The 53402-nt window shown below is 65.9% G+C and carries 61 protein-coding genes (2 of these 61 only partly in view); 26 read left to right on the forward strand and 35 right to left on the reverse strand.

Annotated features, from left to right (window positions below):
• The 3 genes from KTJ87_RS12925 to KTJ87_RS12935 all read right to left on the reverse strand — a co-directional run.
• Positions 1 to 17, reverse strand: partial view of a GNAT family N-acetyltransferase gene (locus KTJ87_RS12925; protein WP_267139537.1) — the beginning only. Its footprint begins 1168 nt before the window's first position; 17 of the gene's 1185 nt are visible here — the first part of the coding sequence; its start codon is at positions 15 to 17; the stop codon falls past the left edge of the window.
• A 63-nt stretch (positions 18 to 80) separates the two neighbouring features.
• On the reverse strand, positions 81 to 851 hold the full coding sequence (locus KTJ87_RS12930) for a glycerophosphodiester phosphodiesterase family protein (protein WP_267139538.1): 771 nt from the start codon (positions 849 to 851) through the stop codon (positions 81 to 83).
• The gene (locus tag KTJ87_RS12935; RefSeq protein ID WP_267139539.1) at positions 848 to 1312 is read right to left on the reverse strand and encodes a RidA family protein; all 465 of its coding nucleotides are present in this window, start codon (positions 1310 to 1312) and stop codon (positions 848 to 850) included. Before KTJ87_RS12935 ends, KTJ87_RS12930 begins: the two co-directional genes overlap by 4 nt.
• 212 nt (positions 1313 to 1524) lie before the next feature.
• Between KTJ87_RS12935 and KTJ87_RS12940 the strand changes: the two genes are divergently transcribed.
• The 3 genes from KTJ87_RS12940 (at position 1525) to KTJ87_RS12950 (ending at position 3964) form a co-directional block, all read left to right on the forward strand.
• Positions 1525 to 2316: an MlaA family lipoprotein gene (locus KTJ87_RS12940; RefSeq protein WP_267139540.1), complete on the forward strand. Its 792-nt coding sequence runs from the start codon at positions 1525 to 1527 to the stop codon at positions 2314 to 2316.
• A complete protein-coding gene (locus KTJ87_RS12945; RefSeq protein WP_267139541.1) occupies positions 2306 to 2908 on the forward strand; it encodes an MlaC/ttg2D family ABC transporter substrate-binding protein in 603 nt (200 codons plus the stop codon). Before KTJ87_RS12940 ends, KTJ87_RS12945 begins: the two co-directional genes overlap by 11 nt.
• 150 nt (positions 2909 to 3058) lie before the next feature.
• Positions 3059 to 3964, forward strand: coding sequence for a LysR family transcriptional regulator (locus tag KTJ87_RS12950; RefSeq protein WP_267139542.1), 906 nt, complete (start codon positions 3059 to 3061; stop codon positions 3962 to 3964).
• Positions 3965 to 4015: 51 nt separating this feature from the next.
• Here the strand turns inward: KTJ87_RS12950 and KTJ87_RS12955 are convergent, their stop codons facing one another.
• The 5 genes from KTJ87_RS12955 to KTJ87_RS12975 all read right to left on the reverse strand — a co-directional run bounded on the left by KTJ87_RS12955 (position 4016) and on the right by KTJ87_RS12975 (position 8445).
• Positions 4016 to 5392 (reverse strand): DUF4041 domain-containing protein, encoded by a 1377-nt coding sequence (locus tag KTJ87_RS12955; protein ID WP_267139543.1) that lies wholly within the window; start codon positions 5390 to 5392, stop codon positions 4016 to 4018.
• Between the two features lie 72 nt (positions 5393 to 5464).
• A complete protein-coding gene (locus tag KTJ87_RS12960) occupies positions 5465 to 6400 on the reverse strand; it encodes an OmpA family protein (RefSeq protein ID WP_267139544.1) in 936 nt (311 codons plus the stop codon).
• Positions 6397 to 6972, reverse strand: coding sequence for a peroxidase-related enzyme (locus KTJ87_RS12965; protein ID WP_267139545.1), 576 nt, complete (start codon positions 6970 to 6972; stop codon positions 6397 to 6399). Before KTJ87_RS12965 ends, KTJ87_RS12960 begins: the two co-directional genes overlap by 4 nt.
• A 10-nt stretch (positions 6973 to 6982) precedes the next feature.
• Positions 6983 to 7672, reverse strand: coding sequence for a GNAT family N-acetyltransferase (locus KTJ87_RS12970; protein WP_267139660.1), 690 nt, complete (start codon positions 7670 to 7672; stop codon positions 6983 to 6985).
• 41 nt (positions 7673 to 7713) lie between these two features.
• A complete protein-coding gene (locus KTJ87_RS12975) occupies positions 7714 to 8445 on the reverse strand; it encodes a competence/damage-inducible protein A (protein WP_267139546.1) in 732 nt (243 codons plus the stop codon).
• 50 nt (positions 8446 to 8495) lie between these two features.
• Between KTJ87_RS12975 and sfsA the strand changes: the two genes are divergently transcribed.
• The gene (gene sfsA / locus KTJ87_RS12980; protein WP_267139547.1) at positions 8496 to 9212 is read left to right on the forward strand and encodes a DNA/RNA nuclease SfsA; all 717 of its coding nucleotides are present in this window, start codon (positions 8496 to 8498) and stop codon (positions 9210 to 9212) included.
• On the opposite strand, the gene KTJ87_RS12985 is transcribed toward sfsA, so the two are convergent.
• Positions 9193 to 9834, reverse strand: a complete 642-nt coding sequence (locus KTJ87_RS12985; RefSeq protein ID WP_267139548.1) for a hypothetical protein — start codon at positions 9832 to 9834, stop codon at positions 9193 to 9195. The genes sfsA and KTJ87_RS12985 overlap by 20 nt on opposite strands.
• Before the next feature lie 8 nt (positions 9835 to 9842).
• A complete protein-coding gene (locus tag KTJ87_RS12990) occupies positions 9843 to 10478 on the reverse strand; it encodes a hypothetical protein (RefSeq protein WP_267139549.1) in 636 nt (211 codons plus the stop codon).
• 192 nt (positions 10479 to 10670) lie between these two features.
• Here KTJ87_RS12990 and map point away from each other — a divergent pair, with 192 nt between their 5' ends.
• On the forward strand, positions 10671 to 11483 hold the full coding sequence (gene map / locus KTJ87_RS12995; protein WP_267139550.1) for a type I methionyl aminopeptidase: 813 nt from the start codon (positions 10671 to 10673) through the stop codon (positions 11481 to 11483).
• An 8-nt stretch (positions 11484 to 11491) separates the two neighbouring features.
• On the opposite strand, the gene KTJ87_RS13000 is transcribed toward map, so the two are convergent.
• Together KTJ87_RS13000 and KTJ87_RS13005 are read right to left on the reverse strand one after the other, a co-directional pair.
• A complete protein-coding gene (locus KTJ87_RS13000; protein ID WP_267139551.1) occupies positions 11492 to 11914 on the reverse strand; it encodes a hypothetical protein in 423 nt (140 codons plus the stop codon).
• A gap of 108 nt (positions 11915 to 12022) precedes the next feature.
• Entirely contained in the window at positions 12023 to 13963 is a 1941-nt protein-coding gene (locus tag KTJ87_RS13005; RefSeq protein WP_267139552.1) for a lytic transglycosylase domain-containing protein, read from the reverse strand.
• 132 nt (positions 13964 to 14095) lie between these two features.
• Here KTJ87_RS13005 and dapA point away from each other — a divergent pair, with 132 nt between their 5' ends.
• Positions 14096 to 14971 carry a 4-hydroxy-tetrahydrodipicolinate synthase gene (dapA, locus tag KTJ87_RS13010; protein WP_267139553.1) on the forward strand — a complete coding sequence of 292 codons (876 nt, stop codon included), beginning with the start codon at positions 14096 to 14098 and terminating at the stop codon, positions 14969 to 14971.
• A gap of 239 nt (positions 14972 to 15210) precedes the next feature.
• On the opposite strand, the gene KTJ87_RS13015 is transcribed toward dapA, so the two are convergent.
• On the reverse strand, positions 15211 to 15999 hold the full coding sequence (locus KTJ87_RS13015) for a hypothetical protein (protein ID WP_267139554.1): 789 nt from the start codon (positions 15997 to 15999) through the stop codon (positions 15211 to 15213).
• Positions 16000 to 16627: 628 nt separating this feature from the next.
• Between KTJ87_RS13015 and smpB the strand changes: the two genes are divergently transcribed.
• The 6 genes from smpB to KTJ87_RS13045 all read left to right on the forward strand — a co-directional run bounded on the left by smpB (position 16628) and on the right by KTJ87_RS13045 (position 21066).
• Positions 16628 to 17110: an SsrA-binding protein SmpB gene (gene smpB / locus KTJ87_RS13020; RefSeq protein ID WP_267139555.1), complete on the forward strand. Its 483-nt coding sequence runs from the start codon at positions 16628 to 16630 to the stop codon at positions 17108 to 17110.
• A gap of 101 nt (positions 17111 to 17211) precedes the next feature.
• Positions 17212 to 17505: a hypothetical protein gene (locus KTJ87_RS13025; RefSeq protein WP_267139556.1), complete on the forward strand. Its 294-nt coding sequence runs from the start codon at positions 17212 to 17214 to the stop codon at positions 17503 to 17505.
• An 88-nt stretch (positions 17506 to 17593) separates the two neighbouring features.
• Positions 17594 to 18451 carry a 3-mercaptopyruvate sulfurtransferase gene (gene sseA, locus KTJ87_RS13030; RefSeq protein WP_267139557.1) on the forward strand — a complete coding sequence of 286 codons (858 nt, stop codon included), beginning with the start codon at positions 17594 to 17596 and terminating at the stop codon, positions 18449 to 18451.
• On the forward strand, positions 18451 to 19635 hold the full coding sequence (locus KTJ87_RS13035) for an amino acid aminotransferase (RefSeq protein WP_267139558.1): 1185 nt from the start codon (positions 18451 to 18453) through the stop codon (positions 19633 to 19635). Before sseA ends, KTJ87_RS13035 begins: the two co-directional genes overlap by 1 nt.
• A gap of 147 nt (positions 19636 to 19782) precedes the next feature.
• Positions 19783 to 20679 carry an MBL fold metallo-hydrolase gene (locus KTJ87_RS13040; protein WP_267139559.1) on the forward strand — a complete coding sequence of 299 codons (897 nt, stop codon included), beginning with the start codon at positions 19783 to 19785 and terminating at the stop codon, positions 20677 to 20679.
• Between the two features lie 9 nt (positions 20680 to 20688).
• A complete protein-coding gene (locus KTJ87_RS13045) occupies positions 20689 to 21066 on the forward strand; it encodes a rhodanese-like domain-containing protein (protein WP_267139560.1) in 378 nt (125 codons plus the stop codon).
• An 86-nt stretch (positions 21067 to 21152) separates the two neighbouring features.
• Here KTJ87_RS13045 and KTJ87_RS13050 read toward each other — a convergent pair whose 3' ends face one another.
• Both KTJ87_RS13050 and KTJ87_RS13055 read right to left on the reverse strand, forming a co-directional pair.
• Entirely contained in the window at positions 21153 to 22478 is a 1326-nt protein-coding gene (locus KTJ87_RS13050; protein WP_267139561.1) for an ammonium transporter, read from the reverse strand.
• 35 nt (positions 22479 to 22513) lie between these two features.
• Positions 22514 to 22852 (reverse strand): P-II family nitrogen regulator, encoded by a 339-nt coding sequence (locus KTJ87_RS13055; protein ID WP_267139562.1) that lies wholly within the window; start codon positions 22850 to 22852, stop codon positions 22514 to 22516.
• Positions 22853 to 23114: 262 nt separating this feature from the next.
• Here KTJ87_RS13055 and KTJ87_RS13060 point away from each other — a divergent pair, with 262 nt between their 5' ends.
• Positions 23115 to 25262: a transglycosylase domain-containing protein gene (locus tag KTJ87_RS13060; protein WP_267139563.1), complete on the forward strand. Its 2148-nt coding sequence runs from the start codon at positions 23115 to 23117 to the stop codon at positions 25260 to 25262.
• Positions 25263 to 25265: 3 nt separating this feature from the next.
• Here KTJ87_RS13060 and KTJ87_RS13065 read toward each other — a convergent pair whose 3' ends face one another.
• The 4 genes from KTJ87_RS13065 to ilvD are packed head-to-tail and all read right to left on the reverse strand — an operon-like array spanning position 25266 to position 28947.
• Positions 25266 to 25649, reverse strand: coding sequence for a hypothetical protein (locus tag KTJ87_RS13065; protein ID WP_267139564.1), 384 nt, complete (start codon positions 25647 to 25649; stop codon positions 25266 to 25268).
• Between the two features lie 11 nt (positions 25650 to 25660).
• A complete protein-coding gene (locus KTJ87_RS13070; protein WP_267139565.1) occupies positions 25661 to 26434 on the reverse strand; it encodes a DUF6478 family protein in 774 nt (257 codons plus the stop codon).
• A gap of 58 nt (positions 26435 to 26492) precedes the next feature.
• Positions 26493 to 27203, reverse strand: a complete 711-nt coding sequence (locus KTJ87_RS13075) for a hypothetical protein (protein WP_267139566.1) — start codon at positions 27201 to 27203, stop codon at positions 26493 to 26495.
• On the reverse strand, positions 27184 to 28947 hold the full coding sequence (gene ilvD / locus KTJ87_RS13080) for a dihydroxy-acid dehydratase (protein ID WP_267139567.1): 1764 nt from the start codon (positions 28945 to 28947) through the stop codon (positions 27184 to 27186). The genes KTJ87_RS13075 and ilvD overlap by 20 nt, the downstream gene beginning before the upstream one ends.
• A gap of 120 nt (positions 28948 to 29067) precedes the next feature.
• On the opposite strand from ilvD, the gene KTJ87_RS13085 reads away from it, so the two are divergent.
• The 3 genes from KTJ87_RS13085 to KTJ87_RS13095 all read left to right on the forward strand — a co-directional run bounded on the left by KTJ87_RS13085 (position 29068) and on the right by KTJ87_RS13095 (position 32292).
• Complete coding sequence (locus KTJ87_RS13085; protein WP_267139568.1) at positions 29068 to 29952, forward strand: CPBP family intramembrane glutamic endopeptidase; 885 nt, start codon at positions 29068 to 29070, stop codon at positions 29950 to 29952.
• 61 nt (positions 29953 to 30013) lie between these two features.
• Positions 30014 to 31009 carry an acetyl-CoA carboxylase, carboxyltransferase subunit beta gene (gene accD / locus KTJ87_RS13090; protein ID WP_267139569.1) on the forward strand — a complete coding sequence of 332 codons (996 nt, stop codon included), beginning with the start codon at positions 30014 to 30016 and terminating at the stop codon, positions 31007 to 31009.
• Positions 31010 to 31053: 44 nt separating this feature from the next.
• Positions 31054 to 32292: a bifunctional folylpolyglutamate synthase/dihydrofolate synthase gene (locus tag KTJ87_RS13095; RefSeq protein ID WP_267139661.1), complete on the forward strand. Its 1239-nt coding sequence runs from the start codon at positions 31054 to 31056 to the stop codon at positions 32290 to 32292.
• A 185-nt stretch (positions 32293 to 32477) separates the two neighbouring features.
• On the opposite strand, the gene thpR is transcribed toward KTJ87_RS13095, so the two are convergent.
• Together thpR and zapE are read right to left on the reverse strand one after the other, a co-directional pair.
• Positions 32478 to 33023 (reverse strand): RNA 2',3'-cyclic phosphodiesterase, encoded by a 546-nt coding sequence (gene thpR, locus KTJ87_RS13100; protein WP_267139570.1) that lies wholly within the window; start codon positions 33021 to 33023, stop codon positions 32478 to 32480.
• Positions 33023 to 34099, reverse strand: a complete 1077-nt coding sequence (gene zapE, locus KTJ87_RS13105; RefSeq protein ID WP_267139571.1) for a cell division protein ZapE — start codon at positions 34097 to 34099, stop codon at positions 33023 to 33025. The genes thpR and zapE overlap by 1 nt, the downstream gene beginning before the upstream one ends.
• 118 nt (positions 34100 to 34217) lie before the next feature.
• Between zapE and KTJ87_RS13110 the strand changes: the two genes are divergently transcribed.
• Positions 34218 to 35468, forward strand: coding sequence for an MFS transporter (locus KTJ87_RS13110; protein ID WP_267139572.1), 1251 nt, complete (start codon positions 34218 to 34220; stop codon positions 35466 to 35468).
• Here the strand turns inward: KTJ87_RS13110 and KTJ87_RS13115 are convergent.
• From KTJ87_RS13115 to KTJ87_RS13125, 3 genes are read right to left on the reverse strand one after another with little or no spacing between them, the layout of a single operon-like run.
• A complete protein-coding gene (locus KTJ87_RS13115) occupies positions 35439 to 36353 on the reverse strand; it encodes an alpha/beta fold hydrolase (protein ID WP_267139573.1) in 915 nt (304 codons plus the stop codon). The two genes, KTJ87_RS13110 and KTJ87_RS13115, sit on opposite strands and share 30 nt — an antisense overlap.
• Positions 36350 to 37270: an ornithine cyclodeaminase family protein gene (locus KTJ87_RS13120; RefSeq protein WP_267139574.1), complete on the reverse strand. Its 921-nt coding sequence runs from the start codon at positions 37268 to 37270 to the stop codon at positions 36350 to 36352. The genes KTJ87_RS13115 and KTJ87_RS13120 overlap by 4 nt, the downstream gene beginning before the upstream one ends.
• A complete protein-coding gene (locus KTJ87_RS13125) occupies positions 37267 to 37890 on the reverse strand; it encodes an HAD family hydrolase (RefSeq protein ID WP_267139575.1) in 624 nt (207 codons plus the stop codon). Before KTJ87_RS13125 ends, KTJ87_RS13120 begins: the two co-directional genes overlap by 4 nt.
• A 68-nt stretch (positions 37891 to 37958) precedes the next feature.
• Here KTJ87_RS13125 and KTJ87_RS13130 point away from each other — a divergent pair, with 68 nt between their 5' ends.
• Positions 37959 to 38546 (forward strand): hypothetical protein, encoded by a 588-nt coding sequence (locus tag KTJ87_RS13130; protein ID WP_267139576.1) that lies wholly within the window; start codon positions 37959 to 37961, stop codon positions 38544 to 38546.
• Here the strand turns inward: KTJ87_RS13130 and KTJ87_RS13135 are convergent.
• From KTJ87_RS13135 to KTJ87_RS13155, 5 genes are read right to left on the reverse strand one after another with little or no spacing between them, the layout of a single operon-like run.
• Positions 38519 to 39259, reverse strand: a complete 741-nt coding sequence (locus KTJ87_RS13135; protein WP_267139577.1) for an SDR family NAD(P)-dependent oxidoreductase — start codon at positions 39257 to 39259, stop codon at positions 38519 to 38521. The two genes, KTJ87_RS13130 and KTJ87_RS13135, sit on opposite strands and share 28 nt — an antisense overlap.
• Positions 39256 to 39819, reverse strand: coding sequence for a DUF3833 family protein (locus tag KTJ87_RS13140; protein ID WP_267139578.1), 564 nt, complete (start codon positions 39817 to 39819; stop codon positions 39256 to 39258). The genes KTJ87_RS13135 and KTJ87_RS13140 overlap by 4 nt, the downstream gene beginning before the upstream one ends.
• A 3-nt stretch (positions 39820 to 39822) precedes the next feature.
• Complete coding sequence (locus tag KTJ87_RS13145; protein ID WP_267139579.1) at positions 39823 to 41052, reverse strand: MFS transporter; 1230 nt, start codon at positions 41050 to 41052, stop codon at positions 39823 to 39825.
• The gene (locus tag KTJ87_RS13150; protein WP_267139580.1) at positions 41049 to 41813 is read right to left on the reverse strand and encodes a DUF1365 domain-containing protein; all 765 of its coding nucleotides are present in this window, start codon (positions 41811 to 41813) and stop codon (positions 41049 to 41051) included. The genes KTJ87_RS13145 and KTJ87_RS13150 overlap by 4 nt, the downstream gene beginning before the upstream one ends.
• Complete coding sequence (locus tag KTJ87_RS13155) at positions 41810 to 43108, reverse strand: NAD(P)/FAD-dependent oxidoreductase (protein ID WP_267139581.1); 1299 nt, start codon at positions 43106 to 43108, stop codon at positions 41810 to 41812. The genes KTJ87_RS13150 and KTJ87_RS13155 overlap by 4 nt, the downstream gene beginning before the upstream one ends.
• A 219-nt stretch (positions 43109 to 43327) precedes the next feature.
• Here KTJ87_RS13155 and KTJ87_RS13160 point away from each other — a divergent pair, with 219 nt between their 5' ends.
• From KTJ87_RS13160 to KTJ87_RS13170, 3 genes are all read left to right on the forward strand, one after another.
• Complete coding sequence (locus tag KTJ87_RS13160; RefSeq protein ID WP_267139662.1) at positions 43328 to 43867, forward strand: sigma-70 family RNA polymerase sigma factor; 540 nt, start codon at positions 43328 to 43330, stop codon at positions 43865 to 43867.
• A 7-nt stretch (positions 43868 to 43874) separates the two neighbouring features.
• The gene (locus KTJ87_RS13165; protein ID WP_267139582.1) at positions 43875 to 44537 is read left to right on the forward strand and encodes a ChrR family anti-sigma-E factor; all 663 of its coding nucleotides are present in this window, start codon (positions 43875 to 43877) and stop codon (positions 44535 to 44537) included.
• Between the two features lie 160 nt (positions 44538 to 44697).
• Positions 44698 to 45315, forward strand: coding sequence for a LolA family protein (locus KTJ87_RS13170; RefSeq protein WP_267139583.1), 618 nt, complete (start codon positions 44698 to 44700; stop codon positions 45313 to 45315).
• A gap of 20 nt (positions 45316 to 45335) precedes the next feature.
• Here KTJ87_RS13170 and KTJ87_RS13175 read toward each other — a convergent pair whose 3' ends face one another.
• A complete protein-coding gene (locus KTJ87_RS13175; RefSeq protein WP_267139584.1) occupies positions 45336 to 45920 on the reverse strand; it encodes a transglycosylase SLT domain-containing protein in 585 nt (194 codons plus the stop codon).
• A 205-nt stretch (positions 45921 to 46125) separates the two neighbouring features.
• On the opposite strand from KTJ87_RS13175, the gene hspQ reads away from it, so the two are divergent.
• Positions 46126 to 46452, forward strand: a complete 327-nt coding sequence (gene hspQ, locus KTJ87_RS13180; RefSeq protein ID WP_267139585.1) for a heat shock protein HspQ — start codon at positions 46126 to 46128, stop codon at positions 46450 to 46452.
• A 4-nt stretch (positions 46453 to 46456) separates the two neighbouring features.
• On the opposite strand, the gene KTJ87_RS13185 is transcribed toward hspQ, so the two are convergent.
• The 4 genes from KTJ87_RS13185 to KTJ87_RS13200 form a co-directional block, all read right to left on the reverse strand.
• The gene (locus KTJ87_RS13185) at positions 46457 to 46846 is read right to left on the reverse strand and encodes a rhodanese-like domain-containing protein (protein ID WP_267139586.1); all 390 of its coding nucleotides are present in this window, start codon (positions 46844 to 46846) and stop codon (positions 46457 to 46459) included.
• A gap of 15 nt (positions 46847 to 46861) precedes the next feature.
• Positions 46862 to 48442, reverse strand: a complete 1581-nt coding sequence (locus KTJ87_RS13190; protein WP_267139587.1) for a gamma-glutamyltransferase family protein — start codon at positions 48440 to 48442, stop codon at positions 46862 to 46864.
• A gap of 246 nt (positions 48443 to 48688) precedes the next feature.
• The gene (locus tag KTJ87_RS13195) at positions 48689 to 49165 is read right to left on the reverse strand and encodes an ATP-binding protein (RefSeq protein WP_267139588.1); all 477 of its coding nucleotides are present in this window, start codon (positions 49163 to 49165) and stop codon (positions 48689 to 48691) included.
• Positions 49143 to 49499, reverse strand: a complete 357-nt coding sequence (locus KTJ87_RS13200; RefSeq protein WP_267139589.1) for an STAS domain-containing protein — start codon at positions 49497 to 49499, stop codon at positions 49143 to 49145. Before KTJ87_RS13200 ends, KTJ87_RS13195 begins: the two co-directional genes overlap by 23 nt.
• Positions 49500 to 49591: 92 nt before the next feature.
• On the opposite strand from KTJ87_RS13200, the gene KTJ87_RS13205 reads away from it, so the two are divergent.
• The 4 genes from KTJ87_RS13205 to KTJ87_RS13220 all read left to right on the forward strand — a co-directional run bounded on the left by KTJ87_RS13205 (position 49592) and on the right by KTJ87_RS13220 (position 52388).
• On the forward strand, positions 49592 to 50770 hold the full coding sequence (locus tag KTJ87_RS13205; protein WP_267139590.1) for a thiolase family protein: 1179 nt from the start codon (positions 49592 to 49594) through the stop codon (positions 50768 to 50770).
• Positions 50771 to 50858: 88 nt separating this feature from the next.
• Entirely contained in the window at positions 50859 to 51314 is a 456-nt protein-coding gene (locus KTJ87_RS13210) for a GAF domain-containing protein (protein ID WP_267139591.1), read from the forward strand.
• A gap of 1 nt (position 51315) precedes the next feature.
• A complete protein-coding gene (locus KTJ87_RS13215) occupies positions 51316 to 51702 on the forward strand; it encodes a GFA family protein (RefSeq protein WP_267139592.1) in 387 nt (128 codons plus the stop codon).
• A gap of 38 nt (positions 51703 to 51740) precedes the next feature.
• The gene (locus KTJ87_RS13220) at positions 51741 to 52388 is read left to right on the forward strand and encodes a pseudouridine synthase (RefSeq protein ID WP_267139593.1); all 648 of its coding nucleotides are present in this window, start codon (positions 51741 to 51743) and stop codon (positions 52386 to 52388) included.
• 119 nt (positions 52389 to 52507) lie between these two features.
• Here KTJ87_RS13220 and KTJ87_RS13225 read toward each other — a convergent pair whose 3' ends face one another.
• Positions 52508 to 53402, reverse strand: the 3' portion of a protein-coding gene (locus KTJ87_RS13225; RefSeq protein ID WP_267139594.1) for an aldehyde dehydrogenase family protein. It continues 545 nt past the right edge of the window; only the last 895 of its 1440 coding nucleotides appear in the window; its start codon lies off the right edge, out of view; its stop codon occupies positions 52508 to 52510.

Below are 53402 nucleotides of genomic sequence, written 5' to 3' on the forward strand. Positions count from 1 at the left end.
ATGGCAGCGTCGCGCATGATGCTTTCAGGGCTGATTACGGTCGTAACGTGGCCCCCGCCGCCAGTCCGTCAAGGTGTCCCTCAAGGCGCGGGGATCGGGGCGGCGTAGCCTTCGAAGGTGACGTTGTCGGCAATGCGCCGCGCCTCGGCCTCGGCCTGCGCCGAGCGGATCGTCCAGCACAGCACCGCAGCGCCATCGGACTTGATCTGCGCGATGCGCGGGCGGTCCAGATCGCTGGCCTGATGGCTGATGAAACAGGCGCCCAAGTGCTCGAAATCGGGGATGCCGCGCAGCCGCTCGCAGGTCTTTGGCGGCAGCGTCGGCCACTCGGCGGGGTCGTAGCCGCAGGTCGTCAACCCGCGCGGCACATGGGGCGCAAGGCGCTTCATCGCCGCCATCGAATGCGGGTTGAACGACATCACGGCAAGTGGACCGGCGTAATCCGCAATGTCCTCGACCACCGCAGCCTCAAGCGCGCCCACATCCGGACCCAACGCACCGTCCTGATCCTTGACCTCGATCAGCACGGGCACGCGGCCCCCAACCTCGGCCAGGATATCGGTCAGGGTCGGCACGGATTCGGTGCCGCCCATCAGTGGGATCGCCTGCAACTCGGCCACGCTGCGCTGGCGCAGCGGGCCGGTTTCGATGGTCAGGCGGCCAAGGTCATAGTCGTGAAACACCACGGCGCGGCCATCGGCAGTCAGTTGCACGTCGATCTCGATGCCGTAGCCCTTCGCCACCGCAGCGCGGACCGCCGCGCGCGAATTCTCGGGGCGGCCCGCCGCCTTGTCGTGCAAGGCGCGGTGCGCAAGCGGCGCATGCAGGAATGCGGCGGGCAGCGCGGTCATGCGATCTCGAAAATGCCTTCGATCTCGACTGCGACACCCAGCGGCAGCGATCCAGCGCTGACGGCAGAGCGGGCATGGCGCCCGGCATCGCCCAGCGCTTCGACCAGGAAATCCGAGGCGCCGTTGACGACCTTGGGCTGGTCGGTGAAATCGGGCGTGGAGTTGACGAAGCCGGTCAGCTTGACCACCCGCTTGAGCCTGGACAGATCGCCGCCGCAGGCCGCCTTGGCCTGGGCCAGGAGCGCAATGGCGCAGGTGCGCGCGGCGGCGGCACCGGCCTCGACGTCCAGCTCCTGCCCCAGCTTGCCGGTGATCAGCCCGCTGTCATCGCGCGAGATCTGGCCCGAGACGTAGACGGTGCTGCCCACGATCACGAAAGGGACATAGTTGGCGGCGGGGGCTGGCGCGTCGGGAAGAGTGACGCCAAGCTCTGCCAGACGGGCCTCGATGGATGTGGACATGGGGGTATTCCTTGCGATCTTGCGGTTTGGCCGGACCCTAGCGGCTTCGGCTTGCGTTAGGAACAGCGAAACCGGAGCATTGCAGTGCCGATTCACCTGTCGCAAAAGGGGCACAGGCGCCGCAAGTTCCGCAAATTCGCTGCGGCTTCCCAATTTCGGCCTATTATGTAGCGATCAAAGACACAGCGTTTCGAGACACCGCAGCAGGTTCCATGACCACGATGCTTCGCCCCCTAGCCGTCGTTCTGATCGCCGCGATCGGCCTTTCGGCCTGTGCGCGCGGGCCGGGCGCGGGCATGTCGGACCCTTACGAGGCGCAGAACCGCGGCGTCTTTGAAGAGAACCTGCGGCTTGACCGCGCCATCGTCGGACCCGCGGCGCGCGGCTATGGCGGCAGCCTGCCCGATCCGGTCGAGCGCGGGATTTCCAATTTCGCCGCCAACGCCGCCCTGCCCAGCGACATCGTCAACGACCTGTTGCAGGCGAACCTCGACGATGCGGTGGTGAACGTGACGCGGCTCTTGTTCAACACGACCATCGGAATCGGCGGCATCTTTGATCCGATGGGCGCGACCGGGCTGGACGCGCGGCCCTCCGATTTCGGCGAGACGCTGCATGTCTGGGGCGCGGGCGAGGGCAATTACATCGTCCTGCCCATCCTTGGCCCATCGACCGAGCGCGACGCCGTCGGCATCTTCGTCGACGCCTTCACCAACCCGCTGTCCTATGTGCTGGGATCGCCGGAACGCTTCATTCCGGTGCCCGCCAACATCGGCTCTGCGCTGTCACAACGCAACGCGGCGGATGCCACGTTCGATGCGCTGATCCTCGATGCGGCGGACCCCTATGCACAGGCGCGTCTCCTGTATCTCGAAAGCCGCCGGTTCCAGCTTGGCGGTCAGGGACGGTCCAGCGATCCTTACGCGGATGGCGGCGGCTTTGACCCCTATGCCCCCGCTGCCGGGGGCGCACCCGACCCATACGAGGACCCCTATGCGCAATAGCCCCCTGACCCGCCGCCTGTTTCTTGCCACCTCTTCTGCCGCAGCCGTCATGGTGGCCAGACCCGCGCTCGCCATGTCCGAGGCCGAGGCCACGCAACTGGTGCAGCAGGCCATTGCCGAATTGCAGGCGATCATCGATTCCGGCCAGTCCGAAAGACAGATGCTGGGGCGCTTCAAGGCGTATTTCGAACGCTTCGCCGATGTCCCGGTGATCGCGCAGTTCGCGCTGGGGCGGGGCGTGAATGCGTCCGCCGCCGAACGCCGCGCCTTCGAGGATGCCTTTGCGGGCTACATCTCGCGCAAGTACGGGCGCCGGTTCCGTGAATTCATCGGGGCGCAGATCGACATCGCCGGCGCGGCGCAACTGCGCGAAAACCAGTACGAAGTGCGGTCCACCGTGCGGCTGCGCGGGCAGGCGCCGTTCGAGCTGGCGTTCCGCGTCTCCGACCAAAGCGGGCGGGGCCGGATGTTCGACCTTATCATCGAGGGCGTCAGCCTTCTGCGCGTCGAGGGGCAGGAAGTTCGCGACCTTCTGATCCGCTACGGCGACGATGTCGGCCGTGTGGCGCAGCATCTGAACCAGGCCGGGTAACGCAGGCCCCCGCCACACATCGTTTCCATGTTTCCCGCCGCCAAACGATCCTGAACTTACCGCTCTATTGTCCTGCCCCTTCCCAATTCCTGCCCCGATTGATCGCGATACCGGGTCAGTGAGGGGCCAAGGGACAGATCGGGTGAGAATATGGATCGTTTGACCGAAATGGAGGCCTTTGCGACGGTCGTCGACCAGGGCGGATTTACCGACGCGGCCAAGAAGATGGGCATTTCCAAATCCGCCGTCTCCAAGCACGTCTCGTCGCTCGAGGCCCGGCTGGGTGCGCGGCTTTTGAACCGCACGACGCGCCGGGTATCGCCGACCGAGATCGGGCTGGCCTACTACGACCGTGCGCGCCGCGTGCTGAATGACGCGGGCGAGGCCGACGCGCTGGTGACGTCGATGCAATCCGCGCCGTCGGGGCTGTTGCGGATTTCGGTCGCCACGGATTTCGGGGTAAACCACCTGTCGCCGATCCTTGGGGACTTCCTGGCCGAATTCCCCGAGATCACCGTGAACATGGTGCTGAACAACCGCTACGTCGAGTTGATCTCGGAAGGCTTCGACATGGCCGTGCGCATCGGCGAGCTGGAAGACAGCACCCTGCGCGCCCGCAAACTGACCGAGACGACCAAGCGCATGATCGCGTCGCCGGGGTATTTCCAGAAGTTCGGCCGCCCGCAGAAGATCGACGATCTGAACGAGCACAAGCTCTTGCACTATTCCGCGCAGTCGTCGGGCAACATGTGGAAGCTGACCGCGCCCTCGGGCGAAAAGCGCCAGGTGCGCACGGCGGGCTGGCTGTCGGTGAACGACGGGCAATCGCTGCTCAACGCCGCCATCTCGGGCCTCGGCATCGCGTATCTGCCCAGCTACCTTTACGCCGACGCGCTGACCGCCGGGATGGTGGAAGAGGCGATCCCCGAACTGCCGGTCGAGACGCAAGGCATCTACGCCGTCTACCCGCCGGGCCGTTTCACCCAACCCAAGGTCCGCGCCTTCATCGACTTCCTGGTGCACCGGTTCGCCGAGAAGGGGCCGGATGTGTGGTGAGGGGGAGCGGGCGGACTTACGACTTAATTCTCTCAAGACAATAGCAGCAAACTAGAGGCTTTCTGGCAAAGCTATCTCTGTCATTTTCGCCTCAAGTAGCTGGTTTCTTCGCGATAGAGTTTCATGCCATTCTTGCGCCTCGCGATCCTTAAAAAATTCAGCGGTCGATGCAAGGCGCTGGACTGCGCTTTCTACTTCTTCGAGGGTCACGCGAAAGAACTCCTTGCGCATGTTTGATGCATTAACACGTCGGTCCTCAAACTCCCGATGCAAGGCGCTTTCAAGCATGGGAGCCTCATCAGAATAAATCATTGCATGTGTATCAAATGTGAATGGGACACTTGCGTCACCGAGTTCCCGGACGCGATCATCAGGGTCTAGCCGCCTCGTCAAGCCAATCTTGACGACCTCATCGCCAAAACTGCCAACATTTGAGATAATGTAAACGTAACCTGATTTCGTCATCTCAGCCATAGATCTCGCGCGCTCAGCCTTTTCGTGAGCCTCAGCCAGTGCCCGTTCCAATTCAGCGATCTTTGCTTCGTCAACACCCGCTTCTTCGCGTGCCCGGTCTAGCATAGACTGGTACCTGTTTTCCTCTTGTTCGGCAGCAGCCGCATCAGCTTGGAGTTTCTTTTCTTCCCTGTCCAAGCGTGCACGCTCTGCGCGCTCATCTTTCTCGCGCTTTTGCTGCTCACGGTATTCGTGTGTCAGATGAAGTTCATCAAGCTTCAAGGCTACGTACTTATCATGGAGCGATAATTTCACTGAGTCATTTGCTGCATTGATTTGTTTCGCAGCATTCAGAATGCGTTTCTCCATCGCATTCACGTTGTTCCAACGGGCATTTGCGATCGCGGACTCACACTCATTGTTAAAGGCGCGGAGCGTCAAGCGAATCTGCCTATTCATCATTGCCGCTCCCTTCGACTTGCTCCCATCTAGCGTCCAATTTGTTGGGCAAATTGTCGCTGTCTTCGAAGATGCCATTACCTTCTGATCTGCACGAACCTTGTTGATCTCCGTCTTGAAAGCGTCTGTGTCACCAAAATCAAAGTGGGGCTCATAAATTCCGAGTTCCGCGAAGGCTATACTTTCATCGAAGAGTGCCACTTCATGCTTCAAGCGGTCATAAACAGCCTTCTTTTCCTTATATGAGCCGCGAAGCTCATCAATCTCCCTGCTAATCTGGGATGCGATTTTCTCCAAGCGGTCAATCTCAGCTTCGCGGGAAGTGATCCAGTCATACTTTTCGCTTAACGCCTTCATCTTTGCCTCAGCTTCTCTCAGCGTATTCTCTGAAGAAACTTCAAGGTCAGCCTGCGTCTTGCGTAGGGATCGCAACTTGCCGCGAGTAACAAGATAGAGGATCAAAAAAACTGGGGCTGACACAATCCATGCCAGCATACCGATAACGAAAGGGTCCATCTCAAACCACCTGTAGCTGCCGTTTCAACACTACGAGTGGCTTGCAAATTGATCAACTTTTGATTGCGCGCGCTACTCCCCCACCAGGATCGCCTCCACCCGCCGGTTGCGGGTCCGTCCAGCGGGGTCCTGGTTGCTGGCGACGGGGGCCAGGAACCCGACGCCCTCGGCGGACAGCTGTTCGGGCGGGACGTCGTAGTCCGTCACCAGCCGGTCGACGACCGACTGTGCCCGCGCGCGGCTGAGGGCGATGTTGCCGTCCAGCGCTCCGGTCGCGTCGGTGTGGCCGACAAGGACCACGCGGCGCTGCGGGGCGCCCTTGAGGAAGCGCGCGAGGTCTTCGAGCGTGGCGTAGCGGTTGCGCTCCAGCTCCGACGCGCCGGTGCGAAAGGTCAGGTCCTCCAGCGTGGCGTGGCCGTTGCGGCGCAGGCGGTCGATCAGCGGCAGGCCCAGCGCCGAGGCCAGCGCGGGCGGCGGCGCCTTGGTCGACGCGATCAGCCGCAGGTCCGCCGCATCGGGCGCAATGCGCGTCATCTGCACGAAGCCCGCGTTGGCAGAGCGGCTGACCAGCAGCATGATGTAGTCGTCCGCGCCCGCGCCGGTGTTCCGCGCGGCGAGATAGCGGAAATCGCCGAGATCGACGTGCATCTCGGGTTCCGGCAGGGTGTCGAGCGCATAGCGGAAGTCAAAGCCGCCGCAGCGGTCCGTCTCGCATTCGAACAGCACCTCGAAGCCCGCCGCGACGATCTGCGCGCGAAGGGGAGCGAGGATCTGCAGCGTCGTCAGGCCGTCGTTCTCGATCCGCCAGGCCTGCTGCGCCACCGCGCCCTCGGCGTCGAGCATCTGCACGCCGTCCTCGCCATAGGGAGACACGGCGACGGGGCGGCTGCCGAGCGGCGATTGCGCGTCGGCGGTGGGCACGGCGCGGGCGGGAAACTCCAGCGTGAGGGCAAGGGTGGGCGCGGCGGACAGGATCAGCGCCGTGGCTATGACGGCGGCCGGGATCATCTGTGCTGCGCGTGGTAGGCGTCGTTGGGCTGCATGTCGATCGCGGACGCGACGCGGTTGGTCATGTTGAAGAAGGCCGCGACGCTGGCGATGTCAAAGATATCGCGGTCGGTGAAGCCCTGATCGCGCAGCGCCTGCCGGTCGGGTTCCTCGATGGTGGCGCTGGCCTTCGTCAGCTTCACCGAAAAGTCGAGCATGGCGCGCTGGCGCGGCGTCAGGTCGGCGGTGCGGTAGTTCATCACCATCCGCTCGCCTAGCACCGGGTCGCCGGACAGGGCGCGCACGGCGGCCCCGTGGGTGACCTGGCAATACCAGCAGCGGTTTTCCGACGACACAGCCACCGCGATCATCTCGCGTTCCAGTTTGGTCAGCGCGGACTGGCCCAGCATCAGGTCGTTGTACATCGCGGTGAAGGCGTTGAGCTTGTCGATGTCGAAGGCGTAGGCCTTGAGCACATTCGGGACCATGCCCAGCTTGTCCTCGCAGACCTGGAAATACTTCGCGGTCGCCTCGGGCAGCGGATCGACCATCGGCAGATCAAGGGCGGTCACGCGGTCTTTGCGGTCGGTCACGGTGTCGGTCTCACTCTGGCAACTGGCGATAGTGATACTGTTCCACAGGGACCATTCCGAGGGAAGCATAGAGGGCATTCGCGCCTTCGTTGGCGCGGGTGACGGCAAGGCCAAGCCAGTCCGCGCCATTCGCCGCGGCCCAGTGGCAGGCCATCCGCAAGATGTTGCGCCCGACGCCCGCGCGGCGCAGCTCCGGCGTGACCTCGATGGCATGGATCAGCGCGCGGCCCCCATCGCGGGCGACAAAGGCGACGCCTGCCGGGCGGTCGCGTTCACGGGCAAGGATCGAGGTCTTGGGCGGGGCCACGCGGTCCATGACCGCGATGCGGTCGGGGCCGATGCCGCCCTCTGCCCACAGATCGCGCATGATCGCCAGCGGTGGCCATATCTGGAAGGCCGAGACACGGCGGATCGGCTCGGCGGCCATCTTGGCCACCGGCATCGCGTAGATCACCACGGGGTCGAGGATGACATAGCCGCGCGCGGCAAGTGCCGTGTCGAGGTCTTGCTCGGCAGGCGAGACCCGGAACAGCGGCGCCTGCCCCAGGGCGCGCATCGCGGTCTCTGCCGTGTTGATATCGGCGGCGGTCCACGGCGCCTCGGCGGTCGCCGCCGACACGCGCTTGCCGCCGCCCTGACCGTCGCGGATCGTCCACGGCCCGTCGCGCCATTGCCGCGCGGCGCACCAGGTGGCATCCATCGCGCCCAGCCAGCCGGCGGTCGGCAGGTCAACCGCGCCGGTCACGCGGCCTCACCGGGGAACAGGGCGGCCAAAGCCTCGCGCGCTTCCATGACGCGCACCTGATCGACGCCGCGGATCACGATGTTCGCACCGTAGCGGCCGTTCATGTTGAACGGGTAAGACCCAAAGGACAGGTCCGGGTTCGCCTCGGCCAAGGTGCGGAGCGGCCCCGCGATGTCGCCTTCGCCCCGTTCGATCCGAAGCGAGACCGAGGTCAGCGGCGTGCCGCCGGTCAGCGTGGGCAGCACGCTTTCAACCATCGCCTCGAACACGGCGGGCACGCCCGCCATGACATGCACGTTGCCGATGGAAAATCCCGGCGCGGCGCTGACCGGATTGTCGATCAGGGTGGCGCCGTCGGGAATGCGCGCCATCCGCAGGCGCGCCTCGTTCAACTCGGACCCGGTCTTGGCATAATGCGCCTCCAGCACCTCGCGGGCATCGGCGCGCACATCGATCGGCATGTCGAAGGCTTCGGCGATGCAGTCGGCGGTGATGTCATCGTGGGTCGGGCCGATCCCGCCCGAAGTGAAGACATGGTCATGGCGCGTGGACAGGCGTTTGACCGCCTGCACGATGGTCTTGCGCACGTCCCCGACAAACCGCACTTCGCGCAGGTCGATGCCCGCGTCGGTCAGGCGTTTCGCCAGGTGGTTCATGTTCGAATCGCGCGTCCGGCCAGAGAGGATCTCGTCGCCGATCACCAGCATCGCCGCAGTAGGGTTGGACATGGCCTTGCGCCTTCTTGAGTGTGGATAAGCTGCGGTATAGGTCGGCGCTCATGCGCTTTCAAACGGAACTCGTGCCTGCGCGGCTGATCCGCCGCTACAAACGCTTTCTTGCCGATTGCGTGCTGGAAGAGGACGGGCGCGAGATCACCGCGCATTGCCCGAACCCCGGCTCGATGATGGGGCTGGATGCGCCCGGAAGCCGCATCTGGCTGGAACCGAACGACGATCCCGCGCGCAAGCTGAAATACGGCTGGCGGCTGTCGGAACTGCCGGGCGGGCACTGGTCGGGGATCGACACCGCCGTGCCCAACCGCGTGGTGAAAGAGGCTCTGACCGCGCGCCTTGTGCCGGACCTTGCCGCCTATGGCACCGTCCGGCCAGAGGTGAAGTATGGGCGACAAAGCCGCGTCGATTTCCAGCTGACCGAACCGGGGCTGCCCGATGCCTATGTCGAGGTGAAGAACGTGCATCTGCGGCGCAGCGGCGACTGGGCCGAGTTCCCCGATTGCGTCACCGCGCGCGGGGCGCGGCATCTGGACGAGTTGGCGGACATGGTGCGCGCGGGGCATCGGGCGGTGATGCTGTATCTGGTGCAGCGCGACGATTGCGCCCGGTTCCGGCTGGCGGACGATCTGGACCCCGGCTATGCCGCCGCCTTTGTGCGGGCGCAGGCGGCAGGGGTCGAGACGATTGCCTATGGCACGCGGATTTCCACCGCGCAGATCGTCATGGGCGATGCGATGCAGGTCACTCCGCCGGGGGCGTGAGGGTGATCGACGGATCGTAGGTGTAGCTTGCCACCGTCCAGCTTCCGTCCGGTTCGGCCTGCCACGGCGTGACGACCTCGGTGTCTTGGCGGCGCCGCAGAAGGCCCGAGCCGGGATCGACCCAAGCCTCGTGTATCGCGCCGTTCACGCCGCCGCCGTAGTCCTCCATCGTTTCGGTGAACACACGCCAGCGGTAGACCTCGAAGACGCCGCCGTCCTCGGCGGTCATCTGGCCAAGGCACTCCGCCTCGGTGATGCTGCCTGCCTTCTCGGCCAGTTGCCGCGCCAGATCCTCGGCGCGGACTTCGGGCATCTCTTGTCTGGAGCCCCAAGGGGCATCTTCTGCCCCGATGCGATACCAGACCTCGGTTCCGATATAGAGAACGCCCATCTTCGCGGTCTCGGACCAAAGCTGGTAATGCGTTCCGTCGATCACCGGCCCGGTCGAGCGTTCCGACAGGCTGCCATCGGGGGCGTATTGCAGCAGTTCCAGCAGGTGCGGGGGCCGCGCGGCATCGTCCATCGCGCCGCCGTCATACAGCGCGGCGATCCGGTCGCGGCAGTCGTCGGCGAGCGCGATGTGCGGAAGAAGGACTACGGACAGGACAAGGGCAGCGCGCATCATGGACCTCAGGATTGGGGCGGCTCCAGCCGGATCGTTTCGTCGTAGTCGAATGTCGTCACATGCAGCTGCGGGTCGGGGTCGGCGGACCAGGACGACACGAAATCGGTCTGTTCCCAGCGCATCACAAGCCGCGTCTCGGGGTCGATGTAGACGGTCGATCGCTCGCCAAAGAACAGCCCGCCCTGTTCGGGGTCGGGATCGGTGCGCGTGCTGAAGCCGTATTTCTCGTAGGTCGCGCCATCCATCTCGACCAGCCCCTCGCAGACGGGATCCTCGATGTTGGCCATCTGCTGCGCGTGGGCGCGGTCGAATGCAGCGCGGCGGTCTGGCGGAAAGTTCGATGGCGCCTCGGCCCATGGTCCGTTCGGGCCGGGGGCGGTCCAGACCTGCCGGTCGATCACCAGAGCGACGGCGTCGCCGGGCACGCCCGACATGGTGCGCACCGGCGATTCGACCGTGGACACGATGACATGCAGCAGGCTGCCATCGTCATCGTAGACCGATTTCTCGCTGCGGTAGGGCGGGCGTTCGTAGGCATGAAGCGAGGTGGCATACAGGTTTCTAACTTTCTGCAGGCACGATCCGGCCTGCGCACCGCCTGCGGTCACTGCCATGGCCACCGCGATCGCAAGTCTCAGCATGTCGTCGCCCTTTTCCTGTGGCTGCGGCAGTCTGCCCCTACCAGCGGCGCGCGGTAAAGGGGATTCCCATGAAGTTCCGGTGACTTTCCCTAGCGGAAACAGCGCGCACGCGGCGCGCGTTTCGCGGGGCGCGATGACTGGACCCCGCGGGCGAACTTGCATATCTGTACCGGCATGGAAGGACAATTCGGCTTGGACGACACCCGCAGCAAACTGACCAAGTACGGCATTCGCCTCCACGACCGCTCGGATTTCGAGGGGATGCACCGTGCCGGGCGCGTCGCGGCAGAGATCCTCGACGAGATCGCGGCGCAGGTCGTTCCGGGCGCCTCGACAGCCGATCTGGACCGGCAGATCACCGACATGGTCGCCGCCAAGGGCGCGACCTCGGCCACGATCGGATACAAGGGCTACCAGCACGCAAGCTGCATCAGCGTGAACCATGTCGTCTGCCACGGCATCCCCGGCGACAAGAAGCTCAAGGACGGCGACATCCTGAACATCGACGTCACGGTGATCGTGGACGGATGGTTCGGCGACACCAGCCGGATGTTCGTCGCGGGCAAGCTGCCGCGCAAGGCCGAGCGGCTGATCGAGGTGACGCACGACGCCCTGATGACGGGCATCGAGGCGGTCCGCCCCGGCAACACCTTCGGCGACATCGGCCACGCCATCCAGAGCTTCGTCGAGGCGCAGCGCATGTCGGTGGTCCGCGATTTCTGCGGGCACGGGCTGGGCCGCGTGTTCCACGCACCGCCGAACGTGCTGCACTATGGCCGTGCGGGCACCGGGCCGGTGCTGGAGGAAGGCATGTTCTTCACCATCGAACCGATGGTGAACCTCGGCCGCCCCGAGACCAAGGTTCTTGCCGACGACTGGACCGCCGTCACACGCGACAAGTCGCTGTCAGCGCAGTTCGAGCATTCGGTCGGCGTGACGGCAAACGGGGCAGAGATCTTCACGCTGTCCCCGGGCGGGCTGTTTCACCCGACATACGCTGGGTGAAGCGGCCGCTACTGCACCGCAGACGCAGGAAGCATCTTGAATCCAGTAAGGAAACTCGTGGCTTGTTCCGCCGTGTAACCCTTTGTCAGCAACTCGGCGCGCAAGCCTTCGTTTGGGAACACCCAGATGTCGTCCTTGATCACGGCAGCGTAAAACGTATCGTCTCGCCCCAGCGTTCCTGTTGAGACCAGTATTGACCTCAAGTCCGATTGGCGTGCGTCAACACGTTGAGAAAGTTGATCAAGTCCATCATTCATCTGAATTCGCAAGGCGGCAACGGCGTCGCCGTTCTCTTTGACTGCTATGGAAATGCGGTCCAGTTTCTCGTTTCCACGCCCAAGCTGATACACAGATGTAAACGCCGCACCGATGAGCAGTACAAATCCTGCAACAACGATCTCGCCTGTGTTCCTGTTCAGCCAGTTTGACATAGCGCGCTCCAAGCCGTGACCTGCACTATAATGAATGTAGTACGGCACCCTCTTAGGCGCTAGTGGTTTACCATTGATGAAGCGGCGGTTTGACGGCGAGCCAGTTCGCTACTGCCCCTTGAGTAGATCGCTTACCAGAAATGGTCGCGTTTCTCCCGCCACCCGCGCGTCATAGATCGTGTAGGCCTCCATCACCCGCATGATGTAGTTGCGCGTCTCGTTGAAGGGCACATGCTCGACCCAGTCCACGGCGTCGACACCCGCAGCGCGCGGATCGCCGTATTCCTCGATCCAGCGGCGCGGCCGCCCCGGCCCGGCGTTGTAGCCCGCCGCCACGAGCGGGATGTTAAAGCCGAACTCGTCCACCAGCTTGCGCAGATAGCCGCTGCCGAGCGTGGCGTTGTAGACCGGATCAGCCGTCAGGTTGCCGCGCACATAGGGCAGGTCCAGTTCCCGCGCCATCAACTCGCCGGTGCCCGGCATCAGCTGCATCAGGCCAAGCGCCCCCGCGGGGCTTACCACGACGGGATCGAATTCGCTTTCGCGCCGAGCGATCGCCAGCGCCAGCGCGCGCGGCACCGGTAGGTCGGCGACGCCAAGGTCGGCCTCGGGGAAATAGGCATAGGGGATCGGCAGGCCGCGCTGGGCGACCTGCTTGCCGACGGCGACGTTCAGGTGCGGATCGTCGAACACGTCGCGGACATGGCCGATATAGGCGACCAGTTCCTCGTCGGGAACGGTTTCGGCCAGATGCGACAGGAATTGCTCGGCGCGGCTGAGCCGGCCGCTGCCGTGGAACAGGCGGGCCGCCTCGATCACGTCGCTGCCGTCAAAGCTGGTGCCAGAGGGGCCGGGGAACGGCGGCAGGTTGGCGGCGGTCGGGTCCATCGGCAGGCCCGCCTTCTCGGCGGCAAGCTGGCCATAAAAGCTGGTCTGGTACTTGCCGCCCCAGCTGTAGGCGTCCTGCGCGGCCTGCGTATCGCCCAGCGCCTCTTGCGCGCGGCCGATCCAGTAGCCTGCACGGCCCATGCTGATGGGCGATTCGACGCTGGTTTCGAACCGGGTGAAGTGCAGAAGCGCCTGTTCGGGCGCGTCCAGATAGGTCAGCGCCAGATACCCCGCCAGCCATTCGAGATCCGAGAAGTCGAGGTAATCCTCGGCCGGATCGACGAAATGGCGGCTGGCAAGGCGATAGGCGGTGTCGGCGTCACCCTCGCGCATCAGGCGGCGGGCGTAGTCGCGGCGCAGGCGCGCCCAGCGCGCAGGTTGTCCCAGCGCGGCAGCCGAGACGCTGCGTTCCAGCATCAACTCGACCGCGTCATCGATCCGGCCCCGGCTGGCGCGCCACTGGAACCGCTCATAGGCAAGGCCACCGTCGAGGGCGAGGCTTTCGGGCACCGCCTCGATCAGCGCATCGACGCCGGGCCGGTCGGCACGCAGCGCGATCCGCGCGGCGGCCAGCGCTTTCCAGTCGTCCGGCACAAGCGGCAGGATCACCTCGGCCTGATCGAGCAGCCCGCGCCACAGCAGCATGTCGAGCCTTGCGGTGTGGTGCGGCGCCAGCAGGTCCGGGAACCCCTGTTGAAAGGCAAGCCGCTCGGCCCGGTCCATCGACATCGTCCGCCAGGCCAGAACAGCGAGCGCATCGGCGTCACCCTGGCGGCCAAGGCGATTGTAGGCGCGGATCAGGCGCAGCGCGCCGGTCGCGGTCTGCGGACGCTCGCCGCCGAAGAAGGCCAGCACCCGTTCGGGATCGTCGCCGTCCGAAATCCGCGCCTCGCCGCGCTCGCGCAGCCAGGCAAGGCCCGGCCAATGGGAGTTCTTCTCCAGAAAGGCGACGTAATCGGCCAGATCGCCGTTGCCGTCGCGCAGCCAGGTCCAGTCGACGATATCCAGCGCCGCCGGGCCATCATCTGCCGCAAGCCGCCGGGCTTGCGAGACATCGCCGTTCGACAGCGCCTGCAGGCCGCGATCCAGGGCGGCCTGTGTATGGGACAGGGTGGGCAGCGTGGAAAACGCCAGCGTCAGGCCGAGAAGCGCGCGCCGCATGATAGCCTCGTCTTGCATTGTGAACGCCGCTTAGGGTAGCTGGCACGGTCGGCAGCGCAACACACGAAAGCGACAGCCCGACCGGTGGCGGCCGAAGCCCGCCAATGCGGCCCAAGGCGAAGGAGGCGTGCGATGATAAGGGGTTCCATCCCGGCACTGGTGACACCGTTCAAGGACGGGAAGCTGGACCTTGGCACGCTGAAAGACCTGATCGAGTGGCACATCGACAGCGGCACCCATGCGCTTGCGCCGGTGGGCACGACGGGCGAAAGCCCGACGCTGACGCATGAGGAACACGAGCGGATGATCGCCGAGACGGTGCGCATCGTGGATGGCCGGGTGCCGGTGATCGCAGGCGCCGGGTCGAACAACACGGTCGAGGCGATGCGCTTCATGCGCCACGCGGAATCGGTCGGCGCGAGTGCGGCGCTGGTCGTCACGCCGTATTACAACAAGCCGACACAGCGCGGGCTGATCGCGCACTACACCGCGCTGCATGACTGCTGCGAATTGCCGATCATCATCTACAACATCCCCGGCCGGTCGGTCGTGGACATGAGCCCTGCGACCATGGGCGAATTGGCGCGCCTGCCCCGGATCGTCGGGGTCAAGGATGCCACCGGTGACATCGCTCGGGTCAGCCAGCAGCGGGCAAGCTGCGGCGCCGATTTCATCCAGCTGTCGGGCGAAGATGCCACCGCGCTGGGGTTCAACGCCCATGGCGGCGTCGGCGCGATCAGCGTGACGGCCAACGTCGCGCCCAAGCTGTGTGCCGAGTTCCAGGAGGCGACGCTTGCGGGCGACTATGCCAAGGCGCTCGACTACCAGGACCGGCTGATGCCGCTGCACGAGGCGATCTTCATCGAGCCGGGGCTGGTGGGCGCGAAATACGCGCTGTCGCTGCTGGGCCGCTGCACCGAAGAGGTGCGCTCGCCGCTGGTCGGGCTGACCGACGGCACCAAGCACGCGATCCGCGACGCGATGGTGCATGCGGGTATATTGAACTGATCCGGGGGCGGCGAATTCCTTCAAGGAATTCGAGCAAAGTCTTTTGAAGACTTTGGTGCCGGGTCATTATGAAATCAGAAATCTTTCGCTCGAGTGAAGCGGGGTTTGCGCCCAACGCCGCCAGCCATGATTTTTGCCACATGTCAGAAGATTACGAGATAAGCATTGGGTCTCACAGTGATTCACACGCGTGGTCTGTCTACGCGCCCGGCTGTGAAGGCCCGCTGGAAGAATTACTATCAGTTGATCAGCATCCTGAACGCTGCGATTTTTTTCTCCAACATATCAAGACCCTCTGCGTCTAAGACGGCTGATATCCTGATCTTTCCCTTTCCCGCATTCTGAAAGTCGATGACGTTTAATGTGGCTTCACTCGCCACCTCAGGGGGCGGCGTCTGGAGGGCAAGTGGCGGCTTTGCCAACATAAGTTCTGCATCGGCTTCGGGTTCAATGTCGTCAGATTCTAACGCCTCACCGTCCCCGCTGTGGATGGGTCCCTTAACGTCTCCATTATCGATCACGCACTTTATGGTGGCGTCGTAGACCGTGAGAAACCTTCGCGCCGCCTCCGACCCGAAGCCCATGTCGAACTTCAGTGAACTCTCGGCGATGTTGTCTGACGGACGATCTTTTCCCCATGCAGGCATGTCGCCTTCGCCAAAGTACAGGCCGCGAACGATAGTTGGTTTGAGCGCCGCCTCTGACTTTAGGGCTTCGCGAACACCAGGGCGGTCGTCCTCAAGTATTCGTCGGCCTGTTGCACTAATTTTCAAGCGTCGCTGATCGCCGCTCCCGATCGTTTCTATGAGACCAAACTGACCTAACGCAGCGACATACCGCAGAAGAGACCCGCTCTTGGGTGCCATATCCCAGGCGACGGCTGCATCTGACTGCCGCACACCGTTCATCCTCGCCGCAGCATACAGAATCTTCATTAGATCGATGCACGCCTCCAAGTCTAGGTATGGAAAGGACGGGCTCCGCTCGCGCTTCAAGTTCACGGCGACCATATCTTCATCTTCCGACATGCAACACTCCTAACGCCTGCCCTTCATCCAACTACCACGCAACTCAGCGTTAGGCAAGGCGTTCCGAATTAACGCCGAAGTCGAACATTCCGGGAACACAGGCGTTAAGCCTTGACCAGCCGTTGGATCTGCGTATGGTCCAAGTGTGGCGTAGGCCCAAGATGTAGAAGGTGTGCTATGGACAGAAGATGTTTGCCCCTGCGGTGGGACACCCGGGCGGAAGCTCGACCGTAGGGAAGAAGCAAGAAAACCGGCCCTAAGGACCGGCTTTCGTGGTGGATAACATCGGGGCGCAGGCCCGTCAGCATTCCGACTTCGCACTCAGAATCTGACAGGTCCGGTGCCCCATTTCAAGGGAAACCCTCTCTAGAAGGAGATGGGGCATGAAGACTGGTGTCTTTGTGAATGCGTATGAACGTGTTCGCTTTGGCCGGGTCGAGCATGTCTGCGCTCACTGGCGCAGCCGCTAACCCGCGCTGAAAGTATCATCCCGCTCTTGGGCTAGCGATTGCGGTCCATGGGGCCTGTTTCAACCTGACTTGGGGTGATGGGCAACCATCACCCCTTTTGCATTCAGACTTTGCCGCCTCTGGACGCAGGGCGCGCGGGCCATTAGGTCACAGCGACCATGGCCAAGCCCAAGACCGCAGAAGAACGCAATTACAAGGTCGTCGCCGAGAACCGGCGCGCGCGCTACGACTATGCCATCGAGGATGATCTCGAATGCGGGATCATGCTGCTGGGGTCCGAGGTGAAGTCCCTGCGCGAGGGACAGGCGAACATCGCCGAAAGCTATGCCACCGTCGAGGATGGCGAATTGTGGCTGGTGAACGGCTATATCGCCCCCTACCTGCAGGCCAAGACGTTCCCGCACGAGGAACGGCGGCGCCGCAAGCTGCTGGCATCGCGCAAGGACATCGCGCGGATGTGGCAGGCGATCGGGCGGCAGGGCATGACGCTGGTGCCGCTGGTGCTGTATTTCAACCATCGCGGCATGGCCAAGATCAAGATCGCCATCGGCAAGGGCAAGCGCACCGTCGACAAGCGGGAAACCAGCGCCAAGCGCGACTGGAACCGGCAAAAGGCGCGGCTTCTGAAAGACAACGGCTGACCTTTTTCAAAGATTTCGCACGACAGCCGCCTTCCCTTGGGTAAAGTCCCGACCAGTGATCCGGCAAAAGGATCGCGTGTGACAGGACGGAAGGGACATCCATGGAACTCATCATCAGTCTGCTCGCCGGGGCCATTGGCGGCAATGCCGTCGGCAAGGGCGTGAAAAGCCTCGATCTCGGGCTTCTGGGAAACTCGCTGGCGGGTATCGTCGGCGGCGGCATCGGCGGGCAGCTTCTGGGCATGCTGGGTGCCGGTGACATGGCCGGCGCGGCGGGTGCCGCTGGCGGCATGGATATCGGCGCGATCATCGGACAAGTGGCCTCGGGCGGTGTCGGCGGCGGCGTTCTGATGGCGATCGTCGGCATCGTGAAGAAGGCGATGGCGAAAAGCTGACGCAACGGGCCCGGGCCAGCACGGCCCGGGCCTTGCCCTTCGCCGCGCCCGCCGCTACGCACGTCGCAGTCAACGGCGGAGGCGTGCAATGCCCGGCGACGATCCCAGAACTCTCGTTTCGACGGCCTGGCTGGCCGATCATCTTGGCGACCCCGACCTGCGCGTGATCGACGCTTCGTGGTATCTGCCCGACATGAACCGCGATGCCCGCGCCGAATACGAGGCAGCTCATATCCCCGGCGCGCGCTTCGTCGACATCGACGATCTGTCTGACGCGCGCAGCGACATGCCGCACATGGCCCCCCCGCCCGAAAAATTCATGAGCCGGATGCGCGCCCTCGGCATCGGCGACGGGCATCAGGTGGTGGTCTATGACGGCGCGGGGATCTTCTCGGCGGCGCGGGTGTGGTGGCTGTTCCGGCTGATGGGCAAGGCGGATGTCGCCGTGCTGGACGGCGGGTTCCCGAAATGGCAGTCCGAAGGGCGCACGGTCGAGGATCTGCCCCCCGTTGTGCGCGACCGTCACATGAGCGCGAGCCTTCAGAACCATCTGGTCAAGGACGTCACGCAGGTTGCCGCCGCGTCCAAGCTGCGCGACTACGAGATTCTCGATGCCCGCTCTGCGGCCCGGTTCCGCGGCGAAGCGCCAGAGCCGCGCCCCGGTCTGCGCGCCGGGCACATCCCCGGATCGAAGAATGTCCACTACGCCGCGCTGTTTGGCTCAGACGGCACGATGAAGACGCCGGACGACCTGCGCGCGGTGTTCGCCGAGGCGGGCGTCGATCTGGACAAGCCCGCGATCACCACCTGCGGGTCGGGCGTGACGGCGGCGATCATCAACCTTGCTCTGGCCCGGATCGGCCATGACCGAAATGCGCTCTACGACGGCTCGTGGGCCGAGTGGGGCATGTACGGCGACCTCAAGGTCGCGACAGGAGACGCATGATGCTGGAAGACCTGCAGGAGCAGCCGAAGGACAAGATCCTGATGCTGATGGAGGAATACAAGGCCGACCCGCGCGAGCAGAAGGTCGATCTGGGCGTCGGCGTCTACCGCAACCCCGAGGGCGTGACCCCGGTGATGCGGGCGATCAAGACCGCAGAGCGGCAGCTGTGGGAAACGGAAACGACCAAGGCCTACACCGGGCTTGCGGGCGATCCGGCCTTCACGATGGGCATGCGCGATCTGGTGCTCGGCGGCGCGGTCGAGGATGCGAGGGTGGCGGCGGCGGCCACGCCCGGCGGCACCGGCGCGATCCGGCAGGCGCTTGAACTTATCAAGATGAGCAATCCCGGCGCGACCGTGTGGTTGTCGAACCCGACCTGGCCGAACCATCCGTCGATCATCAAGTATCTCGGGATGACGATGCGCGAGTATCGCTATTTCGACGAGGACAGCCGCGCGGTCGATTTCGGCGGCATGATGGCGGATCTTGCCGAGGTAAAGGCGGGCGACGTCGTGCTTCTGCACGGCTGCTGCCACAACCCGACGGGCGCCAACCTCAATATCGAGGAATGGCGCACGGTGGCGGGGCATCTGTCGAAGATCGGCGCGACGCCGCTGATCGACATCGCCTACCAGGGCTTCGGCGACGGGCTCGAGGCGGATGCAGAAGGCCTGCGCCTGATGGTCCGCAGCGTGCCCGAGGCGCTGATCGCCGCAAGCTGTTCCAAGAACTTCGGCATCTACCGCGAACGCACCGGCGTTCTGATGGGCATCGCGCCGAACACCGGCGCGACGGCTGCGGTGCAGGGAACGCTGGCGTTCCTCAACCGCCAGAACTATTCGTTCCCGCCCGATCACGGCGCGCGGCTGGTGTCGATGATCCTTGCCGATGACGCCCTGAAGGCCGACTGGATGGCAGAGCTGGAAGACGTGCGCCTGACGATGCTGGGCCTGCGCGAGCAGTTGGCGGCAGAGTTGCAGCGCCTGTCCGGCTCGGACCGCTTTGGCTTTATCGCGCAGCATCGCGGCATGTTCAGCCGCATCGGCGCGACGCCCGATCAGGTCGCCACGATGCGCAACGATCACGGGATCTACATGGTTGGCGACAGCCGAATGAACATCGCCGGGTTGAACCAGACGACGGTGCCGGTGCTGGCCAGGGCGATCATCGATGCCGGTGTCTGACCAGCGCGCAGCACCACCGCAAGAGCCCCGCCCACGCGGGGCTTTTTGCGTTTTCGGGCCTGTCGCGAGGAAAGTTTCGGCTGCCCCCTTTTAATATTCTGTATTTGGAATACGTCTTGGTCCAAGCGAAGCCAAGAGAGGTGACTCATGTTCAGCCGAATCAGCCCGTCCACCGGGCCGCACAGCCCGCGCGTTGCAGGGTTCTACGACAAGGACACCGGGTCGATCATGTATGTCGCCGTCGACGAGGCGACGAAGGAGGCCGCGCTGATCGACGTGGTGCTTGATTTCGACCCCGCGCACGGGCGCACCCGCACCGACAGCGCGGCCGAGGTTCTGGAGTATGTCCGCACCGAGGGCCTGACGGTGAAATGGGTGCTCGACACCCACCCCCACGCCGATCACATGATGGCGTCCGCGTGGCTGAAGGACCAGACGGGCGCCCCGACCGGAATCGGCGAAAAGGTGCGCGACATCGCGGCGCTTTGGGCGGGGTTCTACAACCTGCCGGATGCCTTCGATGCAGACCGCGATTTCGACCGGCTGTTCGCGGATGGCGAGACGTTCCGTTTGGGCGATCTGGAGGTGCGGGTGATGCTGCACCCCGGACATACGCTTGGCTCTGTCACCTATGTCATCGGCGACGCGGCTTTCGTGCATGACACTTTCATGCATGTGGACGCAGGCACGACGCGCGCCGATTTCCCCGGCGGATCGTCCGCCGATCTCTATGCCTCGCTGATGTCGATCCTGTCGCTGCCCGACGAGACGCGGCTGTTCGTGGGCCACGACTATCCGCCCGTCGGCGATCGCACCGACCCCGCATGGGAGGCGACGGTGGCGGTGCACCGCGCGCACAACATCCACCTCGGCGGCGGCGTGTCGGAAGCCGACTATCGCAAGCTGCGCGACGACCGCGACGCGACGCTCAAGCTGCCCGACCGGATGCTCTATGCCTTGCAGGTGAACCTGCGCGGCGGGCGGCTGCCGGACCCCGAGGGCGACGGAAAGAGCTACTTCAAGATCCCCGCCAACAAGTTCTGAGAGGACATCATGCAGACCGAAGAGACAGACAAGGGCACGCTGGAAACCTGGACGGCGCAAGAGGTGCACGACGCGCTGGAAGCCGGGCGGATCGTGCTGATCGACGTGCGCACGCCGCAGGAGTACATGTTCGAGCATGTGCACGGCGCGCTTCTGATGCCATTGGCGTTCTTCCGCGCCGAGACCCTGCCGCAAGGCGATACGAAACAGATCGTGTTCCACTGCGGATCGGGGATGCGGTCGGAAAAGGTCGCGCGGGCAGCGCTGGACGCGGGCTTTGGCACCGTGGCGCACCTGGGCGGAGGCTTTGGCGCGTGGAAACAGGCCAAGCTGCCGTTTGTCGGCACCGACATGGCCACGGGTGCGCCGAAGAAGGTGCAGGGGTAGAGCCGCCCCTTCCATCTTTGATCCAGGCACAAAAAAGCCCGGGCGCGAACGCCCGGGCAGGTGTCTCGGACTGACAGGAAGGGAGGTCAGCCTTTCGAGAAGTCCGGGTAGGCCTCCATGCCCAGTTCGGACATGTCGAGACCGTTGATCTCTGCCTCTTCGCTGACGCGGATGCCCATGGCTGCCTTGAGGGCGAACCAGACAATCAGCGACACCACGAAGGTGAAGATACCGTAGGCCGCGATCCCGATGATCTGGGTCACGATGCTGGTCTCGGTGTTGTAGAAGACCACGGCGATGGTGCCCCAGATGCCTGCGAACAGGTGGACCGGGATGGCGCCGACGACGTCGTCGATCTTGAGCTTGTCCAGCATCGGAACCGCGAACACCACGATCACGCCGCCAATTGCACCGATCCACAGAGATCCGAAGAGCGACGGGGCCAGCGGTTCCGCAGTGATCGACACGAGACCCGCGAGGGCGCCGTTGAGGACCATCGTAAGGTCGACCTTCTTGTACATCACCTGGGTCAGGATCAGCGCCGCGACCGCACCGGCAGAGGCTGCCATGTTGGTGTTGGCAAAGATCCGGCCGACGTCGGTGATGTCGCCAACGGTGCCTGCAGCAAGCTGCGAGCCGCCGTTGAAGCCGAACCAGCCGAGCCACAGGATGAACGTGCCGAGCGTGGCGAGGGCCAGGTTCGAGCCGGGCATCGGGTTGACGCGGCCGTCCTTGTACTTGCCAAGACGCGGGCCAAGCACGATGGCACCGGCAAGCGCTGCCCAGCCACCGACCGAGTGCACGATGGTCGAACCGGCGAAGTCGGAGAAGCCCATCTCGGACAGGAAGCCGCCGCCCCACTGCCAGGAGCCGGAGATCGGATACATGAAGCCGGTCAGCACGACAACGAAGGCAAGGAACGGCCACAGCTTGATCCGCTCGGCCAGTGCGCCCGAAACGATGGACGCGGTTGCCGCGACGAACATCAGCTGGAAGAAGAAGTCGGAGGCGACCGACGCGTAGTCGAGCGACGCATCGGCAGCGGCAAGGCCGACAGGCTCAAGCGAGGTGATGTTGAAGAAGCCGCCGACATAACCGTTGAAGTCGCCCGGATACATCAGGTTGAAGCCCACCAGCCAGTACATGATGCCGGCGATGGAAAAGAGCGCGATGTTCTTGGTCAGCTGCATCGCGACGTTCTTGGACCGCACGAGGCCGGCTTCGAGCATCGCAAAGCCCGCCGCCATCCAGAACACCAGGAAGCCGCCCACAAGGAACAGCAGCGTCGTCATGATATAGGGGCCGATTTCATCGAAGCCGGGCGCAGCCGCTTCGGTGGCCTCCTGTGCGTAGCCAAGCGCGGGCAGAAGCGCCACGCTTGCCGCAAGGGGAAGAACTCTGGTCAGTTTCATAAGTTTCTGTCCTTTCGTCAGGATCGTTCCGCGGCTCAAAGCGCGTCTTCGTTGGTTTCACCCGTGCGGACGCGCACGGCGCTTTGCAGATCGAGTACGAAAATCTTGCCGTCGCCGATCTTGTCGGTCTTGGCCGTCTTCTGGATGGTCTCGACCACCTGGTCGGCCATCGAGGCGGCCACGGCGATCTCGAGCTTGACCTTCGGCACGAAGTTCACGGCGTATTCGGCGCCGCGGTAGATCTCCGTATGGCCGGACTGCGATCCGAAGCCCTTGATCTCTGTCACCATCATGCCGCGCACACCGATGGCGGTCAGTGCTTCACGCACCTCCTCCAGCTTGAACGGCTTGATTGCTGCTATAATCAGTTTCACGTCTTTCCCCTTCCGATTAGGCAGGTGGTCCTGCTGGGAACCCACGCGGCACAGAAGGAGCCGTGCACCCGGCGGGACTCAAGCCGGGCCGTGGTGTTTGCAGGTGCAGAATCGGTGGTAGTTGCACAATTTTTGCACAATCCGGCATCATCGCACAAAAATTTGGCACATCAAAAATGTCTTGAGGTGCGGCGCGGTCTCTCCCCTTCCGGCCGCTCAGGCGCTACAGTGCGGCAAAACAAGTGAGAGCAGTCACCGCCCCATGTCAGGATCGGGAAAAAGACGGAGCCCGCTGGTCGCGGATCGCCGGGTGTCGCCCAAGCGAACACCGGCCAAGCGGCCCGCGCGCGCCAAGTCCAAGCCTCGGCGCAAGCCGCAGGGCTTTGTCGGCTGGTTGCTGGCGCCGGCGCGCTGGCTTTTGCGCGCCCTGTGGGCGCTGGCCTGGCGTGGCGGCGTTGTCCTTGGGCTGATCCTGGGCCTGACGGTGTTCTACTACTATTCGACCCTTCCGCCGGTGACCGAGCTTCTGGATGCGCGCACGCGCGGGTCCGTCACGCTGATGGACCGCGAGGGTGACGTGTTCGCCTGGCGGGGCGAGCAGTTCGGCGGCCAGATCACGGCCGACACGATCTCGCCCCTGCTGCGCAACGCGGTGGTCGCCACCGAGGACAAGCGGTTCTATCGCCATGTCGGCATCAGCCCGCGCGGCATCGCGGGTGCCATCCGCATCAACCTGCGCGAGGGGCGTGGCCCGCTGGACGGGCACGGCGGGTCGACCATCACGCAGCAGGTGGCAAAGCTGCTGTGCCTGGGCGTGCCTTATGATCCCGATGGAACGATGACCGAGGCGGAATACGAGCAGGACTGCCGCCGTTCGTCGATCTGGCGCAAGCTCAAGGAAGTGCCCTATTCGCTGGCGATGGAGACGCGGTACTCCAAGGACGAGATCCTGACGATCTACCTCAACCGGGCCTATCTTGGCGCGGGCGCGCGCGGCTTCGAAGCTGCAAGCCAGCGCTATTTCGGAAAGTCCGCCGCCAATGTGGATGCCGCCGAGGCCGCGATGCTGGCGGGCCTTCTGACCGCGCCCAGCCGTCTGGCGCCGACCGCGAGCATCGAGCGCGCGCAGGATCGTGCCAACGTGGTGATCGGGCTGATGGAGGATCAGGGCTACCTGACCGCCACCGAGGCCGACCGCGCCCGTGCCGCCCCTGCCCAGTTGTCCGCCGCCGCCGAAGCGCGCGCTGGCGGGTATTTCGCCGACTGGGTGATGGAATCGGGGCCGTCCTTCCTGACCCGCGACACGACCGAGGATGTCGTCATCCGCACCACGTTCGACCAGGACATCCAGCGCGCCGCCGAGGAGGCGCTGCAATTCGTCTTTGACGAACGGGTGAGCGAAGGATCACAGGCGCAGGCCGCGATCGTGGTGATGTCGGCGGATGGCGCAGTGCGGGCGATGGTCGGCGGGCGGCGCGTGCGCGGGATCTCGGGCCAGTTCAACCGGGCGATCCAGGCGAATCGGCAAACCGGGTCGGCGTTCAAGCCCTTCGTCTATGCCACCGCGCTGGAGCTTGGGTATTCCATGAACGACCGCGTGGTGGACGAGCCGATCACGCTTGATATTCCGGGGTCCGGGCCCTGGTCGCCCGAAAACTACGACAAGCGTTTTCACGGCACCGTCACCCTGACCGAGGCTCTCAAGGATTCGCTGAACATCCCTGCGGTGAAGGTTTCCGAACTGGTGGGCCGCGACAAGGTGCGCACCGTCGCCGAAGGATTCGGCATCGAAAGCGATCTGGCGGCGGGTCCGGCGCTGGCGCTCGGCGCCTCCGAATCGACGCTGATCGAGATGACGGGCGCCTATGCCGGGTTCCTGAACGGTGGCTCGTCGGTGACGCCCTACGGGCTGACGGAACTGCGCCTTTTGGGCGATCAGACCCCGCTGATGACGCAAGAGGGCGGCATGGGCGAGCGGGTGATCTCGGAAACCGCAGCGCGGCAGCTGGTCTACATGATGAGCCGCGTCGTTGCCGATGGCACCGGCGCGCGGGCCGCTCTGCCGAACCACCAGGCGGCGGGCAAGACCGGCACCACTTCGGCGGCGCGCGATGCGTGGTTCCTGGGCTTCACCGCCGATTACGTCGCGGGCGTCTGGATGGGATACGACGACAACACGCCGCTGACGGGCGTGACGGGCGGCGGTCTGCCCGCCGAGATCTGGCACGAGACGATGGTGCGGGTGCACCGCGATCTTCCGCCGCGTCCGCTGCCCATGGCCGAGCCTGCGCCGCAGACGGTGCAGGCGCCCCAGGCCGTGCCGCAGCGCCAGCAGCCCCAGCCGCAGAACGCGCTGGACCGGGTGATCCAGGATGCGCTGAATTCGCTGTTCGGTGCGCCGGGGCGGTAGGCCCTAGCCTGCCGTTTCCACGCAGTGACGGCGAAACGCGGCCTTGAGCATGTCCAGCTCGGCGCGCAGCAGGTCGATTTCGGCCCGCAAGTCGTCGTCAAGCGGATCGCCCGCGATGATGGTGAATGAGCCAAGACGCTCTCCGGTCTCGGGCTCGGACATCAGGATAGTCTGGACGCCGTCGGTGATGGCCTCGGGCGGGACGGTCACGGTCACGAACCAGCGGCCATCGTTCCGGGGGTCGGGGGTCATGGTCACGCCTTCCACCGGCTCGTCCAGATGCGTGACCTCGATCCTCGGCATCCCGGTCACTCTGTCGTCGGCATCAAGCACGCCTTCCCAGCGCCCGGCTGCCAGCCGCGTCTTGGTCAGGGTCAGTCCGGCCATGCCCTCTCCCTTCAAAGGTCGGCGCGGGGGCGACGGGTGAACGCCACGTCCCGCAGGGTGATCTGGTTCATCTCGGCGCCCTCGAAGATCAGGTCGAGCCACATCTTCTCGACCCGCTTTTCGTTAAGCTTGGTGTAGGCGAGGTCGAAGTCGACGATCACCTCGTCGTCGGTGATCGGCAATTCGCGCACCACCTGTTCGGTGTTCGGCCCGTGCTTGACGTTCAGGCGGGCGAAGATTTCCAGCGGGCGTTCCACCTCGACCACGGCGGCGACGCGCATGATGTGGCGGCGTGACAAGCCGTTCACAGCCTCCTTGGGGATCTCGATCACCAGCGACAGAAAGCTGCCGTCAAAGCGGAACACGTCCATCCGCAAGCCGTAGGGCGCCAGATCGGATTCGCGGATGTTGCGGACCTGGCGAAGTGTCAGCTCGCTTTGGGTGCAGTCGTGGAACACCTTGAGCTCGTTGCCGTATTCCGTCCGGCTGTCGACAGCCGTCATACCCCGTGCCTGCATCGGGCCGCGCCAGAACTCGGGCCGCCAGGCCCAGTCGGTGTGCAGAGGCTTCTGGATCGGGTTGGGGCCTACGACGGGCAGCGCCAGCCGCCCCTCGGCCACAAACAGAAGCGCATCGATCTGCGCGCGCAATTCCCGCGCCATGCCGCGCAGTCCGCGCAAATCGGTGAGATCGAGGTTGGCCGCATTGCGCGCGACTCCGCTCCACCGGCGCAACATGCGGCGGTGCATCAGACGGTCGATCGTGCCGCGCAACGGTTTCGCCATGTGCTGCCCTTGTGCCTTATCGGTCTTCTGAGTTGCCGTAGTAGAACCACATAAGGTTTCAGCGGCGCAAACGCGCAAACGACAGAAGCGCCCTGATCGGCGCATTTTCTTCGCCTGCCGTGGCGTCATTGCCGGACGCGGCGCGCGGCGAGGCGGCTTCGGTCGCGGTGCGAAACTGCCGCACCAGCCGCAGCCCGTCATCCCGCGACAGGGGCCGGTCGGCGTATCCGATGGCCGAAACGGTCACCAGCCGCCCGTTCAGCGCAAAGACGCCGCGCCAATAACCGCTGGCCAGTTCGGGGCGACCGGGGCCTCGATCCTCGACCCAGAGAACCACGCCGTCGCCGTCCACGCTTGCATCCGCCAGCGTCACGTCAGCGGGATCGCCGCTGCGGGCGATGGCGGCGCGTCCGGCTTCGGTGGCGAAGAACTGGCGCAGCGCCTCGGCCAGATCGGGGCCGTCCGGGCCGCGCGGGGGCGCGGTCGCCACCGACGCGGTCAAAAGCGCGTTCTGAGCGGGGCGCGCGGCGCGGGCCGAGCCGGTGACGGAAACGCAGCTCGACAGCAGGACGAAGGCCGGGGTTCCCGTCGCAGACGAGGCGCCCGGATCGACGCAGAAGCCGCGCGGCCCCGCGATCACCACATCGCCGCCGGACACCGCAAAGCGCGTCACCATCTCGGGGCGCGCGCCGGTGCCGCCTGTGCAGCCGGACAGGATCAGCGCCGCCAGACAGGCGGCGCCGAACGGGTTACAGATCCATGTACTCATGACGCTCGGCCTTGCCGCCGGGATGGGTGACGGCGCCCTTGTAGGTCTCGCCCACAAGCTGCGCGAATTTCCACAGCGCGCCCGAGGCATAGATCGTCTCGCGCGGGCCGGACCATGCGGCCTTGCGCTGCGCCAGTTCGTCGTCGGACAGGTCCACGCTGATCTCGCCCTTGATCGCGTCGATGGTAATCATGTCACCGTCTTTCAGCAGCGCGATGGGACCGCCTTGCGCCGCTTCGGGGCCGACATGGCCGACGCAGAAGCCGCGCGTTGCACCCGAGAACCGGCCATCGGTGATGAGCGCCAGCTTCTTGCCCATGCCCTGACCGGACAGCGCCGCCGTGGTCGACAGCATCTCGCGCATGCCGGGGCCGCCTGCGGGGCCTTCGTTGCGGATGACGATGACATCACCTTCGGAGTAGCTGCGCGCCTTGACCGCCTCGAAGGCGTCTTCCTCGCACTCGAACACGAGGGCGGGGCCGGTGAACACCTGCTCGGCCTCGGACATGCCCGCGACCTTCACGATGGCACCCTGAGGCGCAAGGTTGCCCTTGAGGCCGACGACGCCGCCGGTCTTGGTGATCGGCGCGTCGATGGGAAAGATCACCTTGCCGTCCGCCTCGCGGTCGATGAGGTCGAGTTCCTCGCCGATGGAGCGGCCGCTCGCGGTAATGCACTCCTCGTGGATCAGGCCCGCCTTGCGCAGTTCCTTCATCACGACGGGAATGCCGCCCGCGTCGTAAAGGTCTTTCGCGACGTACTGACCGCCGGGCTTGAGATCGACGAAGTACGGTGTGTCGCGGAAGATTTCGCACACGTCATCGAGGAAAAAGTCGATCCCCGCTTCATGCGCGATCGCGGGCAGGTGCAGGCCGGCGTTGGTCGACCCGCCGGTGCAGGCGACGACACGCGCCGCGTTCTCAAGCGCCTTGAGCGTCACCACGTCGCGGGCGCGGATGTTCTTTTCGATCAGGTCCATGACAGCCTCACCCGAGGCCGTGCCATACTGATCGCGGCTTTCGTAAGGTGCAGGCGCGCCGGAGGAGTTGAACAGCGCAAGGCCGATCGCCTCTGACACGCAGGCCATGGTGTTCGCCGTGAACTGGCCGCCGCAGGCGCCCGCCGACGGGCAGGCGACGCGTTCAAGGATCGCCAGCGCCTCGTCTGACAGGGTGCCGTTCTGGTGGCGGCCGACGGCCTCGAACATGTCCTGCACGGTCAGGTCACGGCTCGCGAAATCCTCGGGCACATTGGCGCCCGCGGGCACCTTGCCGGGCAGGATCGAGCCGCCGTAGATGAACACCGACGGCACGTTGAGACGCACCATCGCCATCATCATCCCCGGCAGCGACTTGTCGCAGCCCGCCAGCCCGACGATGGCATCATAGCTGTGGCCACGCATCGTCAGCTCCACGGTGTCGGCAATCGCCTCACGCGAGGCGAGCGAGGACCGCATGCCCTCGTGTCCCATCGCGATGCCGTCGGTTACGGTGATCGTGGTGAACTCGCGCGGGGTGCCGCCCGCCGACTTGACGCCCATCTTGACCGACTGCGCCTGCCGCGACAGCGCGATGTTGCAGGGCGCCGCCTCGTTCCAGCAGGTCGCAACACCGACGAAGGGCCGCGCGATGTCGTCCGCGTTCAGCCCCATCGCGTAGTAGTAGGACCGGTGCGGCGCGCGCGACGGGCCTTCGGTCACATGGCGGCTGGGCAGCCGGGATTTGTCGAAGGAACGATTTGGCATGTGTGCTCTCCCTTACCTTGGCCTTCGGAATAGAAGAGCCCCCCAATCGGCACAAGTCCGATTGCCCGCCTCACGGCTGTGAGCTAGGGTTTTGGGCATAACAAGAACAGGCATACGAGCATGATCCGTCCGGCATTTGCGGCGTTCGTCGCACCCGCCCGCGCCTATCCGCAAATCTGGCGGCTGCTGGTCGGACTGCTTCTGGCGCTGGCCGTCTACCTTGCGGTGATCGCCGCGCTGTTCGTGCTGCTTTTCTTCGGGCTTGGCCAGGCCGACGCGGGCTACTGGATCGAGCGGATCGGCGCCGCCAATACCCCCACCGCGACGCTGCTTTTGCTGGGCACCTTCCTTGGCATGGCGCTTGGCCCTGTCGTGGCTGCACGCGCGCTGCACAAGCGTAGGGCGGGAACGCTGATCGGGCCCGGCGGTATGGCCTTTCGCGATTTCCTGGTCGCGGGCGGCGTTGTCGGCGGGCTTCTGGGGGTGTCGCTGCTGATCTGGCTGCAGGCCTATACGCCGGACCCGGGGCTTGATCCGACGCTCTGGCTGCGGTTCCTGCCGCTGGCGCTTCTGGGGGTGCTGGTGCAGACCGGCGCCGAGGAGCTGCTGTTCCGGGGATACCTGCAGCAACAGCTTGCCGCGCGCTTTGCCTCGCCGCTGATGTGGCTGGTGCTGCCGTCCCTGCTGTTCGGCATCGTCCACCTTGACCCCGTGGGCGCCGGGGACAGCGCGCTTCTGGTCGTGGGCGCCGCCGCGCTGTTCGGGTTGATCGCCGCCGACCTGACCGCCATCACCGGCAGCATCGGCGCGGCCTGGGGGTTTCATTTCGTCAACAACACCTTCGCGATCATCGTCATCGCGACCAAGGGCGCGATCCCGGGCCTTGCACTTTACCTCACGCCCTACACCATCGCGGACGATGCCGTGGTCAGCCGCCTGATCCTCGGCGATGTCGCGGTCCTCTTGCTGGCCTGGATCGTGCTGCGCCGCATCCTGCGCCGTTGATTGCATTCCCGGCCCGCCCGGCCTATCTGACCCCCAACCCAATGGCCGCTGGGAACAGGCGATGAACTGGATCACGAACTACGTCAGACCGACCATCAACTCGATCTTCTCGCGCCGCGAGATGCCCGAGAACCTGTGGTCCAAGTGCCCCGAATGCGGAACCATGCTGTTCCACCGGGAACTGACCGACAACCTGAACGTCTGCACCAACTGCGACCACCACCTTGGCATCACGCCGCGCGAACGCTTCCGGGCGCTGTTCGACGGCGGCGCCTTCTCCGAGGTCAAGGTGCCCGAGCCGGTGCTCGATCCGCTGCATTTCCGCGACCAGAAGAAATACCCCGACCGCCTGCGCGCCGCGCAGAAGACCACCGGCGAGGCCGAGGCGATGCTGGTCGGCGCGGGCGAGATCGGGCGCACCCCGGTGGTCGTCGCCGCGCAGGACTTCTCGTTCATGGGCGGCTCGATGGGCATGTATGTCGGCAACGCGATCATCGCCGCCGCCGAAAAGGCCGTCGAGATGAAGCGGCCGCTGATCCTGTTCTCGGCCGCCGGCGGCGCCCGCATGCAAGAGGGTATCCTGTCGCTGATGCAGATGCCGCGCACCACCGTCGCGGTGCAGATGCTGAAAGAGGCCGGGCTGCCCTATATCGTGGTGCTCACCCACCCCACCACCGGCGGCGTCACCGCGTCCTACGCGATGCTGGGCGACGTGCACATCGCGGAACCGAACGCGCTGATCTGCTTTGCCGGGCCGCGCGTTATCGAACAGACCATCCGCGAGAAACTGCCCGAAGGCTTCCAGCGCGCCGAATACCTGCTGGATCACGGGATGCTCGACCGGGTCACCCACCGCAAGCACCTGCGCGACGAGCTGATAACGATCACCCGGATGCTGATGGGCCTGCCGCCCGCCGTGCGCGGCGACCTGCCCCCGCCCGAAGAAGGCCCCGACGCCCGCCCGCAAAGCGAGGCGGCCGCGCAACAGGCGCTGACGCCGGACCCTGCGGCACCGAAGGCGCCGGAAAAGCCCGCCAAGGATACGCCCAAGCCGTGAGCGCGGCATCGGCGCAAGAGGCGTCCGACATCCTGCTGGCAAGGATGATGGCGCTTCACCCAAAGATCATCGACCTGACGCTGGACCGGATGTGGCGCCTGCTGGCCGCGCTTGGCCACCCCGAACGCGACCTGCCGCCGGTGATCCACGTCGCAGGCACCAACGGCAAGGGCTCGACCCAGGCGATGATCCGCGCGGGTCTCGAGGCGACGGGCGCGCGCGTGCACGCCTACACATCGCCGCATCTCGCCCGCTTCCACGAACGCATCCGGCTGGCCGGACGCCTGATCGCCGAGGATCACCTGTCGGACGTGCTGGCCGAGTGCGAACGCGCCAACGGCGCCGAGCCGATCACCTATTTCGAGATCACCACCTGCGCGGCGATCCTCGCCATGGCGCGCACCCCCGCCGAATGGACCCTGCTCGAGGTCGGGCTCGGCGGTCGGCTCGACGCAACCAACATCATCGCGCGGCCCGCCCTTACCATCATCACGCCGGTCTCGATCGACCACCAGCAATACCTCGGCGACACCCTGCCCCAGATCGCCGCCGAAAAGGCCGGCATCCTCAAGCGCGCGGTGCCTTGCGTCGTCGCCCGCCAGCAGGACGCCGCCAGCGCCGTGATCGAGGCGCAGGCGGCGCGCCTTGCCGTGCCGCTTCTGGCCCAGGGCCAGCACTGGCACGCCGCCGAGGATCGCGGGCGGCTCGAATTCCAGGACGAGACCGGGCTTCTCGACCTGCCGCTGCCGAACCTGCCCGGCCCGCACCAGATCGACAACGCAGGCACCGCGCTGGCCGCGCTGCGCCATCTGGGCGTGTCCGCCGACGCCTGCGAGGCCGCCGTCACCCGCGCCGACTGGCCCGCCCGGATGCAGCGGCTGCGCCGCGGCCCGCTGGTGGACGCCGCGGGCGCGGCCGAGCTGTGGCTAGACGGCGGGCACAATCCAGCCGCCGGAGAGGCCCTTGCCGCAACGCTCGCCCGGATGCCGCCGCGCGAGACGCACCTGATCTGCGGCATGCTGAACACCAAGGACATCGTCGGCTACCTGCGCCCGCTCGCCGCCCACGCCGCGTCGCTCACCGCCGTCTCGATCCCCGGCGAGGCGAACACCCTGCCCGCCGAGACCACCCGAGACGCCGCCCGCGCCGCCGGCATCGCCGCGGACACCGCGCCCGGCGTCGCCGAGGCCATCGCCACGATCACCGCCACCGCCCCCTCCGCGCGCCTCCTGATATGCGGCTCGCTCTACCTCGCAGGCCGCGTCCTGCGCGAGAACGGCTGACACCCCGCGCGCGCCTCTCGCATCTTTGGTCCGAAAATACCTCTGGGGGGTGAATTGGCCGCAGGCCAAGAGGGGGGCAAAGCCCCCCTTCCATCCGCGACGTCAAAGGCGGCGCAAATCCTCAGCAATGACGCCGAAGGCGGCGCAAATCACTGGCTGGACGCGCAAGCTGCGACCGCAAACCCTCACCCCCGCAGCGGATAGTCCGCCAGCGGCTCGTGGATCGCGCCGCCCTTGCCAAGGGTCGAGCGGAACAGCGTGATCTCGTCCACCTCCACCTCGGGCAAAGCCATCCCCGCGTGACGCTCCAGGAACAGCCGCAGCCGCTCCAGCTGCACCGCGTCCAGCCGCTCCGGGAAGCGCGCCAGAGTCACATGCGGGCGGAACCGGCGGCGGGGCAACGCGATCCCGGTGCGGAATGCGGCGCCCTTCACCTTGCCTTGCAACTCGGTCAGGGCGGGCGCCGGCTTCACCCCGGCCCAGAGCGCGGTCGGCTGCCGGGCGCCGAAGGTGCCCAGCCCATGCAGCGCCAGCGTGAAAGGCGCCATCCGCAGCGCGGACAATGCATCGTGCATCTCCTGCGCCTGCTCGTCGGTGATCTCGTCGAGGAAGGCCAATGTCAGGTGCAGCGTTTCGGGGTCCAACAGCCGCCCCTCGGGAAGACGGTCCTGCAGGTCTTCGAGCACCTCCAGCACCTCTTCGGGCATGTCGATCGCCACGAAGGCGCGCATCAGCTCCCCCAGCCGTCGCTTTGCATTTCGCGCAGGCGGGACGCCGTGCGCTCGAACTCGAAACTGCCCTCGCCCTCGAAATACAGCCGTTCGGGCACATCCGCCGCCGAGATCACCAGCCGCGTCCTCGCCTCATACAGCGCGTCGATCAGCGTCACGAAGCGGCGCGCCTCGTTGTAGTTCTCGGAGCTGAGGCGCGGCACCTCCTCGAGGATCAGCACCCGCACCGCCTCGGCCAGCGCAAGGTAGTCGGCAGGGCCGAGCGGCTTGGCGCAAAGATCCCAGAACGTCGCCCGCGCCACACCATTGGCGTAGTCGGGCACCGACACCTCGCGGCCCTTGATCTTCAAGGTCAGCGGCTCTGGCGCGGCGCCGCCCGACAACGCATCGAACAGCGTGTCGATGGCGGCGCGCGCGGCGGCATCGGCGGGGGTGAAGTAGGTGTCCTCTCCCGCCAGCCGGTCCTGACGGTAATCCGCCCCGGCAACCAGATGGTGAACCTCCATCCGCGCCTTGATGAGGTCGATGAACGGCAGGAACAGCTGCCGGTTCAGCCCGTCCTTGTACAGCGCGTCAGGGTGCCGGTTCGAGGTCGTGACCACAACCACGCCGTCCTCGAACAGCTTTTCGAACAGGCGTCCGACGATCATTGCATCCGCGATGTCCGAGATCTGCATCTCGTCGAAGCACAAAAGCCGGATGTCCGACGCGATGCGGGCGGCCACCGGCAGGATCGCGTCACGCGCGCCGGATTTGCGCGCCTCCTCAAGCCCCTGCTGCACCTCTTGCATGAACGCATGGAAATGCACCCGGCGCTTGGCCTGCACCGGGACGGCGGCAAAGAACAGGTCCATCAGCATCGACTTGCCGCGCCCGACCCCGCCCCAGAGATACAGTCCCTTCGGCGGTTCGGGCGGCTTCGAGAACAGCCCGCGTAACCCCTTGCGGTCCGGCACATCCGCAAAGTGCGCCCGCAAGGCTTCAAGGCGCGGCAGCACCTGTTCCTGCGCGGGATCGGGGCGGATGCTGCCGTCCGCGACACGCTGCCTGTAGATGTCCGCGATCGTCTCGGTCATGGCGACGGTCTAGCGTTCGGCAGTGCATAAGAAAAGCTGATGCGACTGTGCACGGATCGGCATTTGACGCGGCGAGCGATTTGGGGACACTCGCGCGGCACGCAGGCCGGATGATCCCATGACCGACACGAAGACGCCGATACTGACCCCCGTCCTGATCGGCGGCTCGATCATCGTGATGATCGGCTTTGCCATCCGCGCCAGTTTCGGCGTCTTCCAGATCCCCATTGCCGAGGAATTCAACTGGCCGCGCGCGGAATTCTCGCTGGCCATCGCGATCCAGAACCTGGCCTGGGGCATCGGCCAGCCGATGTTCGCGGCCTTTGCCGAACGCTTTGGCGACCGGCGGGCGATCTTTCTGGGGGCGCTGGTCTATGCGCTGGGGCTGGTGCTGTCGTCCTACGCGGTGACGCCGGGACAGCACCAATTGTTGGAGATCCTCGTCGGGTTCGGTGTCGCTGGCACAGGGTTCGGGGTGATCCTAGCGGTCGTGGGGCGTGCGGCGTCGGACGAAAACCGGTCAATCTCACTTGGCATCGCCACGGCGGCGGGATCGGCGGGGCAGGTGTTCGGCGCGCCGATGGCGGAATGGATGCTGGGCTTCATGTCCTGGCAGAACGTGTTCCTGGTGTTCGCGGCGATGATCCTTCTGGCGCTTCTGGCGCTGCCGATGCTGCGCGCGCCGGTCACCGCAGAGCGGCAGGGCATCACCGAGACGATGGGCCAGAACCTGACCCGCGCGTTTCGCGATCCGTCCTACAGCCTGATCTTCCTGGGGTTCTTTTCCTGCGGCTATCAGCTTGGCTTCATGACCGCGCATTTCCCTGCCCTCGTGACCGAGATGTGCGGGCCGATCCTGCCGGGCGGCATCCTGCACAGCATCGGCATCACCACGACCTCGGCGCTGGGGGCGGTGGCGATCTCGCTGATCGGCCTCGCCAATATCGCGGGGACGATCTATGCGGGCTGGCTGGGCAAGCGGTATTCCAAGAAATACCTGCTGGCAGGCATCTATGTCGGGCGCACGATCGCGGCGGCGGCCTTCATCGTGATGCCGATCACGCCGGTGTCGGTGCTGGTCTTCTCGGTCGTCATGGGGTCACTGTGGCTGGCGACGGTGCCGCTGACCTCGGGGCTGGTCGCGCAGATCTACGGACTGCGCTACATGGGGACGCTCTATGGCATCGTGTTCTTCAGCCACCAGCTTGGGTCGTTCCTGGGCGTGTGGCTGGGCGGGCGGCTTTATGACGCCTACGGCACCTACACCGCCGTCTGGTGGGTCGGCGTCGCCATCGGCGCGTTCAGCGCCATCGTGCACCTGCCGGTGAAAGAGCAGCCGCTAGCCGCCCGCCCCGTCGTCGCCGCGTAGCGCATCCAGCACCGCACCCGGATGCGTGAACGGCAAGCCGTGTGCTGCGCCGTGCACCACCGTGTTGCGGGCGCCGGGGTTCAGCGCGATGAAGCGGTCGCGCGCGGCCAGCGGAATGACGGTGTCGGCCTGGCCCCAGATCGCGGTGACTGCGACCGTGCTTGAGGCGATCTTGCGGTGTTCGTCTTCCAGCGTCTCGGCCAGCATCCCGCGCTGGCTGGACAGGACGGCTTGCAGATAGCCGCGCGTCTTCAACTCTCGCTCCAGCGCCTCGGTCACGGCAAGGACGGCGGGGCGCGAGGCGCGGGCAGAACGGCGCAGCGTGCGCGCCCCGAAGGCCAGCATCAACCAGTCACCAAGCCCCGGAACCCCGGCGGCGATCCGCGCCATCAGCCCCGGCTGGTGACGGATACCCGCAGGCGCCAGAAGGACAAGGCGGCTGACCTGTTCGGGGTTGGCGGCGGTGTAGGCGGCGGCGATGCTGCCGCCCATCGAATAGCCGATCAGCGTCACCGGCCCATCCACGCCCTGATCCCGCAAAAGCTGAGACAGCTGCGTCAGGAAGAAGCCGCGCGAATGGTGCGCGTCGGGCCGGTCGGACAGCCCGCGCCCGAACAAATCATAGGTCAGCACCCGGTGGCCATCAGCGGCCAGCCCGTCCGCGATGGCGCCCAAGGCGATCATCGGCGTGGTCAGGCCATGGATGCAGACCACCACGTTGCCGTCCTCGGGGCCGCGCCAGCGGTAGTGCGTCACGCCCTCTGACAGCGGCGCAAGGCTGGCGTCCGCGCCGGTGCGGCGCTTGGCGACGGGGACGCGCTGCCACTCCATCACGACGGGCCAGACAGCGATCGTGGCGAGGAATGCGGCAAGCGTCCAGATCATCGCGCGTCCCACGCGGCCAGGATGTAGCGCGCCGTCATCAGGTCAAGATGCGCGCCGCCGCCGTTCTTGAACACCGTGATCTCGTCGTCCGAGGCGCGGGCGAACCTTCCGCTCGCAAGATCATAGTAATCCGCCACCACGTCGCCCGGCGACAGCACGCCGCGCGCGATGGGATCTTTCAGCTCGCCGATATGGCTGATCGTGCTATCGCGGCTGTCAACGAACAGGCGGCCCGCCGTGATCGCGGCATCGTCGGCCTCGCGCATGTCGGGGCGAAAGGCGCCGATCAGGTCAAGGTGCTGGCCGGGCCGCAGCCACGCCCCCCGGATCACCGGACCGCGAGACATCGTGGCGCAGGTGATGATGTCAGCCTCGGGCACGGCTGCCGCCAGGTCGGCGGCGACCGTAGTGCCGGGATAGGCGGCGGCGATGCTTTCCGCCTTGGACGTGGTGCGGTTCCAGATCGTGAAGGTCGCGTCCGGGAAGGCCGCGCCATAGGCCTCGCGCAAGGATGCCGCGACAGTGCCCGCGCCGACGATCAGGATCTTGCGGCTGCCGGGGCGTGCCAGCCTGCGCGCCGCCAGAAGACTGTCGCCCGCCGTCTTCCATTTGGTCAGCAGGTGGAAATCGACGACCGCCTGCAGGGTGCCGTCCGTGTCGGAATAGAGACACGCACCGCCGTTGACCGAGGGCTGCCCATGACCGGGGTTGCCCGGAAAGATCGTCGCCGATTTCACCAGAAGACCCAGCCCGTCGATCCAGGCGGCGCGGTTGAGCAGCGTATCCTCGCCCCGGTAGAGAAAGCCGTCGGTGATCTCGGCCTTGGGCTTGCCGTGGTCTTCGGCCAGCGCGTCGGTCAGCGCCAGCCAGTCCAGCAGCGGCTCGGCCTCGTCGAAGGGGATGATGCGGGCGGTCATGGCGCGGCCTCCGAGTCCGTCAGCAGTCCTTCGGACACCAGACGCGCGGCCCATCCTTCGGGCGCCTCAAACAGGTGCCCGTTCCAGCCGCGCGCCTCGGCGGCGACGATGTTCTCGGGGCGGTCATCGGCGAAGAGCAGCGTCTCGGGGGCAAGGCCGGTTGCATCCTCGACGGCGCGGTAGATGGCGGGATCGGGCTTGATAAGCCGCAGATCGCCCGAGATGAAGCGGCGGTCGAACTCGGTCAGGAACGGGTATTCGGCATCCGCCATCTTCAGCGTCGCAACGCCGAAGTTCGACAGCGCAAAGACCGGCACGCCTTTGGAGCGCAACGCCCGCAGCAGCGCCACGGAATGCGGAATGACCGGCCCCAGCATCTCGATCCAGTGCGCTTCCCACAACATGATCTCGTCGTGCCAGTTCGGGTGCGCGGCGGCGCTTTGCCGGATGCGGGTCGAGAAATCGTGGCCCCGGTCGATGTCGAGGTTCATCTCGCGCACGTCCGTCCCGGCGAACAGCCCGGCGCGGCGATCCGGCCCGATCAGGCGGTCGTAGACCGGCTCGGGGTCCCATCCGATCAGCACGTTGCCGATATCGAAGACGACGGCGTTGATCGTCATGGTTGTATTCCTTTGGCCCGGGGTCTGGTATCGTTCGCGGCAGCCGCGACGTCTGCCCGGGGGAAGACATGAAGGACCGGAACGCACAGGACAAGAGCAACGGGTTCTATACCCGCGACCTGCCCGCCATCGCCTGCCTTGGCGCGGTGATCCTTCTGGTGCTGCACCTTGGATCGGACACGATCAAGGTGGACGGCCCCGCGCTGGGCCTGTTCGGCTTTGCCATCGGCATCTGGTTCCTGCCGATCATCAAGAAGTTCAAGCTGGGCGACACCGAGATCGAGTTGTGGGACCGGCTGGAGAAGATCGAGGACGACCAGAAGAAGGTTGTCGATGCCCTGTCAGATCCGCGCGAGGCGGGGTTTGTCGTCAGGGGCTTCGCCAGAAACGCCACAGACACCGAAACGCGGGACGTGGCGCTGTTGCGGGCGCTCGGAAATCCCGGCGCTCCCTTGCGTCCTGCGCACGCGGCGGCTGGCGATGTGTCCGGCACCCACCAGATGGACGAGCGCGAGGCGACCGCGCGCCTTTCGCGGCTGACGACGCAGGGGCTGGCGATCCGGCTGCATGGGTCCAAGGGCCCGGTCTGGGGCCTGACGCCCGAAGGCCGCGCCATGATCGCGGGCGGTCAGCCCTTGGAAGAGAACAGCCGGTAATACGCCCAGTCGGGCAGGAACTGGCTGGCGCGGAACATCGTGGACATCGCCCAGGGAAAGCCCTTCTTGAAGCGGTCGGTGCCCATGTGCTCGAAAATCTCGCGGGCGCCGTCCTCGGGCTCCATTATCATCGGCATCTTGAAATCGTTCTTCTCGGTCAGCCGCGTCTTGATGAAGCCCGGGTTCACGACCTGCACGCGCACGCCGGTGCCCTTGAGGTCGGCATGGAGCGATTCCGCCATGTACATCACCGCAGCCTTGGACATCCCGTAGGCCGTCGCGCCCGGCAGCCCGCGAAAGCCCGACAGCGACCCCGGCAGGACGATATGCCCACGCCCGCGCTTGAGCATGTCCGGCAGCACGGCACCGACTGCGCGGATCGCGCCGCCAGCGTTGACGTCCAGCATCGTGAGGTTCTTGCCGGTGTCCCAGTCGGACGCACCGAGCGGCCAGTAGACGCCCGCCATCAGGACCATGCCGTCGATCTCGCCGATGTCACGCGCCGCGGCCTCGACCGCCTCCTGGTCGGCGGCATCGACGGTCACATAACTGGCGCGGCCCGGCAATTCATCCACCAGTGCCTTGAGATCATCCTCGCTGCGGGCGCTGACGATCAATTCGCACCCGGCCCGGCTCATCTGGTGGGCGAGGGCCCGGCCCAGACCGGCGGATGCGCCGATCAGCCAGTAACGCTGTGTGCTCCAGTCGATCACGATACCTCCTTCGGCCGCATCGTGGCGACCAGTTCAACGACGGTGATGCCATACTTGCGAAACTGGCTTCGGTTCACGATCGTTCCGCCTTCGACCAGATACATCCAGTCGACGGCGTCCAGTTCGTGCCCGCCCGCATCCTTCGGCAGCTTGAGACGGTATTTCAGGCGCACGCCCGGCCCCATCTGCTGCCCCGTGCCGGTGCCGACTACATCGGGGGCCGTGGCCTTGAGCGATCCGTCCTCGGCGACCTCTATGGTCCAGTTGCGGTGCTGGGTCGCGCCGCTGTCATAGCGGAACTCCTCGACCATGGTGCCGACGTTGCCGTCCCAGGTCACGTCCATGTCGGCGACAAAGCGCGAGGCGACACGGCCGGTCGGGCCAAAGATCACGCCCTCGCAAAGGAAGGCGCCGTTCAGGTGTTTGCGCAGATCGAAGCCGGGCGCGAGGTTGCGCATCTCTTCGGGGCGCTGCGCGCGGAAGGTCAGGAAACGCGATCGCAGCCAGACCGCGAGAAGGGTCAGGGCCACGCCGGTCAGCAGGTAGATCAGGCCTTCCATGGTTCAGCCTTCCTCCACATCGGTTGCATACAGAAGCCAGATCGCGGCGAGTTTCAGCGCGCAGGGCACAACCGCGTAAAGGATCGTCAGGGTCGCCAGCGCCTCGGCATCGTTCTGGCCACCCGACCGGAACCCCGCCGCCTGAAGGATCGGCAAGAGCGACACCGCCGCAATCGCCAGCGTCGCCTTGGACGCGAAGGACCACAGGCCGAACCCCTGCGCGCCGCTGGGCGACACCTGCGCCATACGGCGGGCAAAGAGCGCGGGCAGAAGCGTCAGGTCGGCGCCGACCGCCGCGCCCGACACGATGCAGACGGCGGCGAATATGGCGGTGTCGCCGCTGCCCAGAAATGCCGCGACGGCGAAGCTGGCGATGGCCAGCGCCATGGCGGACAGAAGCACCGGCTTGGCACCGTGCTGGGCCGCAAGCCGCGACCACAGCGGCGCGGAAACCGCGGCGGACAGGAAAAACAGCAGCAGAAGCGGCCCCTCGAAGCCCGGCGCATCCAGACGGCTTTCCACGAAGAACAGGAACAGGGTCGAGGTGATGGCCAGCGGCGTGGCGTTCACCAGCGCGACCAGCAGAAGCCGCCGCGCCAGCCGGTCGCCCAGCACCTCGGCGATGCGCGGCGGCGCGCCGGTGGCGACTGCCCGCCATTCGGGTCGCATCAGCGCGGCGGCGACCAGCGCCAGCACGGCAAAGACGACGGCGAACACGGCGAAAGGCGCGCCCGTCGGCAGAAGGACGGTCGGCGCAACGGCGGCAAGGCAGACGCCGATCAGCGCGCCGGTCTCGCGCCAGGCGGCAAGCCGGACATGGCCGTTGCCGCCCAGCCCTTCCGCCTTGGCGACGCCTTGCGCGTAGAAGGTGATCGTCAGAAAGCTGAACCCCGAGAACAGCACCGTCAGCGTCAGCGCGAACCACAGCACCGGCGCCACGGGAGGCGCGGCGGCGAACAACCCGATCATCGCGGCGCCCATCGCGGCGGCGGTGATCGTCACGGATGCCGCGCGGCGCTGCCGCAACCGCTCTGCCATCCAGCCGAGCACGGGGTCCTGCACCACGTCGACCAGCCGCATCAGGCCCAGCACCAGCCCCAGCGCGGCAAGGCTGACGCCGAACTCGTCGACGTAGAACTTGGGCGCATGGATGTAGATCGGCAGCCCCGCCATGGCGAGCATCGCGGCAAAGGCAGAGTAGGCCGGAAGGCGCGCGGGGACTGCCGCCGTCATCGCGACACCTCGTCGGGCGGCGGCAGCGGCCGGTTGCGATAGCGCGCGCCCTTGAGCCGCAGCTTGAGCGCCTGCCAGAAGATCAGCACCAGCACCCGGCGCGAGCCGAAGGGGCGGCGCAGGCACGCCCGCAGGATCGCGCGATTGGTCAGCGGGCGGCGGCGGCCCGTCAGGGTCGCGTAGAGGCGTTCCTCACCGGCCCGAAAGTCGATCCAGACACCGACCCTGTCGGCGCGAAGGTCAAAGCGAAAACGGTAGCCGCCCGCGATGTCCTGGAACGGCGAGACGTGGAACACCTTGCGCGCCTCCAGCGTGTCGCGGGACGTGATCGGCGACAGATCGTCGTGGTGGCAGAGATAGGAATGCCGGTCGCCGAAGGTGTTGGACACCTCGGCGACGACGACGCGCAGCGCGCCAGCCGCGTCGTGGCAAAGCCAAAAGCTGACGGGGTTGAACACATGCCCCAGAACGCGCGGCTGGGCCAGAAGCTCGATCCGCGCGGGATCAAGGCCGATCCCGTGGGCCCCCAGCACCTCGCGCACCCAGGCGGCGCCGCTCCCTGACTTCGGTGCGCCGCCGTGGTCGGCGTCGCTAAGCGAGAACAGGTTCCAGCGGTTGCGCGAGAACAGGTGCGGCGCCTGCAGCGCCTGCGCTTCGGCGTCGAGGCAGACGTAGTCGATGGAATAGCGGAATGCGTTGTCCACCCCGCCCTGGCGCCCGTGAAACGTCTCGCCCGCGATATGATCGACGCGCGGCGTCACTCGGCCGCCATCGTCGTCGCACCGGACCGGCGCATCGCCTCGACCACATCGACCGCGCTGGACAGCCCGTCCTCGTGAAACCCGTTGCGCATCCAGGCGCCGCAGAACCACGTCCGGTTGGTGCCATTCATCGTTCTCACCAGGTCCTGCCCGGCAAGCGTATCCAGTGTGTAGACCGGATGCCGGAACGTCGCCTGATCGTAGATCAGGTCCTCGCGGATGGTGCGGGTGCTGTTCAGCGTGACGAACATCGGATCGCTGTGCGGGATCGGCTGCAGCGAGTTCATCCAGTAGGTCAGATCGATGCGGTCGGACCGCTTGTCCGCATCCTCGGTATAGACCCAGGAGGCCCAGGCTTTGCGCCGCCGGGGCATCATCCGCTCGTCCGCGTGCAGGACCATGTCGTTGGGCTGGTAGGAGACGAGTCCCAGCGCCGTTGCCTCGTCCGGTGACGGGTCAGAGATCAGGCGCAGCGTGTCGTCGGCGTGAGTGGCAAAGACCACGTCGTCAAAGCCTTCCCAGTCGCCCCCCGTCGCCCGCACCTCGGCCGACCCGGCCTGCCTGCGCACCCCGGCGACAGGCGCGGACAGCCGCACGTCGACGCCCCGCGCATAGAGGCGATGGCCCAGCCGGTCGACATACTCGCGCGAACCGCCTTGCACGGTATACCACTGGTGCTGCCCGGAGGTGTCCAGAAGCGCGTGATTGCGGAAGAACTCCACCATCGCCTTGGCGGGGAAGTCGAGGATGCCTTGGGTCGGCGTCGACCAGATCGCGCCCGACAGAGGCGTCAGGTAGTAGTCGCGGAACCAGTCGCCGGTGCCGAGCACGGCAAGGAAATCGCGGATCGTCATGCCGGGATCGCGCGCCACGTCCAGCGCCCGCGCGTTGAAGCGCAGGATGTCGCGGATCATGCCGTAATACTGCGGGCGCACGATGTTGCGCCGCTGGGCAAAGACCGAGCCGAAATCCTTCAGCCCGAACTCGAGCCAGCCGCCCCGGATCGACGCGCCGAAACTCATGTCGCTTTTCGCAACCGGCACGTCCAGTTCCTCGAACAGGCGCGTCAGGTGCGGGTAGTTGGCATAGTTGAACACGATAAAGCCGGTATCGACCGGCTGGTGGCCATTGCGCCCCGCCAGCACCGTGCGCGCATGACCGCCAAGGCGAGGTTCTGCCTCGAACAGGACCACATCGTAATCACCACTTAAGAAATACGCGGCCCCAAGGCCAGATATTCCACCACCCACCACCGCAATCCGCTTGCGCGGCGGCTGTCCCAGTTCAAAAGGCATGAAAGCTCCCGGTTTCCGTCTTGGTCTATACGCCGAGACGGCTGGGACAGATTTGAAATCGTAAAGATTCTGACTGATCCGGTTTGACCCTGCCGCCGTAAGATAGGCATGTTCAACGCGCTGAACCAGCCTGCACACGCCGATGCGACGTCGTATCTGCCCGCCACCGGGGCTGCACGGCTGGCTTGGACAGGCAATAACAAGGGTCGAGAGCGCCGGATGAGCAAGCAAGAGGCCGACTGGGTCGCCTGCATGCAGGCGATCACGTTGCATCAGGATCAGGACGCCTTCGTCGCCCTGTTTCGGCACTTTGCCCCCCGGGTGAAGTCTTTCCTGATGAAAAGCGGATCAAGCGATTCGCTGGCCGAGGAATGTGCCCAGGAGGTCATGGCGACCGTCTGGAACAAGGCGGACCGTTTCGACCCCTCTCGGGCCAGCGTGGCGACGTGGATCTTCACCATCGCCCGCAACCGCAGGATCGATGCGATCCGAAAGCAGCGTCGGCCCGAACCCGAGGATCTGACCTGGGGACCAGAGGCAGAACCGGACCAGGCCGACGTGATGGCTCTTCAGCAGGAGAGCGAGAAATTGAACAAGGCGATCGCCGACTTGCCCGCCAAGCAGCGCGAGTTGATCGAACGGGCGTATTTCGGCGACCTGAGCCATAGCGAGATCGCGGCTGAAACGGGACTGCCGCTAGGAACCATCAAGTCGAGAATCCGGTTGGCGCTGGATCGTCTGCGGCACGCGATGGGATGAGGAAGACATGACGATCAGACACCATCTGAGCAACGAATTGATCTGGGCCTACTCGGTCGGAGAGCTTCCCGAGGCGTTCGATCTTGTCATCGCGACGCATGTGTCGATGTGTGACGAATGCCGCGCACGGCTGGAAAGCCTGAACGCCCTGGGCGGCGCGGTTCTGGAGCATGTCGAGCTTGCCGACATGGACGAGGACGCGCTGCACCGCACACTTGCTCGCACGCAAGGCGTCGGCGATATCCGTGGTCGCGGAAAGGATGCCATACGCGCCGATCTGCCGGGAACGCCGGTCTTGCCGCAGCCCTTGCGCGACTATGTCGGCGGCGATTTGGCGCAGGTGGCATGGCGTCCGGTGGGCGGCGGTGTGCGGCAGGCGATCCTGCCCACGGCCAAGGGCGCGACGGCGCGGTTGTTGTCGATTCCGGCCGGTGCAGCAGTGCCCGACCACGGCCACCGCGGCACAGAGTTGACGCTGGTGCTGCAGGGCGCATTCGCCGACGAGACCGACCGCTTCGGACCCGGCGATGTGGAAATCGCGGATGAAGACCTTGAACACTCGCCGGTGGCCGAGGCGGGCGAGACCTGCATCTGCCTTGCCGCGACCGATGCGCCATTGCGCTTCAGCTCGTTCCTGCCGCGCCTTGCGCAGCCGTTCCTGCGGATCTGAAGGGGCTTCCAGGCAGCCGTGTTGCTAGGCCCGGGCACACCTGCCTGGGCCTTTTGCTATCGGATAACGACGGCAGGATATCGCCTATCCGCACGCGATCGTGCAGGGTCGAGACTGACTGCGGGGTGACAAGGCCCCGCCCCGTTCCTAGGTGATCCGCATGACCAGATTGACCCGCCGTGCCCTTCTTGCCGCCCTGCCCGCCGCCGCGCTGGCCCCTGCCGTCTTTGCGCAGGACCAGCAGAAGCTGCCCTTGGCAGACATCTCGAGCTATCTGAACGGATTGCAGACCGTTTCGACGGCGTTCACGCAGGTGAACGCGGACGGCACGATCTCGACCGGCACGCTGTATATCCAGCGCCCCGGCCGCGCGCGGTTCGAATACGAGCCGCCGAACGAGGCTCTGGTGATGGCGGGCGGTCAGCAGGTGGCGATCTTCGACGACAGGTCGAACTCCGCGCCCGAGCAATACCCTCTCAGCCGCACGCCGCTTAACCTGATCCTGGACCGCAACGTGGATCTGGACCGGGCCAACATGGTTGTCGGACATGACTTCGACGGCACCGCGACAACCGTTGTCGCACAGGATCCGGCGCATCCCGAATACGGCACCATCGCGCTGCGCTTTACCGGGCCGCCGGTGGAACTGCGCCAGTGGGTCATCACCAACGGCGATGGCACCGAGACGACGGTCGTGCTCGACCGGCTGGTGCCGCGCGACAATATCCCGGCGATCCTCTTCAGCATTCCGCAGGAAATGGCGCAGCGCGGCCAGTAAGGCCGCGTCAGCACATTCGGTCAGGCACGTCCGCAGGAGGCCAGTTGCAACTGGTATTTCTGCGCCCGCGCCGCAACCTCTGACGACACCCGCAGAAGCCATGGCTTGGCGTTGTAGCTGGCGCGCGCATAGCCGCCCCGGCCCTCGTGATAGGCAAGGTACTGGTTGCGCGCGTCATGCAGCGGGATGTTAAGCGAATCGCGGCTGGCGACCATGTACCACCCCATGAAATCGGTGGCGTCGTCGATGTCGTCACGCTTGGCCGAAAAGTTGCGGGTCGAGGCCTTGTACTCGTCCCAGGTGCCATCGAGAGCCTGGCTATAGCCATAGGCGGACGATTGCCGACCCATCGGGATCACGCCAAGCGTGAACCGCAGCGGGGTGCGCGCGTTGCCGACGAATTTCGATTCCTGGTAGATTGTCGCCATCTGAACGGGCACGGGAACGCCCCATTTGCGTTCGGTGGCCCGCATGGCGCGGAAGTATTGGGGGCGCTCATCCACGATGGCGCAGGCGTTTTCCAGGTTGCGCGGCTGCGAGTAATTCGCGCTGCCACACCCGGACACCAGCACCAACAGGAGCACGGCTCGGATAATTCTCTGCATCTGCCTCTCGCTCGAAGTATGTTCTTCGTTGAGTGGCACCATAGCCGATAACCGGCCCTGTGGAAATCTTTGATCCCTCGCGCAGGCGTGATGGGCGGCAAACTGTCGGACGGGGCTGCACAGAGTGTTTCCGCTGATCCGGCCCTCGCGTGATGGACAGAACGGGCTTTTAAACGATAGCCAAGGTGATGTAGGGGTCCGGGCCATGTTCAAGACGCGTGCGAAATATCATCTCGGCCAGGTCGTCCGGCACCGGAAGCATCCCTTTCGTGGCGTGATTTTTGACGTCGATGCGATGTTTTCGAACACTCAGGAATGGTACGAATCGATCCCCGAGGAAAGCCGCCCCTCGAAGGAACAGCCGTTCTATCATCTCCTGGCCGAGAACGATCACAGCTACTACGTCGCTTATGTTTCCGAACAGAACCTCGTCCCGGACTATTCGGGCGAGCCTGTGGACCACCCCGACCTCGCCGATCTGTTCGGCGATTTCGAGGACGGTCACTATCCGCTGCACTTCCAGCTGAACTGATCGCTTAGCCCTTCGTTTCGATCGGGCGCTCTTCGGCCTTCCAGGCGGCGAACCCGCCGTCCATCTCGGCGACATTCTCCACGCCCATGTCCTGCAGAGCCTTGGCGGCCAGCGCGGACCGCCACGCACCGCCACAATAGAGGATCAGCGTCTTGTCCGTCGCCAGTTCGGCGCGGTGATAGGGGCTGGCCGGGTCGATCCAGAATTCCAGCATTCCGCGCGGGGCATGGACCGCGCCGGGCACTTTGCCTTCGCGCTGCAATTCGCGCACGTCGCGGATGTCGACGAACACCGCCTCGCCCGCGTCCACCTGCGCCTGCGCCGCGTCCATCGACAGCGTGGTGATCTCGGCCTTGGCCGCCGCCACAAGGTCGCTCACGGGTGTGATCGGCATCTCGCGGTCTCCTTCTCAATAGCCCAGCGCGCAGCCATCCTTGCGCGGATCGGACGCGCCGACCAGCACGCCATTCGCGTGGTCGAGCCGGATCGCCTGCGCGCCGCCGATGGCGGTGTGCGGAACCTCGACCTTGTGGCCCATGTCGGTCAGGGCCTGCCGCACGGCGTCGGGATAGCCCCGCTCGACGTTCAGAACGCCCTGGTCGAAAAAGCTGCGCGGCGCGTCGATCGCCTGTTGTGGCGACATGCCGTAGTCCACCACGTTCGTCAGGAACCGGGCATGCCCGTTCGGCTGATACGCGCCGCCCATCACGCCGAACGGCATCACCACCTTGCCGTCCTGCCGCAGCATCCCCGGAATGATCGTGTGCATCGGCCGCTTCCCGCCCGCAGCCTCGTTCGGATGGCCTTCGGTCAGGGTGAACCCGGCGCCACGGTTCTGGAACAGGATGCCGAAGCGGTCGCTGGCAAGGCCCGAGCCGAAGTTGTGGAAGATCGAATAGATCAGCGACACGCACATCCGGTCAGCATCGACGACGGTGATGTAGATGGTTTCCTTGTGCACCGATTCCGAGATCGCCGCCGGGTTCGCCATCGCGCGCGCGGGGTCGATCAGCGCGGCCAGCGCGCGGGCGGTATCCTGTGACAGCATATGATCCAGCCGGGTCATCGTCGCAGGGTCCGACAGAAAGCGGTTGCGCGTGTCATAGGCCAGCTTGGCCGCCTCGGCCTCGATGTGGATGCGCTGCGCGCCCAGCGGGTCCATCGACGGCAGATCGAACTCCGCCAGGATGTTCGCCATCAGGATCGCGGTCGCGCCATGCCCGTTCGGCGGATGCTCGACCAGTTCGGTGCCCTTGTAATCGCCCGAGATCGGATCGACGTAGTCGCAGGCGGTCGCGGCGAAATCGTCTAGCGTATGGGTGCCGCCCAGCGCGGTCAGCGACGCGACCATATCCTCGGCCACCTCGCCCTCGTAGAACCCGGCGCGCCCTTCCAGTGCGATGCGGCGCAGCACCTCGGCCTGCTGGGTGTGGCGGAACATCTGGCCCACGTGCGGCACCTTGCCGCCGTTCAGGTAGAACCCGCGCGCCGCCCCCTGAAGACGCGATTCGGCGGTCTGCCAGTCGAAGGCCACGCGCGGCGCGACGGGGATGCCCGCCTCGGCGTAATGGATCGCGGGCGCCAGCGACATGGCCAGCCCGGCCTTGCCCCAATCCGCGGACAGGCGGCAGAACGCGTCCACGGCGCCCGGAACGGTCACAGCCTCGGCGCCCATGTCGGGCACGATTGTGTGCCCGGCGCCGCGCATGGCGGCGGCGGTCAGCCCGGCAGGTGCCCGGCCCGACCCGTTCAGCGCATGGATCCTGTCGTCGCCCGGCGGTGTGAACAGCACGAACCAGTCGCCGCCAATGCCGGTCATCTGCGGTTCGGCGATCCCCAGAAGGACCGCCCCCGCGATGGCCGCGTCGACCGCGTTTCCGCCAGCTTCGAGGATCTGGATCGCCGTCTTGGCCGCCAGCGGGTGCGACGTGGCGCACATGCCGTTCGCGGCAAAGACCTCGGATCGGCCCGGCTGTTGGAAATCGCGCATCGTGTCTGTCCTCCCTCGTATCGGGCGGACGTTAGGCGGCGATGGGCGGGAAGGGAAGAGATGTCCTCGGCGCCGTGCCATGGGTGGGGGCAATGAAGGCGCGGCGCCGAGGGAAGCTTTTGCAGCTACAGGATCTAATTGCCCGGCGATTCGGGCAGGGGCATGGCAAAGGCGGGGTGGTTTCGCGCCGCCAGAGTGACGGCGGCGCTTTGCGGACCTGCGCCGTCCCGGTGGCCACGAGGTCCTCTACACGGCTGCACCGACACCGCTGCGCAGCCGCAGGGCGGTGACGTTCCACCCAGCCTGCCGGTCATGGCGCAGCCCCTCGCCCAGCATGTGGATCAGCGGCCAGCCATAGCCGCCTTCCGCCGCCCCGGCAGCATCGCCCGCGGGCAGGACGGGCGCGCACAGAAGATGCGGAGGAAGCGGCCGTCCGTCGTCGCGCACCTCGACCGCGACACCTCGGCGCGAGGCGGTCAGCTTGACGTCAAGGATGCCCGGCGCCGCCCTCGGCCTGCCATGTTCGACGACGTTGTTCATCAACTCGGCCAGCAGCAGTTCAAGCTCAGCGCAGGTATCCGCGCCGAACCCGGCCAGCCGCATGTCGCGCATCAGGTTCTCAAGCACCCGGCGCACCGACAGGGCGGTCGCCGGAAAGACGCAGCGCCGGTCCACCCTGCGCGGCGCACGCAGCATGGCGTCAGGAGGCGCGGCGAAGCCCATCGACAACCTCCCCAAGGTCGGGATGGATGACAAAGACGCGGTCCATCCGGGTCAGCAGGAACACCTTTTCCACCGCGCCCGAGACCCCTGTCAGTTCCAGCCGCCGCGCCGGGGCCAGCGCCTTCATCACCGCGATCACCGCACCAAGCCCGCTCGAATCCAGAAACCGCACCGCAGACAGGTCGAGCACCACGCGCCCCGGCGCCTCCTGCGTCGCCCGCAGCAGCGCATCCTTGAACTCTGCACAGATCGCGGCATCCACCCGCGCGCCCGTGACCGCGACAACCCGCAGTCCATCATGATCCACCGTCTCAAGCATCTTCGTCTCAAGCATCTTCGGGCGCCTCGCACAGAAACCTCGAACACAGTCTGGACCCCAATCGTTAGCATTCGGTAAGCATGGTCCAGCCAGTGAGGGAGAAGACGATGACCGAGGTATTGATCGCAGGCGCGGCCCGCACGGCGATGGGCGGCTTTCAGGGCGCGCTGTCCGGCGCCACCGCAGCCGAGCTTGGCGGCGCCGCGATCCGCGCCGCGCTGGACGGCGCCGGTGTGGACGGCGCGCATATCGAAGAGGTCCTGATGGGCAACGTGCTGGGCGCGGGCCAGGGCCAGGCGCCCGCGCGGCAAGCCGGGTTCGCCGCAGGCCTGTCCGACGCGATCCCTGCGACGACGCTCAACAAGATGTGCGGCTCGGGGATGAAGACGACGATGATCGCCGCCGACCAGATCGCGCTGGGGCGCAATGCCATCCTTGTCGCGGGCGGCATGGAATCGATGACCAACGCGCCGTATCTCCTGCCCAAGATGCGCGGCGGCGCGCGGCTCGGCCACGGCGCGGTGGTGGACCACATGTTCCTCGACGGGCTGGAAGACGCCTATGACAAGGGCCGTCTGATGGGCACCTTCGCCGAGGATTGCGCCGAGGCGTTCCAGTTCACCCGCGAGGCACAGGACGGCTATGCGCTGCGCTCGCTGCAGAACGCACTCGACGCGCAAGCCTCCGGCGCATTTGCCGACGAGATCACGCCGGTGACGGTCCGCACCCGCAAAGGCGACACGACCGTCTCGGAAGACGAACAGCCCGGGCAAGCGCGCCCCGACAAGATCCCGCACCTCAAACCCGCCTTCCGCAAGGACGGCACGGTGACGCCCGCCAATTCATCGTCGATCTCGGACGGCGCGGCGGCGCTGGTGCTGGCCTCTCCCGAAGCCGCCGAGGCGCATGGCCTGACCGTCCGCGCCCGCATCCTCGGCCATGCCACCCATGCCCAGGCGCCGGGCCTGTTCACCACCGCCCCGGTTCCCGCCGCACAAAGGCTGCTGGACCGGATCGGTTGGACCACCGCCGACGTCGATCTTTGGGAAGTGAACGAGGCCTTCGCCGTGGTGCCGATGGCCTTCATGCGCGAGATGGGGCTTGGCCGGGACATCGTGAACGTCAACGGCGGCGCCTGCGCGCTCGGCCATCCCATCGGCGCCAGCGGCGCCCGGATCATCGTCACGCTGCTGAACGCGCTGGAACGCCGCAACCTAAGGCGCGGGGTTGCGGCCATCTGCATCGGCGGCGGTGAGGGAACCGCCATCGCCATCGAACGTATGTAGGCGCCCCGTTCCCATCTTTGGTCTTCAAATACCTCCAGGGGGGTCTGGGGGGACAGCGTCCCCCCAGCCTCTGCCAGACAGGATGCCCATGACCGCCGACTACGCCGCGCTCGCCAGGACCATCGCCAGCCTCACCGAGGGCGAGACGGACACCGTCGCCCTGATGGCGACGCTGGCCTGCGAAATCCACCACGCCGACGACCGCTTCGACTGGACGGGGTTCTACCGCGTCACCGAACCGGGTTTGCTGAAGATCGGACCCTACCAGGGCGGGCACGGCTGCCTCGTCATCCCGTTCGACAGGGGTGTCTGCGGCGCGGCCGCGCGCACCGGCGAGGTGCAGCTTGTGCCCGATGTCGACGCCTTCCCCGGCCATATCGCCTGCGCCTCCTCAACCCGGTCGGAACTCGTTCTGCCGGTCCGCAACGGCGCGGGCGAGGTCATCGCGGTGCTGGACATCGACAGCGACCGGCCCGGCGCGTTCACCCCCGCCGACGCAGAGGGGCTGGCCGCGATCCTGCAGGATGTCTTCGGGAGGCTCTGAGATGACGCACGAGATCAAGGGCGGCTGCCTGTGCGGCGGCGTGCGGTTCACCCTTGCCGGACCATTGACCGAGGCGTCGGCCTGCCACTGCGGGCAGTGCCGCAGGTCGAGCGGGCATCACTGGGCCTCGGTCCACATGCCGCGCGCGGCCTATGACTTCGCGGCGGACGAGACGCTGCGCTGGTACGACAGCTCGCCCGGCGTGCGGCGCGGGTTCTGCGGCACCTGCGGGGCCTTCCTGTTCTGGGACAAGGCGGACGAGGACGCGATGTCGGTGTCGATGGGCGCGCTCGATACGCCGACGGGCACCCGGCTGGCGCGGCACATCTTCGTGTCCGGCAAGGGCGACTACTACGACATCGCCGACGGGTTGCCGCAAACGGACTGATCTTGCCGCCGCGCGCCCGGCACGGTAGCGCGGGGCGCATGGACAGCCTCTATGACCCGCCGACCGATCCCCTGACGGTGATCCACGCCGATCACGAGATCCTGCTGGTCGACAAGCCTGCGGGCCTGTTGTCCGTGCCGGGCAAGGGCGATCACCTGTCCGACTGCCTGCTCGCCCGCGTGCAGGCGGCCTATCCCCAGGCGCTGCTGGTCCACCGGCTGGACCGCGACACCTCGGGTGTGATGATCTTTGCGCTGACGCCCCATGCCCAGCGCCACCTCGGGCTGCAGTTCGAAAAGCGGTATACCAAGAAGGTCTATGTCGCGCGGCTGTGGGGGGAGTTGTCGCCAAGGACCGGCACCGTCGATCTGCCGCTGATCGTGGACTGGCCGAACCGGCCGCTGCAGATGGTCGATCACGAGAACGGCAAGGCCGCGCAGACCGACTGGCGCGTGATCCGGCACGAGGACGGCACGACGCGGGTGCGGCTGTATCCCAAGACCGGACGCTCGCACCAGTTGCGGGTGCACATGCTGTCGCTTGGCCATCCGATCCTGGGCGATCCGTTCTATGCCGAAGGTGCGGCGCGGGAGTATCCGCGCATGATGCTACACGCGGAAAGCCTGAAGATCCGGCATCCCGACGGCGGTGTCGGGGTCGGTTTTTCCGCCAAATGTCCGTTCTGATGGAACCAACCGGTTTCGCGTGCTGACGCACGCGACCGCCGGGGGAGGCGTTGCCTCCCCCGGACCCCCTCCAGAGTATTTGCGGACCAAAGATGAAGACGGGGGAGTCCCGGGCGGGGTCAGGCGCCCCAGCCCGAGACGGCCTTGACCTCGCAGAATTCCTCGAGCCCCCAGATGCCGCCTTCGCGGCCGTTGCCGGACGCCTTGTAGCCGCCGAAGGGTGACCCGGCGGCGCGGGACTGGCCGTTCATCTCGACCATGCCCGAGCGCAGGCGACGGGCGAGGCGCTGGCGGCGCGCGTCATCGCCGCTTTGCACGTAGTTGGTCAGGCCGTAGGGCGTGTCGTTGGCGATTTTCAGCGCCTCGTCCTCGGTGTCGAAGGGCATCATCGACAGGACCGGGCCGAAGATTTCCTCGCGCGCGATGGTCATGTCGGGGGTGACGTCGGCAAAGACGGTCGGGCGCACGAAATAGCCGCGGTTGGTGCCTTCGGGGCGACCGAGCCCGCCCGCGACCAGCCGTGCACCTTCGTCTATGCCGGTCTGGATCAGGTCCTGGATCTTGTCGAACTGGGTCTGGCTGACGACAGGCCCCATGTGGCGGCCTTCCTGATGGGCGCTCGCGACGGCGAGACCCTCGGCCGTCTCGCGCGCGGTCTCGACGGCGGCATCATAGGCGGGGCGTTCCACAAGCATCCGGGTCGGTGCGTTGCAGGACTGGCCGGAGTTGTTGAAGCAGTGCAGGGCGCCGCGCTTGACGGCCTTGTCGTCGGCATCGGCGAAGACGATGTTCGCGCCCTTGCCGCCCAGTTCAAGGCTGACGCGCTTGAAGCTGTCGGCGGCGGCCTTGGAAATGAGCGCGCCCGCGCGGGTCGAGCCGGTGAAGGAGATCATGTCGACATCCGCATGCGTGGACAGCTGCGTGCCGACGCCCGGCCCGTCGCCGTTCACCATGTTGAACACGCCCCCGGGCAGGCCCGCCTCGTCCATCATCTCGGCGAAGACGATCGAGGAC

The sequence above is a fragment of the Anianabacter salinae genome (assembly GCF_019061145.1).
Classification (GTDB): domain Bacteria; phylum Pseudomonadota; class Alphaproteobacteria; order Rhodobacterales; family Rhodobacteraceae; genus Anianibacter; species Anianibacter salinarum.

Excerpts from the sequence above, each read along its gene's own strand:
- KTJ87_RS13160 (WP_267139662.1), top strand. The coding sequence starts at position 43,328 with ATGAGCAAGCAAGAGGCCGACTGGGTCGCCTGCATGCAGGCGATCACG.
- KTJ87_RS12945 (WP_267139541.1), top strand. The coding sequence starts at position 2,306 with ATGCGCAATAGCCCCCTGACCCGCCGCCTGTTTCTTGCCACCTCTTCT.
- KTJ87_RS13190 (WP_267139587.1), bottom strand. The coding sequence starts at position 48,442 with ATGCGCGATTTCCAACAGCCGGGCCGATCCGAGGTCTTTGCCGCGAAC.
- KTJ87_RS13075 (WP_267139566.1), bottom strand. The coding sequence starts at position 27,203 with ATGAGTACATGGATCTGTAACCCGTTCGGCGCCGCCTGTCTGGCGGCG.
- KTJ87_RS13050 (WP_267139561.1), bottom strand. The coding sequence starts at position 22,478 with ATGAAACTGACCAGAGTTCTTCCCCTTGCGGCAAGCGTGGCGCTTCTG.
- KTJ87_RS13175 (WP_267139584.1), bottom strand. The coding sequence starts at position 45,920 with ATGCAGAGAATTATCCGAGCCGTGCTCCTGTTGGTGCTGGTGTCCGGG.
- KTJ87_RS13155 (WP_267139581.1), bottom strand. The coding sequence starts at position 43,108 with ATGCCTTTTGAACTGGGACAGCCGCCGCGCAAGCGGATTGCGGTGGTG.
- KTJ87_RS13120 (WP_267139574.1), bottom strand. The coding sequence starts at position 37,270 with ATGACCGCCCGCATCATCCCCTTCGACGAGGCCGAGCCGCTGCTGGAC.
- sfsA (WP_267139547.1), top strand. The coding sequence starts at position 8,496 with ATGCGCTTTCAAACGGAACTCGTGCCTGCGCGGCTGATCCGCCGCTAC.
- sseA (WP_267139557.1), top strand. The coding sequence starts at position 17,594 with ATGCCCGGCGACGATCCCAGAACTCTCGTTTCGACGGCCTGGCTGGCC.
- zapE (WP_267139571.1), bottom strand. The coding sequence starts at position 34,099 with ATGACCGAGACGATCGCGGACATCTACAGGCAGCGTGTCGCGGACGGC.
- KTJ87_RS12975 (WP_267139546.1), bottom strand. The coding sequence starts at position 8,445 with ATGTCCAACCCTACTGCGGCGATGCTGGTGATCGGCGACGAGATCCTC.
- KTJ87_RS13195 (WP_267139588.1), bottom strand. The coding sequence starts at position 49,165 with ATGGGCTTCGCCGCGCCTCCTGACGCCATGCTGCGTGCGCCGCGCAGG.
- KTJ87_RS12990 (WP_267139549.1), bottom strand. The coding sequence starts at position 10,478 with ATGCTGAGACTTGCGATCGCGGTGGCCATGGCAGTGACCGCAGGCGGT.
- KTJ87_RS13065 (WP_267139564.1), bottom strand. The coding sequence starts at position 25,649 with ATGGCCGGACTGACCCTGACCAAGACGCGGCTGGCAGCCGGGCGCTGG.
- KTJ87_RS13085 (WP_267139568.1), top strand. The coding sequence starts at position 29,068 with ATGATCCGTCCGGCATTTGCGGCGTTCGTCGCACCCGCCCGCGCCTAT.
- KTJ87_RS12950 (WP_267139542.1), top strand. The coding sequence starts at position 3,059 with ATGGATCGTTTGACCGAAATGGAGGCCTTTGCGACGGTCGTCGACCAG.
- KTJ87_RS13045 (WP_267139560.1), top strand. The coding sequence starts at position 20,689 with ATGCAGACCGAAGAGACAGACAAGGGCACGCTGGAAACCTGGACGGCG.
- KTJ87_RS12955 (WP_267139543.1), bottom strand. The coding sequence starts at position 5,392 with ATGGACCCTTTCGTTATCGGTATGCTGGCATGGATTGTGTCAGCCCCA.
- KTJ87_RS13215 (WP_267139592.1), top strand. The coding sequence starts at position 51,316 with ATGACGCACGAGATCAAGGGCGGCTGCCTGTGCGGCGGCGTGCGGTTC.
- KTJ87_RS13165 (WP_267139582.1), top strand. The coding sequence starts at position 43,875 with ATGACGATCAGACACCATCTGAGCAACGAATTGATCTGGGCCTACTCG.
- KTJ87_RS13070 (WP_267139565.1), bottom strand. The coding sequence starts at position 26,434 with ATGGCGAAACCGTTGCGCGGCACGATCGACCGTCTGATGCACCGCCGC.
- KTJ87_RS12935 (WP_267139539.1), bottom strand. The coding sequence starts at position 1,312 with ATGTCCACATCCATCGAGGCCCGTCTGGCAGAGCTTGGCGTCACTCTT.
- KTJ87_RS12985 (WP_267139548.1), bottom strand. The coding sequence starts at position 9,834 with ATGCGCGCTGCCCTTGTCCTGTCCGTAGTCCTTCTTCCGCACATCGCG.
- KTJ87_RS13015 (WP_267139554.1), bottom strand. The coding sequence starts at position 15,999 with ATGTCGGAAGATGAAGATATGGTCGCCGTGAACTTGAAGCGCGAGCGG.
- KTJ87_RS13000 (WP_267139551.1), bottom strand. The coding sequence starts at position 11,914 with ATGTCAAACTGGCTGAACAGGAACACAGGCGAGATCGTTGTTGCAGGA.
- KTJ87_RS12930 (WP_267139538.1), bottom strand. The coding sequence starts at position 851 with ATGACCGCGCTGCCCGCCGCATTCCTGCATGCGCCGCTTGCGCACCGC.
- KTJ87_RS12960 (WP_267139544.1), bottom strand. The coding sequence starts at position 6,400 with ATGATCCCGGCCGCCGTCATAGCCACGGCGCTGATCCTGTCCGCCGCG.
- KTJ87_RS13220 (WP_267139593.1), top strand. The coding sequence starts at position 51,741 with ATGGACAGCCTCTATGACCCGCCGACCGATCCCCTGACGGTGATCCAC.
- KTJ87_RS13060 (WP_267139563.1), top strand. The coding sequence starts at position 23,115 with ATGTCAGGATCGGGAAAAAGACGGAGCCCGCTGGTCGCGGATCGCCGG.
- KTJ87_RS13040 (WP_267139559.1), top strand. The coding sequence starts at position 19,783 with ATGTTCAGCCGAATCAGCCCGTCCACCGGGCCGCACAGCCCGCGCGTT.
- KTJ87_RS13025 (WP_267139556.1), top strand. The coding sequence starts at position 17,212 with ATGGAACTCATCATCAGTCTGCTCGCCGGGGCCATTGGCGGCAATGCC.
- KTJ87_RS13035 (WP_267139558.1), top strand. The coding sequence starts at position 18,451 with ATGCTGGAAGACCTGCAGGAGCAGCCGAAGGACAAGATCCTGATGCTG.
- KTJ87_RS13130 (WP_267139576.1), top strand. The coding sequence starts at position 37,959 with ATGAAGGACCGGAACGCACAGGACAAGAGCAACGGGTTCTATACCCGC.
- thpR (WP_267139570.1), bottom strand. The coding sequence starts at position 33,023 with ATGCGCGCCTTCGTGGCGATCGACATGCCCGAAGAGGTGCTGGAGGTG.
- KTJ87_RS13145 (WP_267139579.1), bottom strand. The coding sequence starts at position 41,052 with ATGACGGCGGCAGTCCCCGCGCGCCTTCCGGCCTACTCTGCCTTTGCC.
- KTJ87_RS13125 (WP_267139575.1), bottom strand. The coding sequence starts at position 37,890 with ATGACGATCAACGCCGTCGTCTTCGATATCGGCAACGTGCTGATCGGA.
- KTJ87_RS13140 (WP_267139578.1), bottom strand. The coding sequence starts at position 39,819 with ATGGAAGGCCTGATCTACCTGCTGACCGGCGTGGCCCTGACCCTTCTC.
- KTJ87_RS13110 (WP_267139572.1), top strand. The coding sequence starts at position 34,218 with ATGACCGACACGAAGACGCCGATACTGACCCCCGTCCTGATCGGCGGC.
- smpB (WP_267139555.1), top strand. The coding sequence starts at position 16,628 with ATGGCCAAGCCCAAGACCGCAGAAGAACGCAATTACAAGGTCGTCGCC.
- KTJ87_RS13200 (WP_267139589.1), bottom strand. The coding sequence starts at position 49,499 with ATGCTTGAGACGAAGATGCTTGAGACGGTGGATCATGATGGACTGCGG.
- KTJ87_RS13205 (WP_267139590.1), top strand. The coding sequence starts at position 49,592 with ATGACCGAGGTATTGATCGCAGGCGCGGCCCGCACGGCGATGGGCGGC.
- KTJ87_RS13210 (WP_267139591.1), top strand. The coding sequence starts at position 50,859 with ATGACCGCCGACTACGCCGCGCTCGCCAGGACCATCGCCAGCCTCACC.
- KTJ87_RS12940 (WP_267139540.1), top strand. The coding sequence starts at position 1,525 with ATGACCACGATGCTTCGCCCCCTAGCCGTCGTTCTGATCGCCGCGATC.
- KTJ87_RS13185 (WP_267139586.1), bottom strand. The coding sequence starts at position 46,846 with ATGCCGATCACACCCGTGAGCGACCTTGTGGCGGCGGCCAAGGCCGAG.
- ilvD (WP_267139567.1), bottom strand. The coding sequence starts at position 28,947 with ATGCCAAATCGTTCCTTCGACAAATCCCGGCTGCCCAGCCGCCATGTG.
- hspQ (WP_267139585.1), top strand. The coding sequence starts at position 46,126 with ATGTTCAAGACGCGTGCGAAATATCATCTCGGCCAGGTCGTCCGGCAC.
- KTJ87_RS13095 (WP_267139661.1), top strand. The coding sequence starts at position 31,054 with ATGATGGCGCTTCACCCAAAGATCATCGACCTGACGCTGGACCGGATG.
- KTJ87_RS13005 (WP_267139552.1), bottom strand. The coding sequence starts at position 13,963 with ATGCGGCGCGCGCTTCTCGGCCTGACGCTGGCGTTTTCCACGCTGCCC.
- KTJ87_RS12970 (WP_267139660.1), bottom strand. The coding sequence starts at position 7,672 with ATGGATGCCACCTGGTGCGCCGCGCGGCAATGGCGCGACGGGCCGTGG.
- KTJ87_RS13115 (WP_267139573.1), bottom strand. The coding sequence starts at position 36,353 with ATGATCTGGACGCTTGCCGCATTCCTCGCCACGATCGCTGTCTGGCCC.
- dapA (WP_267139553.1), top strand. The coding sequence starts at position 14,096 with ATGATAAGGGGTTCCATCCCGGCACTGGTGACACCGTTCAAGGACGGG.
- KTJ87_RS13170 (WP_267139583.1), top strand. The coding sequence starts at position 44,698 with ATGACCAGATTGACCCGCCGTGCCCTTCTTGCCGCCCTGCCCGCCGCC.
- accD (WP_267139569.1), top strand. The coding sequence starts at position 30,014 with ATGAACTGGATCACGAACTACGTCAGACCGACCATCAACTCGATCTTC.